This window comes from Actinacidiphila alni, from assembly GCF_900112845.1.
Taxonomy (GTDB): domain Bacteria; phylum Actinomycetota; class Actinomycetes; order Streptomycetales; family Streptomycetaceae; genus Actinacidiphila; species Actinacidiphila alni.
The window spans coordinates 56,920-112,942 of the sequence record NZ_FONG01000013.1 but is presented as its reverse complement, the minus strand read 5'-3'; the positions used below and the strand labels follow the sequence as shown (position 1 = coordinate 112,942).

Here is a 56,023-nt window from a genome sequence, read left to right as displayed (position 1 = left end):
ATGCACTCGCCCGCGGGCAGCAGCGGATACGGCAGCGCTCCCGACGCGGCCCGGTCGCGCAGTGCGTGGCCGAGCGGCAGGCCGAGGTCGCCGAAGCGGCGCTCCTCGCGGCCGTAGACGTATTCGGCGACGCCGCCGGAGAACATCACCCCGTCGATCCGGCCGAGCGCGGGCAGCGGTTCTGTGAGGTAGAGCCGCCGCACCTCGGCGGGCGGCTCGGACCCGGTGGCCGCGGCCGTGACGGCGGCGGCCAGGTCGTCGGCCATGGCCCGCGCCACCCGCCCGGTCTCGTCGCCCCCCGCGGCGGCGCCGAGCGCCCAGTCGAGGCCGGCGCGGGCGGCGTGCTCGCGGCCCGCGGGTTCGAGGCGGACGATCCGGCCCGCCTCGTCGGTCACCTGGAGCCGGCCGCCGACGTGCAGGGCGGCGGTCGCGGTGACCCGGCCGTCCTCCAGCATGGCGAGCTTGGTGGTGCCGCCGCCGATGTCGACATTGAGGATGCGCAGGCCCTTGTCGTACGACGCCTTCGCCGCGCCCGAGCCGTACGCGGCGAGCATCGCCTCCATGTGGTGCCCCGCGGTGGCGGTGACGAGTTCGCCGCCGCGTTCGGCGAGAACGCGGGCGATGGGTTCGGCGTTGCGGCGGCGCAGCGCCTCGCCGGTCAGGATCACCACGCCGGTGTCGACGGCCGCCGGATCGACTCCGGCGGCGGCGTAGGCACGGTCGATGATCGTGCCCAGCGCCTGCGCGTCGATCCGCTCGGCGTCGGCGTACGGGGTGAGCGCGACCGGCGAGCGGTACAGCGTCTCGCGCCGGACGACGATGTACCGGCTGGTCAGCTCCTCGCCGATGCGCCGAAGATGCAGCCGCGAGAAGATCACCTGGGTGCCGGACGAGCCGATGTCCATGCCGACGCTGTGCAGCACGACGTTGTCCTGCTGCCAGATCGGGTTCTCCTCGATCGGGGCGAGCGCGTCGTCGTCGTGTGCGTGGTCGTGGTCCGGTACGTGCGCGGAGTGCACGACCCGCGCCCGGCCGTCACCGGCCCGGTGCGTGTGGGCGTGGGCATGAGCGCTCATGCGGGCTTGGGCGCCAGTGTCGGGATCTCCGCCTCGTACACCTCGTCCATCCGGGGTTCCACGCCGTGCTCGGCCAGCGCCTTGCGGAACATCTCGCGCACGACCGGCGACTCGTCGGCGTAGTCGATCTGGTCGCCGCCGATCCGGCGGCTGATCCATGCCTTCGGCACGCCCTGGGCGTTGCGCAGCGAGACCGCCTCGTGCTTGAAGGCGAGGTAGCGGCCGGGCTCGGCGCCGGTGTTGAAGTGCTGGTGGAACCACATGTTGGGCGGCACGATCAGCGTGCCGGGCCCCCATTCGTAGCGCCGGGGCTCCTCGCCGTCGGGCCACATCAGGCTGTATCCAGTGCCGCTGAGGATGATCACATGGGCGCCGGGCCCGTGCCGGTGGCCCTTCTTGTACGTGGCGGTCGGGAACTGCGAGATGTGGCTGTTCATCGAGCCCTTGGCCATGGCGAAGCGGATGTGGCCGCCGCCCGCGCCCCGCTCCTTCGCCTCGATCAGCGGCAGATTGGCCGCGTCGGCGACGAAGTTGGTGTCGAGCAGCAGCCCCTTCTGCTCGCCCTTGGGCGAGAAGTAGTCGGGTTCGCCGTTGAAGCGGCCAGGGAAGTCCTTGGCGGTGCCGAAGACGAAGTCGACGTCGTCGTAGAGATTGATCACCGGCGGCATGTTGGTGGAGGACACGAAGCGCGCGGCGGTCCGGCCGGAGCCGTTGAAGTGCTGGTGGTGGGCGTTGAGCGGGATGGCGAACAGCGATCCGGCCTGCCACTCGAAGGTGACCTCGGCGCCCGCGTCGTTCCACACCTTGGTGGAGCCCTGGCCCTCCAGGACCAGGATCATCTCCTCGAAGAGCTGCCGCTGCGGGGCGAGCTTGCCGCCGGCCGGGATCTCGCAGACGTAGCAGTCGTTGGAGGTGCGGGTCGCCTCGTGGTTGATGAACACCCCGCGCCCGCCGCGCCGCTCCCACGGTTTCAGCTCCACCGTCCGCAGATCCGGTACGTAGTGGGCGGCGATGATGTCCAGCCCCTCGGCGGCCACCCAGCGGGTGTAGGGGGACTCCTTCTCGGTGGCGAACTTCGCCGCCAAGGACTCGTTGACGATCGCGTCGCTGGCCATCCGGGGTCCTCCTCGATCAGACGCACTTTATTGGTAGGACCCTAAGGCCAATAATTTCCGCGTGTCAACGCGCTGTCGGCGCGCCGCACCCGGTCATCACCCACCCCAACCCGTCGACCGTTCATCCGTCAACGAGGCGCTTGTGCGCTCGCGGGACGCTCTGGTCTAATGGACATACCAACGGACGTCACGAGAGGGCGTGAGCTGTCTTGGCCAAGGTGATCTACATCGGCAGCACCGGCCATGAGTACGCCGTCGAGGCGACGGTCGGTGAGTCGGTCATGGCGACCGCGGTCAAGAACGGGATTCCCGGGATCGTCGCGGAGTGCGGCGGCAACTGCTCCTGCGCGACCTGTCACGTATGGGTCGGCGAGGAGTTCGCCCCGGCCGTGGGCCCGCCGGGCGACATGGAGGAGGACCTGCTGGACATGGCGGTCTCGGAGCGGCGCGGCACCAGCCGGCTCGCCTGCCAGATCCGTGTCACGGAAGCGCTCGACGGGCTGACCGTCGAGATCCCGCCGGAGCAGCCCTGACCCCGTTCCGCGCGCTGCCCAGACCGCCCGCCGCCGCCGGACGCGGTGACCAGGTCATCATGTGAAAGGGAAACGGCTGTGCTGAGAAAAGACATCAACGAGCTGCTGACGCAGACCGGCCCCGGTACCCCGATGGGGAATCTCTTCCGGCAGTACTGGCTTCCCGCGCTGCTCGCCGAGGAACTCGCCGAGGACGGCGCGGCGCCGGTCCGGGTCAAGCTGCTCTCCGAGCGTCTGCTCGCCTTCCGCGACAGCGAGGGCCGCTACGGCCTGATCGACGAATTCTGCGCGCACCGGGGTGCCTCGCTGTGGTTCGGCCGCAATGAGGAGGCGGGGCTGCGCTGCCCGTACCACGGCTGGAAGTACGACGTCACCGGCCAGTGCATCGAGGTGCCGTCGGAGTCCGACAACAGCAGCTTCTGCCAGAACGTGAAGCTGACCTCGTACCCGCTGGTGAAGATCGGCGACCTGCTGTGGACGTACATGGGCGACCCGGCGACCACGCCGCCGCTGCCCGAGTACGAGTTCGCGCTGGTGCCGGCCGAGCAGACGTACACCTCCAAGCGCTGGCAGCAGTGCAACTGGCTGCAGGCGTTCGAAGGCGGCATCGACTCCAGCCATGTGACGTTCCTGCACTCCGGCGGCCTCAAGTCCGATCCGCTGTTCAAGGGCTCCAAGGGCAACGAGTACAACATGAAGGACACCAAGCCCTTCTTCGAGGTCGCCGACAGCGAGGGCGGCCTGTTCGTCGGCGCCCGCCGCAACGCCGAGCCGGGCACCTACTACTGGCGGATCACCCCGTGGGTGATGCCCAACTTCACGATGGTGCCGCCGCGCGGCGACCACCCGGTGCACGGCCACTTCTGGGTGCCGATCGACGACGAGAACTGCTGGACGTACTCCTTCGACTACCACCCCGTGCGGGCGCTGACCGACACCGAGCGGCAGGCGATGATCGACGGCCACGGGGTGCACAGCAAGAACATCCCGGGCACCTACCGCCCCGCGGCCAATATGGACAACGACTATCTGATGGACCGCGAGGCACAGCGCCGGGGCGACACCTACTCCGGTGTCGCGGGCATCGCGATGCAGGACGCGTCGCTCCAGGAGAGCATGGGCCCGATCGTGGACCGTTCCAAGGAGCGGCTGGTCCCGGCGGACAGCGGGATCATCAAGGCCCGGCAGAAGCTGCGCAAGGCGGCCATCGCGCTGCGGGACGAAGGAGTGACGCCGCCCGGGGTCGACCCGGCGCACCACAAGGTGCGATCGGCCGCGGTGGTGCTGCCGGTGGCCGAGTCGTTCCTCGACTCGTGCCGCGACGCGGTCACCGTCACGCCCGGCGTCGCCCAGACCACGGTCTGACGGGCGCGGCGGCATGACGGTACCGGTCACATGGCCGAGCGAGTCGGCACGGGCGGCCTCCCGCGAGGAGTCGCGGTTCAGGATCACCCGGCCGCTCGCGCCCGCGCGCAACGCGCGGGTGATCGCCCTGGACCCGGCGGCCGAGGCGGTCGCCCGCCGGGTGGCGCGCGGGCCGTGGGCCAAGGCGCGCTTCTACACCGTCGCGGGCGCGGCGGGCGACGCCGCCGCCCCGCTGCTCGAACTGCACGGCAGACCCGCCGCCCTCGCCGACATCCTGACCGGCACCGATGTGGTGGTGATCCTGGCGTCCGAGGACACGGGACGCGCTCAGGCCGCGGCCATCGGCCGGGAGTGCGGCGCCCGGGCCATCACCACGGCCGGTGTCGTCCTCGGCGACGGCTTCGAGGCCGACGGCGCGATGGCGGCGCTGCGGCCGTACGCCCGGGTGCTGCTGCTGTCGGCCGACGAGAGCGATGTGTTCGAACTGCTCACCGCACTGCGGGTCTGAACCCCTCGGATCCGCGCGGCCGACACGACCGTAGGGCGGCGACGGTCCTCAACTCCAGGAGAACGAAGGCGAGATGTCCGAGAAGATCACCCCGCGCACCCTGCAGCGGATGAAGGACGAGGGCCGCAAGATCGTCGGCGTCGTGGCCTGGGACTACCAGATCGCGCGCGTCGCGGACCGGGCCGGGGTGGACATCGTCTCGGTCGGCGACACCGTGGGCGTCAATCTGTGGGGGCACGCCAATCCGTTCGAGGTGACCATGGAGCAGATGCTCGTGGTGACCCAGGCGGTGCGGCGCGGGGTGAGCCGGGCGCTGGTCAGCGCCGACTTCCCCTTCGGGCCGCTCCAGGAGGGCACCGACAGCGCGGTGCGCGCGGCGATCCGGCTGGTCAAGGAGGCCGGCGTCGACATGGTCAAGCTCGACGCCGCCGCCGACTACCCGGACGCGGTCGCCGCGATCACCCGGGCGGGCATCCCGGTCTTCGCCCAGTTCGGCATCACCCCGCAGACCGCGCTGCGCTACGGCGTGGAGTACCGCTCGATCCCCTCGGCCGCCGACCAGGTACCGGTGGCGATGAAGGACGCGCTGATCGCGGAGGCGCGGCTGCTCGTGGACGCGGGCGCGGTGCTGCTCAATTTCACCAACTCCGGTCCCGTCGTGGGCGCCGCGGTCGCCGAGGCCGTCCAGGTCCCGGTCGTCGGCGGCTTCGGCGGCGGTCCCTGGCTCGACGGCCGGATGCGGATGGCGCACGCGGCCATCGGTTACGCCGCCACCGCGATCGACGACCCGCCGGACACCTACGCCAACGTCGCGCGGATCACGCTCGCCGCGCTCACCGCCTACGCCGGGGACGTACGGGCCGCCCGCCAGGTCGCCGGCGGCATTCCCGTACCGCCGCCCGCAAGCTGACGGTACGTCAACTGCCGTAGTGCGTCCGGTCGTCCGGCCGACGACAGGAGAGAGGAGCCACGCACCATGCCCACTGCCGTCATCGACGGGATCTCCACCCGTTACGAGGTGGCCGGATCGGGGCCGCCGCTGCTGATGTTCTCGCCCGGCGGTTTCGACTCCAGTCTGGAGAGCTGGCGCACGGTCGGCGTCTACCGGCGGCTCGGGCTGCTGGACCGGCTCACCGAGAAGTACACCTGCGTCACCTTCGACCGGCGCGAGTCGGGCCGCTCGGGCGGACGGCTGGAACGGATCTCCTGGGCGGACTACGTGGCGCAGGGCGTGGGCCTGCTGGACCGGCTCGGCATCGAGCGGGCCCATCTCATGGGCGGCTGCGTCGGCTGTTCGACGGTCGCGGCGCTGGCCGTGGCGCACCCGGAGCGGGTGCTGAGCATGGTGCTCTACTCCCCCGCGGGCGGCGTCAAGTACCGACTCAAGCAGCACGCCCGCTTCACCCGGCACCTCGCCTACGCACAGGAGCACGGCCTGGACGGGGTCGTGGCACTGGCCCGCGGTACAGAGGCGGGCTTCACCACGGACCCGCGGGTCGGCCCCTGGGCCGGGGTGATCCGGCGGCACGACGGCTTCGCGAGCCGCTACGCGCACTACGACCCGGACCGCTACCAGGCGGCGGTGGCCGGCACGGCGCGACTGCTCTTCGACCGGGACACGGTGCCGGGACCGGAGCCGGAGGATCTGCTGCGGCTCGATACTCCGGCGCTCATCGTGCCCGGCCAGGACACCTCGCACGCGCCGTCGGCGGCCCGCTATCTCCAGGAGTGCCTGCCCGCGGCCGAATACTGGGACATGCCGGTGGCGGAGCAGACGGCGGAGAACGCGCCGGGGCGGGTGCTGGAATTCCTCGCCGCGACGTAGGTCCGCGGTGGAGCGACGAAGGTCGGTCGTACGGCCCCCGTACGCGGGTCGGCCCATACGCATCCGGGGCCGTACCCGGCGCCTTCCTCGAGCGCCGGGCACGGCCCCGGTCAGTCCAGTGCGGCCTCGCCGCGCTCCAGGCGGGCGATCTGGTCGAGCCGCCGCTGGTGGACGCCGCCCTTGAAGGCCGTCTCCAGCCAGGTCGCCGCGATCAGTTCCGCCGCCTCGGGCGTGAGTACCTTGGCGGCCAGCACCAGCACATTCGCGTCGTTGTTGCCGCGCGAGATGCCGGCGCTCCACACGTCGTGGCACAGCCCGGCCCGGATGCCGCGGATCTTGTTGCAGGCGACGGTCTCGCCGAGGCCGCTGCCGCCGAGCACAATGCCCCGGTCCGCGGCGCCGTGCACGACCTGGAGGCAGACGTCGGCGCACAGCGGCGGATAGTCGGTCACCGCGCCGTCCGCGTATCCGCCGCGGTCGTCCACGGTGTGCCCGAGGCCGGTCAGCCACGCGGTCAGCCGGACCTTGAGCGTGACGCCGTTGTGGTCGGCGGCGATGGCGATGCGCATGGCGACGGCTCCTCGATTCCGCTTCCGCCAAAGGCTTTTGACGTACCGTCAGCCCCGCGTACCTTCGGCGAAGAGTTCTTCCAGGGGCAGCGGTCGCTCAAGGATGCGCTGGTCCACCGCGTGCCGCATGAGCGCTTCCAGCACCTGCCGGTTGGCCTCGACCCCGTACGGCAGCGGGTCGGCGCCGCCGGTCATCTCCATGACACGGGAGTAGAGGCGGTCGGCCTTGGTCGGTTCCTCGATCGCGCCGGCCCGCAGCCGCTGCACATACAGGTCCTTGGCGCAGGTGAAGGCGCCCAGGACGTCGGCGCCGAGGCCGGGGTGCCGCTCCAGGAGTTCGTCCTTGATCACTACGAGGTGATTGATCGGGTAGGTGCCGTCCCTGAGCAGCGCCGCGACGGCGGCCCGCTCGGGATCGGGGACGAGCGGGACCAGTTCCGGCGCGGTGGCGTCCACACCGATGACGGCGGCGAGTTCGCCGCTGACGGCCAGCTCCTCCAGGGTGCGGCCGGGCGCCATCGGTTCGACGTTGGCGGGCGGCCGGTAGGCGGCGACGTGCTCGTCGCCGGAGAGCACCCAGGTCACCTTGGCGAGGTCGACGCCGTATTCGGCGCCGAGGACGGCGCGCGCCCAGACGCCGGTGGTGACGGTGTAGCCGCGGTTGACGCCGACGCGGCGGCCGGTCAGGTCCGCGGGCCCGGTCAGGCCGGAGACGGCCGGATTGTGCAGGACCGCGCCGTGGTGGAAGCCGCGCACGAGGAAGGCGGGCACCGCGGTGAAGCGGGCGCCATGCGCCTTCGCGACCAGATACGTGGTCAACGCCATTTCGCTGACGTCGAATTCGAGGCCGCGCACCATCCGCCGGAAGGCGTGCACGAGCACCGGCACCTCCTCGAAGGCGAGGCGGCAGCCGTCGGGCGTCACCGTCCCGTCCTTGAGCGCGGCGTTGGCGCCCTGGGTGCGGGTGACGGTGCTGAGTACGGGTTCGACCATGCAGGAAAGGTACCATGGTCAGACCATCAGGCCATAGAGTAACGTGTGCCGTCCCGACGGACCGATCGATGAGGAGAGGCCATGGCAGAGCAGGTGCTGGCGGCGGTCAGAACCGCGCCGGGCACGACCGAGCTGCGCGAATTCCCGATGCCGGACGTGCCGGACGACGGCGCCCTGCTGAAGGTCGAGGTCGCCGGGATCTGCGGTACGGACGTCAAGATGTACGCCAAGCCGCCGTTCGCGGACCCGGTGATCATGGGGCACGAGAACGTCGGGGTGATCGCGAAGGCCGGCCGGACGTTCAGCGAGCGCAAGGGCCTCGTCGAGGGCGACCGGATCTTCGTCGAGCACTACGTCGGCTGTTTCCGCTGCGAGTGGTGCCACCGGGGCGAGTACCGGCACTGCGAGGCGACCGACTGGCGGACCAATCCCGATGCCCGCCGCTACGGCTACACCTCGGCGGACAATCCCGGCCGGCTGTGGGGCGGTTTTTCGCAGTATCTGTATCTGCCGTGGAACGCGGTGACGCACCGCGTGCCGGACGGCGTCTCGGCCGAACTGGCCGGTCTGGTCACGCCGTTGTCCAACGGCATCGAGTGGGCACTGGTCACCGCGGGCGTCGGCTACGCCTCCACCGTGCTGATCCAGGGTCCCGGTCAGCAGGGCCTCTCGCAGGTCGTCGCCTGCAAGCAGGCCGGCGCCTCGCTCATCATCGTCACCGGCACCACCCGGGACGCCGCCCGGCTGCTGCTGGCGAAGGATCTCGGCGCCGACCACGTCATCGACGTGACGCAGGAGGACGCGCTCGCCCGGATCCGGGAGATCACCGGGGGCCGCGGCGTGGACGTGGTGCTGGACTGCACCTCGGGCGCGGGCACCGCGCCGGTGCTGCTCGGCGTCGACGCGCTCAAGCGTCGCGAGGGCACCATCGTGGTCCAGGGCGAGTTGGCCGCCTTCCCCGATTTCCCGCTGAAGAAGGTCACGGAGAAGTCGATCAGCGTCAAGAGCGCCCGCGGCCACAGCTACCGTTCCTGCGAACTCGCCCTGGAACAGCTCGCGTCGGGCCGTTTCCCGCTGGAGCGGCTGAGCACCCACTCCTTCCCGCTGGCCGACACCGACCGCGCGATCCGGGCGGTCGGCGGCGAGGGCGCGCGGGACGTCGTGCATGTGTCGCTGCTGCCGTGGGCGGCGTCGGCATGAGCGTGGTGATCCGCCATCCGGCGCGTACGGACCGGGCGACCGCCGACGCGCTGGCCGGTTACGGCGTCGCCACCGTCCATGAGGCGCAGCGCCGTACGGGACTGCTCGACCCGGCGCTGCGGCCGGTGTGGGGCGGCGCGCACATCGCGGGCACCGCGGTGACGGTCAGCGTGCCGCCCGCGGACAACTGGATGATCCATGTGGCCGTCGAGCAGTGCCGGGACGGCGACGTCCTGGTGGTGGCGCCCACCTCGCCCTCGCAGGCCGGGTACTTCGGCGATCTGCTGGCGACCTCGGTCATGGCGCGCGGGGTGCGGGGCCTGGTGATCGACGCGGGCTGCCGCGACGTGGCGGAGCTGGCCCGGATGGGTTTTCCGGTGTGGGCCCGGCACATCAGCGCCTTCGGCACCGTGAAGGAGACGCTCGGGGACGTCAACACCCCTGTGGTGTGCGGCGGTCAGCGGATCGAACCGGGCGATGTGGTCGTGGCCGACGACGACGGTGTGGTGGTCGTACCGCGGCTGCGGGCCGCCGAGGTGCTGGCGGCGAGCGAGGCACGCGAACGCCGGGAGGCGGGGCTGCGCGAGCGGTACGCGCGCGGTGAACTCGGCCTGGACGTCAACACGATGCGGGAGCGGCTGGCCCGCAAGGGCCTCACGTACCGCGACGCGCCGTCCGGCGAAGACGTGTCCGCCGACGCGTCCGTGGACGTCCCTGCGGCGGAACGGACCGGCGGCCGATGATCATCGACATCCACGGTCACTACACCACCGCGCCTTCGCAGCTCCAGGCGTTCCGGGACGCGCAGCTCGCCGCCCTGGCCGACGGTGCGCGGCCGGCGCCGGTGCTCGCCGCGATCAGTGACGACGCGGTCCGCGAGAGCGTCCGGGACCACCAGTTGAAGGTGCTGCGCGAGCGCGGCGGGGACCTGATGCTCTTCTCCCCCAAAGCCTCCGGCATGGAGCACCATGTGCCGGATGCGGCGACCGCGCGGGCCTGGGCGGCGGCGAGCAACGACCTCGTACACCGCGTCACCCGGCTCTTCCCCGAACACTTCGCGGGGGTCTGCCAGTTGCCGCAGGTGCCCGGCGGCCCGCTCGACGAGTCGGTGGCCGAACTGCGGCGCTGCGTAAGCGATCTGGGTTTCGTCGGCTGCAATCTCAACCCCGATCCCTCGGGCGGTCACTGGACGTCGCCGCCGCTCACCGACCCGTACTGGTATCCCCTCTACGAGGCGATGACCGAGCTGGACGTCCCGGCGATGATCCATGTGTCGACCTCGTGCAATCCGAGCTTCCACACCCTCGGCGCGCACTATCTCAACGCGGACACCTCGGTGTTCATGCAGCTCATGCAGGGCGACCTCTTCGGCCGCTTCCCGTCGCTGCGGCTGGTGATCCCGCACGGCGGCGGCGCGGTGCCGTACCACTGGGGCCGCTACCGGGGGCTGGCGATGCGCGCCGGACGGCCCGGTCCCGCCGAACACCTGCTGGGCAATGTCTTCTTCGACACCTGCGTGTACCACCAGCCCGGCATCGATCTGCTGCACCAGGTGATCGGCACCGAGAACATCCTCTTCGCCTCGGAGATGCTGGGCGCCGTCCGCGGCGCCGACCCGGACACCGGCATCGCCTGGGACGACACCAAGGCGTACGTCGACCGCGCCGGGCTCACCCCGGAGCAGCGGCACCAGGTCTTCGAGGGCAACGCCCGGCGCGTCTATCCCCTGCTGGACGCACGGCTCACATCGGAAGGCAGGTAGCCGCCCATGGCCCCACTGCACCTCACCTTCGCGTGCGGCGACTACGACCGCACCCGCGCCCTGGCCGAGGGTACGGTCCGCGCGGACGGCATCGACCTCACCTATCTGCGGCTGCCGGTCGAGGAGACCTTCTTCCGGATGCTGCGGCACCGCGAATTCGAGGTCGCGGAGATGTCGCTGTCCTCGTACGTGCTGTCGTTGCGCGCGGACCCCGCGCCCTTCGTGGCACTGCCGGTCTTCACCTCGCGGATGTTCCGGCACAGTTCGCTGTACTGCCACGCGGACGCGGGCATCACCGGTCCTGAGGACCTGCGCGGCAAGACCGTCGGCACCCCCGAGTACCAGCTGACCGCCTGTGTGTGGATGCGCGGCGTCCTCGGCGACCGGCACGGCGTCCCCTTCGACTCGGTCCGTCATGTGACGGGCGGTCAGGAGACGGCGGGGCGGATCGAGAAGGCCAGGGTGGATCTGCCGGAGACGGTACGGATCAGCGCCGCGCCCGAGGGCCGTACGCTCTCCGCGATGCTCGCCGAGGGTGAGATCGACGCCCTGGTCACCCCGCGTGTCCCGAGCCCCTTCGCGGCCGGCGACCCGCGGGTGCGGCGGGTCTTCCCCGATGTGGTGGCCGCCGAGAAGGAGTACTACGCGGCGACCGGAATCTTCCCGGTCATGCATGTGGTGGTGATCCGCCGCGATGTGTACGAACGGCACCCGTGGGTCGCCCAGTCGCTGTACAAGGCGCTGCTCACCGCGAAGGACCAGGCGTACGCGAATCTCTACGACACCTCGGCGCTGCGTTTCATGCTGCCCTGGCTCACCCCGCAACTGGAGGAGGCCCGGGCGCTGTTGGGCGAGGACTACTGGTCGTACGGCGTGGCGGGCAATCGCACGACGCTCGCCACCTTCCTGCGCTACCACCACGAGCAGGGCCTGTCGGACCGCCTGCGGTCGCCCGAGGAGCTGTTCGCTCCCGAGTCCCTGGAATCCGCGGTCATCTGAGGGGAGGTCAGCGATGGACAAGGTCGTCCCGACCGCCGCGGCGGCGGTGGCCGACATGCCGGACGGCGCGTCGCTCGCCGTCGGCGGCTTCGGCGTCAGCGGGGTGCCGAGCGTGCTCATCGCCGCCGTGCACGCCCTGGGGGCACGGGAATTGAAGGTGGTGTCCAACAACTGCGGTGCGGACGGCGCCGGTCTCGGGGTGCTGCTCGCGGCCGGCCGGATCGCCCGGGTCACCGGTTCCTATGTCGGCCGGAACAAGGAATTCGCCCGGCAGTATCTGGCCGGGGAGCTGGAGGTCGAGCTGATCCCGCAGGGCACGCTCGCCGAGCGGCTGCGGGCGGGCGGCTGCGGCATCCCGGCGTTCTACACGCCCGCCGGGGTCGGCACCCAGGTCGCCGACGGCGGACTGCCCTGGCGCTACGCCCCGGACGGTTCGGTGGCGGTCGCGTCGCCCGCCAAGGACGTGCGCGCCTTCGACGGCCGCGACCACGTACTGGAACACGCGATCACCACCGACTACGCGCTGGTGAGGGCCGCGCGCGGCGACCGGCACGGCAATCTCGTGTTCGCCAAGGCCGCCCGCAATTTCAACCCACTGGCGGCGATGGCCGGGCGGGTGACGATCGCCGAGGTGGAGGAGCTGGTGGAGCCGGGCGAGCTGGATCCCGACGCCGTTCATCTGCCGGGCATCTTCGTCCGGCGGGTGGTGCCGCTGACCGCAGCCCAGGCGGCGGACAAGCCGGTGGAGCAGCGGACCGTCACGCCTGGCCCGATTCCTGCGCCCACCGCCGCCGGGGAGGTGCGGGCCTGATGCCGTGGTCACGCGAGCAGATGGCCGCGCGCGCCGCGGCCGAGCTGACCGACGGGGCGTACGTCAATCTGGGCATCGGGCTGCCGACGCTGATCCCGGGCCTGCTGCCGCCGGGCGTGGACGTGGTGGTGCACTCGGAGAACGGGCTGCTGGGCGTCGGGCCGTATCCGGCCGAGGACGCCGTGGACCCCGATCTGATCAACGCGGGCAAGGAGACCGTCACGGTGCTGCCGGGCGCCGCCTTCTTCGACTCGGCGCTGTCCTTCGGGATGATCCGCGGCGGCCATGTGGACATCGCGGTGCTCGGCGCGCTCCAGGTGTCGGCGGACGGCGATCTCGCCAACTGGTCGGTGCCCGGCCGGATGATCAAGGGGATGGGCGGGGCGATGGACCTGGTGCACGGCGCCCGCCGGGTGATCGCGCTGATGGACCACGTGGCCAAGGACGGTTCCGCCAAGCTCGTCGCGCGGTGCACGCTGCCGCTGACCGGCCGGGCCTGCGTGCACCGGGTGATCACCGACCTCGGTGTGGTCGATGTGACGCCTGACGGCCTCGTCCTGGTCGAGACCGCCCCCGGGGTGACACCGGACGAAATCCGGCGCGCCACCGACGCGCCGCTGCGGATCTCCGCCACCGGCCCGCGCGGCCGGACCCACGCGACTCCTGGGGTGACCCGATGACGACGACCGCGCCGGACCCGGCGGCCTCGACGACCACGCACGGCCCCGCCGCTTCAACGGCCACGCACGAGCAGGCGACTGCGCACGAGCAGGCGGCTGCGACGGCGTTGCCGACCCAGCGGCGGATCAGCGCGGAGATCGCCGCCGCGCACGAGGCGGCGGGGCGGGACCCGGTGCGGTCCCCGCACCCGCCGCGGGACTTCGCGCCCTACCGCAGCAGCGCCCTGCGCCACCCGCGCCTGCCGCCGGTCCGGGTGCCTGCGGACCCGGAGGCCGCCGAGCTGTACGGGCCCGTCTTCGGCAGGACCGATGTCACCGACCTGGACGCGGACCTGACCCGGCAGCACACCGGTGAACCGCTCGGTGAGCGGATCACCGTCGCCGGCCGCGTCCTGGACCGCGCCGGGCGGCCCGTCGCCGGACAGCTGGTCGAGATCTGGCAGGCCAACGCCTCCGGCCGCTACGCCCATCAGCGCGACCAGCACCCGGCGCCGCTCGATCCCCATTTCACCGGCGTCGGCCGGTGTTTGACGGACCGTCAGGGCGCGTACCGCTTCACGACGGTGAAGCCGGGCGCGTATCCGTGGCGCAACCACGAGAACGCGTGGCGGCCCGCGCACATCCACTTCTCGCTGTTCGGCACCGCCTTCACCCAGCGGCTGGTCACCCAGATGTACTTCCCCGGCGATCCGCTCTTCCCGTACGACCCGATCCTCCAGTCGGTCACCGATCCGGCCGCGCGGGAACGGCTGGTCGCCACCTACGACCACGGTCTGTCCACGCCCGAGTGGTCGCTCGGCTACCGCTGGGACATCGTGCTCGACGGTCCCGCCGCGACCCTGCCCGATCCGGAGGAGGACCGCTGATGCCGCTCCCCACCCCGTCCCAGACGGTCGGCCCCTTCTACGGTTACGCGCTGCCCTTCCCCGGCGGCGGCGATCTCGTCCCCGCCGGGCACCCGGACGCCGTGACCCTGCACGGCCGGGTCCTGGACGGCGCCGGCGATCCGTTGCCGGACGCGCTGCTGGAGACATGGCAGGCGGCGCCGGACGGCGGTCTCGCCGGGCGGCCGGGATCGCTCCGCCGGGACCCGGTGACCGGCGGCTTCGCCGGACGGCGCGGCACCGACTTCACCGGCTTCGGCCGGGTGGCGACCGACGCCGACGGGCACTGGGAGATCCGTACGCTGCCGCCGCCCGCTCGCGCGCCGTATCTGGCGGTGTGCCTCTTCGCCCGGGGGCTGACGCACCACCTCTTCACCCGGGCGTATCTGGGCGTGCCCGCGGGTGAAGTCGCGTCGGATGAAGTCGCGGCAGGCGAAGTCGCGGCAGGGGACGCGGTGTTCGCGGCCGTGCCGGCTGACCGCCGCGACACGCTTCTCGCGCGGGCCGTGGCGGACGGCCGTACGTATCGCTTCGACATCAGGATCCAGGAGGGCCCGCGGGGCGAGAAGGAGACGGTCTTCCTGGACTTCCTCGCTGCCCGCCCGGCCGCCGGATGACGCGGCCGGACGTGCTTCGCGCTTCGACGCCGCGCGTCGAGGCCCCCTCCCGTCGGGAAGGAGACGGTCACCTTGTTCGCGGAGCCGACGCCCGGTGACGGGGGCGGCGCGGCGGACGGTCGCGACGACGGTCTGCTGTCGCCCGTAGCGGCGGGCACGGCGGCCGAGGCCGCCACCGGTGACCGGGCCGTCCTCCAGGCGCTGCTCGACGCGGAGGCGGCGCTGACCCGGGCCCAGGCGCGGATCGGCGCGGCGCCCGCGGGTGCGGGCGCCGCGGTCACGGCCGCGGCCCGCGCCGGGAACTTCGACGCGCGGTCGCTCGCGCTGCGGGCCGGGGCGGGCGGCAATCCGGTGATCCCGCTGGTCGGCGACCTCGCCCGGGCGGTGGCCCAACACGCGCCCGAACATGTCGAGTTCGTGCATAGGGGCGCCACCAGCCAGGACATCATGGACACGGCCTTGATGCTGGTCGCGGCCCGGACGCTGGGCGTCATCACGGCGGATCTGCGGCGGGCCGCCGTCACGCTCGGCGCGCTCGCCGCCTTCCACCGCGAGACGCCGATGCCCGGCCGCACCCTCACCCAGCACGCCGTGCCGACCACCTTCGGCCTGAAGGCGGCGGGCTGGCGGGCCCTCGTCCTGGACGCGCACGACCGTCTCGTCCGGGTCCGCCGATCGTTGCCCGCGCAGTTGGGCGGCGCCGCGGGCACGCTGGCCGCTTTCGTCGAACCCGCGGCCACGGCGGACCCCGGCATCGCCCTGCTGGGCGCCTTCGCCGACGAGGTCGGACTCGCCGAACCCGAGGTGCCCTGGCATGCGCTGCGCACTCCGGTCGCGGACCTCGGTGGCGCCCTCGCCTTCTGCGCGGGCGCGCTCGGCAAACTCGCCGCGGACGTCCTTCTGCTGGGCCGCACCGAGACGGGTGAGGTCGGCGAGGGAGGTGGCGGCGGGTCGTCGGCCATGCCGCACAAGCGCAATCCAGTGCGCGCGACCCTGATCGCGTCCGCGGCGCGCCAAGTGCCCGCTCTCGCGGCGGTGTTGTACGGGTGCCTCGCGGCGGAGGACGAACGCCCGGCCGGGGCCTGGCACGCCGAGTGGCAGCCACTTCGGGAGGCACTGCGCCTCACCGGCGGCGCGGCCGAGGCAACGGCCGCCCTCTGTCCGGGACTTGTCGTCTCGCCGCGGCGCATGCGCGCCAACCTCGGCCTGACCGGCGGCCTTCTGCTCACCGAACGCCTCGCCGCCCATCTGGCCCCTCTCGTCGGCCGCGACGCCGCGAAGGCCCGGCTGGCCGAGCTGTCCCGGCAGGTCCCCGACCCGTACGCCGACCTGGCGGCGGCCGTCGCCGCCGACCCCCTGCTCGGCCCGGCGCTGTCCGCCCCCGACCTGCGCGCCCTCACCGACCCGGCCACCGCCACGGGCTCGGCCGCCGCCCTCACCGACCGCGCCCTGCGGCGCGAGCCGCTGCCGGACGAGCCGCGCCCATGACCATGGCCAGGCAGGCGGAGAAGCCCGCGCGTCCGCCCGCTCCGGGCCGGCGGGTCAGCGCCTCCGCCTGCGTACGGGCACGGCCGTCGCCACCCGCACCGGCACTCCGCCCCCAGAGCCGCATCGGACCCGGCAGCGCCGACGCGTCCGCGCGAGCGGTGCCACCGTGATCAACCGCCCCCTCTCGTACACCCGCCCCGGCGCTCGTTCCCGCCGCGACGTCCTCACCATTGCGAGGTGCACGCCATGACCGATCTGCTCCACCACCGCGTCGACGGCCCGGAAGGCGGTCCGGTCCTGCTGCTCGGGCCGTCGCTCGGCACGTCGCTCGCCGTGTGGGACGCCCAAGTCGCCCTCCTGGAACAGCACTTCAGGGTGGTGCGGTGGGATCTGCCGGGCCACGGCGGTTCGGCGGCCGACGCGCTGCCGGCCGGTGGCGGCCTGGGTGACCTCGCCCGGCGGGTGCTGGAGGTGGCGGACGCGGTGGGGGCCGGGACGTTCGCGTACGCGGGGGTCTCACTCGGCGGGGCGGTCGGTACGTGGCTGGCCGCGCATCGGCCGGCGCGGGTGACCGCGCTCGCGCTGGTGTGCAGTTCGGCGCGGTTCGGGCCGCCGGAGGGGTGGCGGGAGCGGGCCGCCACGACGCGGGCGCACGGTACGGGCGCCCTCGCGGACAGCGCGCCCTCGCGGTGGGTCACGCCCGCTTTCGCCGTGGCGGCGCCGGCCGCGCTGGCACGGCTGGTGGCCGACCAGCGCGGCGCCGATCCGGAGGCGTACGCCCGCTGCTGCGAGGTGCTGGCCGGGACCGATCTACGGGCCGACCTGCACCGGATCAGCGCGCCGACCCTGGTGGTGGCGGGCCGCGACGACCTGTCCACGCCCCCGGCCGCGCACGCCCGGCCGCTGGCCGACGCGATCGCGGACGCGCACCTGGTCGAACTCCCCCGCGCGGCCCATCTCGCCACCCTCGAACGCCCGGACGCCGTCTCCGCAGCCCTCCGCACCCACTTCGCCCCGCTCCTTGACACCACGACCGCCGCCCCGGCCACCGGCAATGGCGCAGCCACCCGCTTTCGCACCGGCGCGGGCCCAGCCATTGACACCGGTGCACCCGCGGAACCGCGCACGACCGCCACCCCGGACACAGCCACCGCCACAGGCACAGGTCCCGCCCCCGCCACTCGCGCCGGCGCGGGCCCAGTCATCGACACCGGCGCAGCCACGGAATCGCGCACGACCGCCACCCCGGACATAGCCACCGCCATTCGCGGCGGCACCCGCGTAGCCCCGGCCACCGGCACCGGCACCGGCCCAAGCTCCGCCGACGGCCCTGCCGCGGCCGACGGCCGAAGCACCGACCCCGCCCGGAAATCCCGCGCCGAGGCCGGCACCGATGAGGCCAGGCGTGCGGCCGGGACCGCCGTCCGCAGGACCGTGCTCGGTGACGCGCACGTCGACCGTGCCGTCGCCCGTACGACCGAATTCACCGCGCCCTTCCAGGACTTCATCACCCGCTACGCCTGGGGCGAGATCTGGACCCGTGACGTCCTCGACCGCCGTACCCGCAGCGCGATGACGCTGACCGCCCTGATCGCGGGCGGCCACCTCGACGAATTCGCCATGCACGTCAGGGCGGCGGTCCGCAACGGCCTGACGCCCGAGGAGATCGGCGAGGTCGTCCTCCAGTCGGCCGTCTACTGCGGCGTCCCGGCCGCCAACTCGGCGTTCGCGGTCGCCGACCGGGTCCTGACGGAGCTCGGCCTCGACGGCCCGAGGTGATCCGGCGCTCAGCCGGGCGGCTCCTGCGCGTACAGGCCGGCGATGTCGGCGACGGTGATGTGTTCCATCGCCTCGCGGACGACGGCGGCGACCGGCAGTTCCTGCCCCGCGTCCGCGGCCATCAGCAGGGCGTTGGCGAGGTCCTTGCGGTGCCAGGTGAGCCGCATCTGCTCCATCTCGGCGATGGTGCGGCTGGCGGCGGGTCCGTCGAGGAGCGCGGCGCGCAGCTTGGCGGGCGCGACGCCCAGCGCACGGCCGAGCCGGAGCGCCTCGACGATCGCGGAGAGCTGGCCCCAGTGGCAGAGGTTGTTGACGGTCTTGCCGATCTGGCCGGAGCCGAGCGGTCCGAGGTGGTGCACGGTCCTGGTCCAGGGGGCGAGCTGGGGACGGATCCGGTCGAGGGTCGGCTCGTCACCGCCGACCAGGAGATTGATCTCACCGGCCTCGGCCGCGCGTACGCCGCCGGTCAGGGCCGCGTCGAGGACGCGTACGCCGCGCGGGGCCGCCTGCCGCGCGACCGCGCGGCAGGTGTCCGGTGTGACGGAGGAGCAGATCAGCAGGACGCTGCCGGGGCGCGCAGCCGAGAGCACACCCGTGGCGGGTGAGCAGACGTCCAGGACGTCCTGGTCGGAGGGGACCATCACGAGGATCACGCCGCTCGCCGCGGCGAGTTCGGGCACCGACGCGGCCGGCCGTGCGCCGTCGTCGGCCGCGTCGTCCAGGACGGCGCGGTCCTCGTCGTAGCAGTACGTGGGCAGACCGGCGCGGGCGAGGAAACCGGCGACCGGCCGGCCCATCGCGCCGAGGCCGATCAGGCCGACGGATTCCGGGTGCGCCTCGGGACGCGTCATCGTTCCCTCTTTCCCCAGCTCGACCAAAGGGTCATACCATTAACAGAAAGAGTACCCGGAGCCGGGTCCGGCGACACCGGAACGCGATCGGACGCGGCCAGGACGCGGTCCGGACACGGTCAGGTCGCAGCTCGGACCGGGCGGTTCCCAATTCCTGGCGAGAGCCGTGACCGCCGTCTACCCTCACCGCCATGACCGGTGATCACGCAACCGAAATGTCCCGTACGAGCGCGCGCCGCGGCGGCCCCGAGGTGGTGATCCGCCGGGAGCGCGAGGACGACCTGCCCACCGTGCGCCGCGTGCACACGGCGGCCTTCGCCGCCGAGCCGCGGGTCGCCGACCTGACAGACGTCCTGCGCTCCGCGCCCGCGCCGCTGGAACCGCTGTCGCTGGTCGCCGTCGCGGACGGCGAGGTGGTCGGGCACGTCCTGCTCAGCGCGAGCCGGCTGGACGCGCCGCGCCGGATCGTGGACGTGCTGGTCCTGTCGCCGCTGGGCGTGCTCCCTGAGTTCCAGCACCTCGGCATCGGAACCCGGCTGGTGTCGCGGGCGCTCGCGGAGGCCGACGAGAGCGGCGCCCCGCTGCTGTTCCTGGAGGGCTCGCCCGACTACTACAGCAAGCGCGGCTTCAAGCGCGCCGACGAATTCGGTTTCCGCGCGCCGTCGCTGCGCATCCCGGCGCCCGCCTTCCAGGTCGCGCCGCTGTCGGCGTACGAGCCGTGGATGACCGGGACGCTGGTCTACTCCGACCCCTTCTGGGCGATGGACTGCGTCGGCCTGCGCGATCCGGCGGACCTGGCGGACAGGGACGGGGACGGAGCCGACGCGGCACCCGCCGACGGGGCGGCGGAGCAGGAGGCCGCCCGGTAGCGGCGGAGCGGAGGGTGCGGGGCCGGCGCTCCGGCGGGCGCCGGCTGGAAAGACGATCAGCGTCGAGGAAGCGACTCTCCCGTGAGGCTGTCGGGCCGGCCCCGCCCGACACATGCTGCTGCACTCACCTTGCTATTGCAACTATCTCGCAATAACGGCATAGGGTGGGCCGCGGCACGCATACTCACTCTGTCGAAAGGGGCCGTGCCTGATGGGCACCTACGCGCTTCCTGACATGCCGTACGACTACTCCGCGCTGGAACCGGCCATCACCGGCGAGATCCTGGAACTGCACCACGCCAAGCACCACGCCGCCTACGTCAAGGGCGCCAACGACACGCTGGAGCAGATCGCCGAGGCCCGCGAGAAGGACCAGCTCGCCCCGGCCCGGCTCGTGGGCCTGGAGAAGACCTTCGCCTTCAACCTGTCCGGGCACGTCCTGCACTCGATCTTCTGGCAGAACCTCTCGCCGGACGGCGGCGACCGCCCCGACGGCGCGCCGGCCACCGCGATCGACGAACACCTCGGCGGATTCGAGGCGTTCAAGAAGCAGCTCACCACCGCCACGGCGAGCGTGCAGGGTTCGGGCTGGGGCGTGCTCGCCTGGGAGCCGCTTGGCAAGCGGCTGATCGTCGAGCAGGTCTACGACCACCACGGCAACGTCGGCCACGGCGCCACCCCGCTGCTGGTCTTCGACGCCTGGGAGCACGCCTACTACCTCCAGTACAAGAACGTCCGGCCCGACTACGTCACCAAGCTCTGGGACCTCGTCAACTGGACGGACGTCAGCGCCCGTTACGCCGAGGCCGCCGGCGTCTGACGCACGCCGCGCGGACCGGAACCGGGCCGCGCCACCGTGTCGTCCTCCCTCGTGCGTCCCGCGTTCTCCGGAGCCCGGCATGCTCGGGGGCGGGGCGGGGCGGGGGGCGGGGCAGTGGAGTTCAGCAGAAGCGGACGCTTGCGCGGGAGCGGCAGACGCTGGGTCGCGGGCGGCATCCTGACGGCGGCCGGCGCGGTCGTGTGGGCGGTCCTGACGCGCGGCGAGTCGCGGCAGACCGCCTTCATCTGTCTCGGCATGGCCGCGCTCGCCGTTCTCGCCGGGTTCAGGACGCTGCGCAAGGCGCGGCTGCCGTTCCGGCTGCGGATCGACGAGTACGGCGTCACGCTGCACGACACCCGGCTCGACTGGGGGCAGATCGAGGGGGTCGGGCTGCGCTACGGCCCCTCCGACGCCGACTCCACTCCCCCGGCGCCCGAACTCGTCGTCTATCCGGCCGCCGGCGTCGTCCTCACCGGCACGCCAAGGAGGTACGTGGCCGGCCGTACGGCGTATCTGCTGATCGACGGCGCCGAGGTCGACCAGGGCCTCGGCGCCCTGATCGACGCGCTGAAGCGGTACGCGGGCCCGCGTTTCGAGGGCGCGCCCCGGCAGTACCGCCCGGCCGCGGCGTCCGGCGCGCCCGGCCCGCTCGTGCCGGGCTTCGGCCCGGTCTCGGACGCCACCGGGCCGTTCGCGCCCGTCGACGCGGGGCCCGCCGTGGCGGGCCGTACGTTCGCCCCGCGCCGGACGGTGGCGCCCGTCCGGCACGGGCGGGCGCCCGTGGCTGCTGGTCTGGCCGGTCCCGGGTGAGTCCTTCCCGCTCCCCCGCACGGATGTGGTCGACGGCCACGAGACGTACGCCCTGGTCGAACTGCGGCGATTGCGCGATCCGGCGGACGTCGAGCCGGTGACCCGGCACTTCGCGGGCCGCCGGTACGCCGAGCCGCTCTGACCCGACGACGTCCTTGCCGAGACCACCTCACCACACCGTCAGCAGCAGGTGGTTGAGGAGCAGCGCCACCGTCGCCTGGGCGATCAGCCAGCCGCGGCGGTCCCGGGCCGGGAGCAGGGCGGCCGTCATCGGCAGCCAGAGCGTGAAGGGCAGCCAGATCCGCTCGGTCTCCGCCTTGCTCATGCCGGACAGGTCGGCGGCGAGCAGCGCGAGGAGCATGGCGCACGGCAGCAGCGTCTCCACCGGGACGTGTCCCGCGCGTCGGCGCCGCACGGCACCGGGGGCGCCGAGCACGGCGCGCCGCAGTCCGGCCGCGCAGGCCAGTCCGATCGCGGCGACGGTGGCGCCGGCATTGCCCCACACCCAGTACGCGTACGGCCGGATGCCGCCCCACCCCTGGTAGTAGCGGACCCTGAGCAGCCGGTACCCCTCCCACCAGTCGAAACCGGCGAGCGTGAAGCTCAGCACGGCGCACCCGACACCGGAAAGGGCGGCGGCGACCGCGATTGGCAGCCCTCCGGGGGACCCGCGGTCGCGGGTCGCGGCCGCGCAGAGCAGCACGGCGAGCGCCGGGATCACCAGCAGGACGAGACCGTAGGAGAGATAGAGCGCGGCGCCGAACAGCAGCCCGCTGCCGAGACCGGCGGTGGCCGCCCGGCCGGCGGACGACGCGGTGGCGGCGACCGCGAGCAGCGCCAGCGCCCAGGCGGCGACGGCCGCGAAATACCCGTCCGCGGACGCCCCGACCCAGATCGCACCCGGGGTGAGGACGAGGAAAGGCGCGGCCGTACGGGCCGTACGCTCCCCCGCGTCCCCGCCGCCCAGGGCGCGGAGCGTGACGAGGACGGCGGGAACGACGGCGCTGCCCACCGTGATGCAGAAGGCGCCCGCCCAGGCACCGCCGCCGAGGCCGACGCGGTCGAGGCCGACGAAGGTCAGCACCGCCAGCGGCGGATGGCCGATGACATGGGTCTCCCAGGACTGCGGTGTCCCGGCGAGGATGTGTCCGGTGAAGCCGCGCAGGGCGCTGCCGGCGTCGTGGAAGTGGCCGATGCCGCGCAGATATTCGCCCGGTTCCGTCAGCCGTCCCGCGACACCGCGCCGCCAGCCGTCGATCAGCGCGAGCGACCACGTCCAGGCCGCCGCGGTCGCCCAGGCGGACCATGTGAGCCACCCCCACGGCAGCCGCCGGGCCACGGCGGCCCCGTAGCCGACGACCAGGACGGCGACCGCGACGGCCGCCGGTGTGCCGGGGCCGGCATGCGGCTCCCAGGTCGCGGTCAGCGGCGGCCACGACACGAGGACGCGGCCGTGGCCGAGCAGACCGCCGACGACCGCGGCGGCCGCGAAGAGCAGCAGTGCGGCGCCCGCGGTGAGCAGATCCCGGCGCCGTCCGACGGACGGGGCTCCGGGGTCGGTGGACGCGGGCGGGCCGGGGAGCGCGGGCGGGCGGTGCCGTACGGGAATCACCTTCGCAGCCTAGGAACACCTCGGGCCGCCGCCCGCCGGGCGCGCGCGGACGTCAGAATTCCGTCATATGTCGCGGCGGCCGAATACGGGGAGCCGCGTCCTAGTGTCCAGGGCATGAAGATCTCCGCCCGCCTTCCGTCCGGCCCGTGGCGCAGTCCGCTGCGCGGCCCGTGGCTGACGTCGGTATTCGGTCTGGTGCTGCTCATCGGTATTCCGGTGCTTTTCCTGACCGGGCTGCTGTCGTACGCCGCGTACAACCCCGATCTGTCGCCGGTCAACGACAAGACGCCGGACAAGGGCCTGCTGGGCTTCTACCTCTTCTCCTGGCCGACCCGTCCGTACTGGCTGTACCGGGTGAATCAGGGCGTGCACGTGACGCTCGGCATCGTGCTCGTCCCTGTGCTGCTGGCCAAGCTGTGGTCGGTCGTGCCGAAGCTCTTCACCCTGCCGCCGGTCCGGTCCGTCGGGCACGCGCTGGACCGGCTGTCGCTGCTGCTGCTCGTCGGCGGCGGAATCTTCGAATTCCTCACCGGAATTCTCAATGTCCAGCTCGACTACATTTTCCCCGGCTCCTTCTATCCGCTGCATTTCTACGGTGCCTGGGTGTTCTTCGGGGCGGTGACCGCCCATGTGGCACTGCGGCTCGGGCGGACCTGGCGGGCACTGCGCGGCCGGAATGTGTGGGCGGAGCTGCGGACCTCGCGCACCGGCACCCGCCCGGAACCGCCGGACGACAGCGGGCTGGTGTCCACCCACCCGGCGGCGCCGACGATGTCCCGACGCGGCGCCCTCGGCATGGTCGGGCTCGGGTCGCTCGCGCTGTTCGTGGTGACGGCCGGGCAGAGCCTGGGCGGCCCGTTGCGCCGTACGGCACTGCTCGCGCCGCACGGCCGCAGCCCTGGCGGCGGTCCCGGCGGCTTCCCGGTCAACAAGACGGCCGGCTACGCCCGGATCCGCGCCCGCGATGTCGACGACAGCTGGCAGCTCGTGGTCGGCGGCAGGGACGGAGCGCGCGTGACGCTCTCCCTCGACCAGTTGCGGCGGCTGCCCCAGCACGGCGCGGGACTGCCGATCGCCTGCGTGGAGGGCTGGTCGACGGAGAACCAGCACTGGGAGGGTGTGCGGCTGGCCGATCTCGCCGGCCTCGTCGGCTACGACACCGACCCGCCGGGGGTGTTCGTGGAGTCGATCCAGCGCGGCGGCGCCTTCCGGGCGGCGGCGCTCCGCGACAACCAGGTACGGGACCCGCGCTCGCTGCTCGCGCTGCGGGTCAACGGCGCGGTACTGACGCCGGACCACGGATATCCGGCGCGCATCATCGTGCCCAATGCCCCGGGTGTGCTCAACACCAAGTGGGTGGGCCGGCTCACCTTCGGCGCGACGACCGCGGGAGGCCACGCGTGAACGGCTCCGAAAAACCGGAAGCAGCCGAGCCGGAAGGGGCCGAGCCGCCCGTCCGGCGGCGCCGCCGTACCCTCGCCGCACGCTTCCGCGGGCTCTACGGCGAATCGCCGTGGCACCTGCTCACGCTGCTCGGCTGCCTGGCCGTGTGCGCGTACGCCGCCCAACGGCTGCTGGAATACGACTGGTTCGAGGTCGCGAAATGGATCGTCCTCGGCGCGCTCGTCCACGACCTGGTGCTGGTGCCGCTGTACGCGGGCGCCGACTGGCTGCTCGGCCGGGCGCTGCGGCGCGGCAGGCCGGTGCCGCAGCCGGTGGCGGGGCCCGGGCAGGACGGCGCCGCGGGCGCCGAGCGGGACACCGCGGTCCGGGTCCTCAACCACCTGCGGGTCCCGGCGTATCTGTCGCTGCTGCTCCTGCTGGTGTACTGGCCGCTGGTGTTCCAGGACGCCGAGCCGTACGCCGGTGCCACCGGCCTGGACCCGACGGTCTTCCTCGGCCGCTGGCTGCTGATCACGGCCGTCCTGTTCGGGCTGTCGGCGCTGCTGTTCACGCTGCGGTCCGTCGTACGGCCGCGGCGCGGGCGGGATGCCGCTCCCCCGCCGGAGGGCGTCTCGCCCGACCGCCCGGAGGCATTGTAGAAAGGAGCCCATGGGCTCCCTCTCCGGCTCCGCGGACTCCGGTCACGACGCGGAAGCGATGGTCAACGCCGTACTGACGGCGTCGCGACTGCTCTTCGCCGTGTCCGCGCGCTCGCTCGCGGCCGTCGAGGAGACCCTGACGCTGCCGCAGTTCCGCATGCTGGTGGCACTGCATGTCCGCGGCACGCTGAGCCTGTCGCTGCTGGCCGCCGAGCTGGACGTGCAGCCGTCCACCGCGATGCGGATGCTCGACCGGCTGATCGCCGCGGAGATGGTGACGCGCGCGATGTCGCCGACGGACCGGCGCATGACGCTGATCTCGCTGACCGGCAAGGGCACCCGCACGGTGACCCGCGCCACCGAGCGGCGCCGTACGGAGATCGCCCGCATCGTGGCGGCCATGCCCGTACGCCAGCGGCACGACCTCATCGACGCGTTGCAGGCGTTCACCGAGGCGGGCGCGGAGCCCTCCGTACGGCCGGCCGGGTCACTCGACCTCGGCTGGTGATCCGCCGGCCGCGCGCGGCACCAGGCGGAGCGCGGCCAGCACGGAGTCGAGCTGGGCCGTATGGGCCGACGACATCACCTGCGGCCCGGCCCCGAGGTCGGAGACCGAGCGGCGCAGCCCGGCGAGCGCGAGCAGGGTGCGCAGCGGAACGGGCCGGTACGAGGCGGTGTCGTCCACCGCGGTCGGCGCAGTCATCCGGGTCTCCTCCGTCTCGCATCGGCCACTCCCCGACGGGCCCGGAGAGCGTCGTTCCGCACGGACAGGAATCTGCCCAACTACGCGCCCTGTGCAAACTTTGCCCAAGCCAACGATCCGGCGTACGGCACATGAACCTCCGTCGTCCGCGGCCCCGTTCGGCGTCGGCCCGGCCCCTTCCGACGCCGACCAGCGCCACCGCCCGGTCATCGGTGGTGAAGGTGACCTACGTCAACGTCGGTCCGTGACCGCAGGCGTGTCCGTGGCGGTGGCTGTGGCCGTGCCCGTGGCCGCCGCCCAGTGGGCGAGCAGATGGTCGAGGACGGTGAGGGCCCGGTCCCAGCTCTCGGCCGGCGCCGGCTCGCTGCGGCTGAACGCGCCGCCCAGTTCGAGGCTGACGAAACCGTGGAAGACGCTGCCGAGCAGCCGTACGGCATGGGTCTGCTCGGTCTCGGCGACGTCGTAGCCGCGCAGGATCGCGCGGGTCATCCGGGCGTGCCGGGTGCCCGCGCGCACCGCGTCCGCGAGCACCCCGGCATCGGCGCCGCCGGTCGTGCCGAGCGGCTGCCGGGTGGCGGCATAGCGGCCGGGGTGCTCGGTGGCGTAGTCGCGGTAGACGTCGCCGAGCGCGGCGAGCGCGGCCCGTCCGGAGCGGCCCGCGATCGCGGCCTCGCCGCGGTCGGCGAGTTCGTCGAGCGCGAGGACCGCGATCCGGACCTTCAGTTCCTCGGAGTTGGCGATGTGCGCGTACAGGCTGGCGGTCTTCACCCCGGCGCGGCGCGCCAGTTCGCTCATCGTGACGCTGTCGAACCCGGCCTCGTCGGCCAGTTCGGCGCCGGCCTCGGCCAGCTTCCGTGGTGTGAGTCCCGCGCGCGCCATCCGTACGTCCCGCACCTTCCGCCGTCCCCGGGGCCGTACCTGGAGGCCCGTACCTACAGCCTATAGGTTCGGGTGCGGGCGCGGCGGTCAGGGAGTGCTGGGCGCCGCGTCCGCGGTGTCGACGGTCTCCGCCACGGGGGCGGCCTGCGCGGGAGCCGGGGCGACGGCGGCGGGTGGACGGTTTCTGCGCGGGAAGCGGCGGGCGATGGGTTCGGTCCAGCGGGCGGCGGGCGGGCCGAGGATCACCAGGATCAGCACATACGCGGTGGCCAGCGGGCCGATCCGCGATTCGGTGCCGACGGCGAGCCCGGCGATGACGATGGAGAATTCGCCGCGGGCGACGAGGGTGCCGCCCGCGCGCCACCGTCCCGCGGACCTGATGCCGGCCCTGCGGGCCGCGTACCAGCCGGTGGCGATCTTGGTGAAGGTCGTGACCACGGCCAGGATCAGCGCGGGCACGAGCACCGGCGGGATGTCGGCAGGAATGGTGCTCAGCCCGAAGAAGACGAAGAAGACGGCCGCGAACAGGTCACGCAGCGGGGTGAGCAGGCTGCGGGCGCCCTCGGCGACCTCGCCGGACAGCGCGATGCCGACCAGGAAGGCGCCGACGGCCGCGGAGACCTGGAGTTCCTGCGCGACACCGGCCACCAGCAGGGTCAGGCCGAGCACGACGAGCAGCAGCATCTCGGCATTGTCGGAGGAGACCGCGCGGCTGATCAGGCGGCCGTGGCGCAGCGCGACGTACAGGACGATGCCGACGGTGCCGAGCGAGATGAGCAGGGTCAGGGTCCCGCCGGCCAGGCTGACGCCCGCGAGCAGGGCGCTGAGGATCGGCAGGTAGACGGCCATGGAGAGGTCTTCGAGGACCAGGACGCCGAGGATGAGCGGGGTCTCGCGGTTGCCGAGCCGGCCCAGGTCGCCGAGGACCTTGGCGATCACCCCGGAGGAGGAGATCCAGGTGACACCGGCGAGGGCGACGGCCGCGACCGGTCCCCAGCCGAGCAGGAAGGCCGCGGCGGCGCCGGGCAGTGCGTTGAGTGCGAAGTCGACGGCGCCGGAGGGATATTGCGTCTTGAGATTGGAGACGAGTTCCGAGGCGCTGTATTCCAGGCCGAGCAGGAGCAGCAGCAGGACGACGCCGATCTCGGCGCCGGTCGCCACGAATTCCTCGCTGGCGTGCAGCGGGATCAGGCCGCCTTTGCCGAAGGCGAGGCCGGCGAGCAGATAGAGCGGGATCGGCGAGAAGCCGATACGGCCCGCGAGACGGCCGAGGATGCCCAGGGCGAGGATGATCGCCCCCAGCTCGATGAGCATGTCGGAAGCATTGTGCACAGGCTTCTATCCTCCCGTGATCAGTTCGGCGACGGCGTCGACGCCCTCGCGGGTACCGACGACGACGAGGGTGTCGCCGACGGCAAAGCGGAAGTCGGGGGTGGGTGACGGGGTGGCGGACGTACGCCGCAGCACCGCCACGATGGAGGCGCCGGTACGGGTACGCGCCTGGGTGGCGCCGAGGGTGAGCCCGGCGTACGGCGACCGCTTGGTCACCGTGATGTGCTCGGTGACCAGGTCGATCTCGAAGTCCTTGCGCAGGTGCCCGACGGGGTCGGGCGGCAGCAGCCGGGCCAGTGCGGTGGCCTCGTACGACTCCAGCACCACGGCGTCCTTGCAGGCGTCGTCGTCGCCGGGGTCGTGGAAGGCGAGCGTGCGCCGTCCGTCGTGGTGCACGACCACCGACAGGTGCCGGCCGGCCTCGGTCTTCACGTCGTAGCGGACACCGACTCCCGGTAGCGGGGTTTTGGTGGCGCGGGTGGTGGGTTCCATGAACGTGCTCCATCGGGGGACGGGACTTGCGGTGTGCGGGACCTGCCCGACCCCGGAGGGAGCCGGACGTTCAGACGCAGGGCGCCGGGAGGAGATCCGTATCGGGTACGGCGTCGCGTGGGCGAACCATGGCGTACCCTCCTCAACTCGTCGGCGCAGCTTTCTTAAAGAGCTGGTCAAGACTCTAGCGCACGGCATAACGGATAAATTCCGCATACACCTATGCAGTGGGTCACCCGTACCGGAAAAGCGTCCGCTCCGGACCGCGGGGGTGCGCGGGCCGGAGCGGACGCTGTACGGGACGGTCGGGTCCTTCGGGTTGTGCGGGTCCTGCGGGTCCTGCGGGTCAGCCGCCGGTCGTGGCGTGCGTGGTGACGACCATCCAGTCCAGCACCGGGGTGCTCTGGAGGTAGACCAGCACACACATGAAGGCCAGGAAGATCAGGCTCCAGACGATCACCCGGCGGAAGAGGATGCCCTCGCGGCCCTCGAAGCCGACGGCCGCCGCCGCGATCGCGAGATTCTGCGGGGAGATCATCTTGCCGAGCACGCCGCCCGAGGAGTTCGCCGCCGCCATCAGCGTCGGCGACAGGTCGGCCTGGTGGGCGGCGGTGATCTGGAGCGCGCCGAACAGCGAGTTGGACGAGGTGTCGGAACCGGTGACCGCGACGCCGAGCCAGCCGAGGATCGGCGAGAGGAACGCGAAGGCGCCGCCCGCGCCGGCCACCCACAGGCCGAGGGTGGTGGTCTGGCCGGACTCGTTCATGATGTAGCCGAGGCCGAGCACCAGCATCACGGTGAGGATCGCGAATTTCAGCTGGTCCAGGGTGCGGCCGTACGCGCGCAGGCTGCGCCGGACGCCGACCTGGAGCAGCAGCATGCTGAGCACACCGGAGATCAGCAGCAAAGTGCCCGCCGCCGACAGGTAGTTGAGCTTGAAGGTGGTCGCGACCGGGTCGCCCGCGGCATTGGTGATGTGCAGGCCGGGCCACTTGACGATGTGCGTCACCGATTCGATGCCGCTGCCGGTGGTGCCGACCTTCGTCGGCGGCTTGCCGGTGATCGCGGACACCCGGGTGGCCAGCACGAACACCACGATGATCGCGAGGTAGGGCGCGTACGCCTTGAAGATGTCCAGCGGCGTGTCCCGGGTGGGGCGTTCGGTGTCGGCGCTGACGCGGGTGAGCACGTCGGAGTCGGAGGAGCCGCCGTGTTCACCGCCGCCGCCGGTTCCCGTACCCGATCCGCCGCCCGTGCCGGTTCCCGGACCTGTGCCGTCGCCGGTACGGCCCGGGCCGGCGGCCGTATTGCCGAAGCCGTCGCCCTCGGTGTCGGTCTCCGTGTACGTCTCGCTCGCCCGCCACACCCGGGTGAGCAGCAGCAGCGCCAGCGCGGCGGCCAGCGCCGCGATGATGTCGGCGAGCTGGACGGACCAGAAGTTCGAGGACAGGTACTGGAAGAGGGCGAAGACGACACCGCAGAGCACCGCGGGCTGCCACGTCTGCCGCAGGCCGCGCTTGCCGTCCACGATGAAGACCAGGGCGAGCGGCACGAAGAGCGCCAGCACCGGGGTCTGCCGTCCGACCATCGCGCCCAGGTCGTCGACCGGCAGTCCGGTGACGCCGGACAGGGTGGTGATGGGCACGGCGATCGCGCCGAAGGCGACCGGCGCGGTGTTGGCCACCAGGGCGACGGTCGCGGCCTTCAGCGGCCGGAATCCCAGGGCGATCAGCATCACCGAGCACATCGCCACCGGTGTGCCGAAGCCCGCGAGCGCCTCCATCAGCGCGCCGAAACAGAAGGCGATGATGATGGCCTGCACGCGCTGGTCGTCGCTGATCGAGGCGAAGGAGCGGCGCAGCACGTCGAAGTGCCCGGTCTCCACGGTCAGGTTGTAGACCCAGATCGCGTTGATGACGATCCACATGATCGGGAAGAAGCCGAAGGCGGCGCCCAGGACACCGCTGTTGAGCGCGTCACCCAGCGGCATCGAGTAGGCGCCGGTGGCGACGACCACGGCGACCACCAGGGAGATCAGCGAGGCCAGCCACGCCTTCATCTTCAACACGCCGAGCAGCACGAACAGTACGAGCAGCGGGAGGATCGCGACGAGGGAGGACAGCCCGAGCGAGTCCCCCAACGGCCGGTAGTCCTGTTGGTAGTTGGCGAGGATCATGGTGCACCCTTTTTCTACGACGCTGGAGAGGACGGGTCCACGCCACGGGACGGCTGATCCGTGGTGATGGTCTTGGGGGTGGCGTACGACAGGACGGTGCCGGGGCCGTCGAGGGCCCGCGCGAGCAGCCGGTCCACCGGCACACCGCGGATCGAGGCGTCGAGCACCTGCACGGTGTGGGCCACCGGCAGCCGTTCGCCCATGCGGGCCAGGGTGGTCGCGACCTGCATCCAGCAGCCGGGATTCGCGGTGACCATCACCTGGGCGCCGGTCGCGAGCACGGCCTTCGCCTTGCGCTCACCGAGTTCGCGGGCGGGTTCCGAGTGCAGCAGGTTGTAGGTGCCCGCGCTGCCGCAGCAGATGTCGGCCTCGGCCAACTCCCGCAGTTCCAGGCCGGGGACACCGCGCAGCAGCCGGCGGGGCTGGTCGCGTACGGACTGGGCGTGTGCGAGGTGGCAGGCGTCCTGGTAGGCGACGGTCATGGGCAGCGGGTGGCGGGTGGCCACCGGGCCCAGCTCGTCGAGGAGTTCGGTGATGTCCATGACCTTGGCGGCGAGGGCCTCCGCGCGGTCCGCCCAGCCGGGTTCGTCGCGCAGCTGGTGGCCGTACTCCTTGAGATTGGAGCCGCAGCCCGCCGCGTTGACCACGATCGTGTCCACACCCGCCGCCTCGAACGTCTCGATGACGGACTTGGCGAAGCGTTCCGCCTCGGGTGCCCGGCCCGCATGGGCCGACAGCGCCCCGCAGCAGCTCTGGCCGCGCGGCACGACGACATCGCAGCCCTCGGCGGCGAGCACCCGTACGGTGGCGGCGTTGACGTCGGGGAAGAAGGTGCCCTGGACGCAGCCGGTGAGCAGGCCGACGGTACGGCGCCGGGTGCCGGTCGCCGGGGTGCGCTCGGGCAGCTTCTCGACCGGGCCGAGCTTGGGTGCCAGCGCTTCCATGGCCTGGAGCGGGCGCGGCAGCCGGCGCAGCACCCCGGCGCGGGCGAGCAGCCGTCCGGCGCCGGAGGACTGGTACGCCCGCAGGGGGCCGCGCAGCGCGCGCAGCCGGCGCGGGTAGGGGAAGAGGCCGAAGATCAGGGCCCGCAGCAGCCGTTCGCCGCGCGGTCGCGGGACCCTGCGTTCGAGCTGTGCGCGGGTGCTCTCGATGAGCTTGTCGTACTGCACGCCCGAGGGGCAGGCGGTCACGCAGGCCATGCAGCCCAGGCACTGGTCGAGGTGGCGGACGCTGTCGGCGTCGAAGGCGTCGCCTTCGAGTCCGCCTTTCATGATGTCGATACGGCCGCGCGGGCTGTCCATCTCCTCGCCCCACAGCACATAGGTGGGGCAGCTCGGCAGGCAGAAGCCGCAGTGCACGCAGTCCCCGATCAGCGCGGCGTCCGGCGGGTGGACCGCGTCGAAGGCGCTGCCGGGCGGCGGTCCGCTGCCCGGCATGCCGAGGGCGACGGTGGCGGCGCCCGCGCTGGGCGCGACGGCGGGGCCGAGGACGGGCGGCGGCGTCGGGCGCGGGGGTGTCCCGGGGGCGGCGGGGGCCGCGGGGGGCCGCCCGGCCGCGTCGCCGTTCACGGAACCGGCCGTGCTGTGCGGTCCCTTGGGGGTGTCCGCGGTCATCTAGAGTCCTCCGAGCAGTCGGCCGGGCGACAGGCGCCGCTCGGGGTCGAACCGGTCCTTGACCCGGGTCATCAGGCCGAACGCGTCACCGACCGGCCCCCAGTGGTCCAGCACGGCGCGCGCCGCGTCGTCGGCGGCGAGCACCACGGCCGAGCCGTCGTACGGCGCGATCGCCGCCCGCAGCGCCGCGAGGTCGCTGTCCGCGGGCACCGCGAAGTAGCCCACACCGGTGCAGGCGGACGCGGTGCCGGTGGCGCCGTCGGGCAGTGCTTCGAGCACCCGCGGCAGCGCGAAGGGTTCGTACGCCAGCCGCAGCACGAGGGCGCCCGCCGGCCGGACGCCGAACCATGAAGGCGGTGCCTCCGCCGCGCGGCCGGCGCCGAGCAGCGCGATCGCGGCCCGGGTCTGGGCGCGCACGGACGCGGCGCTGCTCTCGAAGAGCGCCGTCAACTCCCCTGTCCCGTCAATCCAGTTGAGTTCGACGGCGGTGGGGGTCAGCGTGGATCGGGCGAGCAGCGCGGCGTACCGCCCGGCGCGTGCCGCGTCCGGTACGGGTACGGTCACGGCGCCGGTGACCGGCGGCAGCGGGTGCAGCCGCCAGGTGGTGGAGACCAGGACGCCGAGGGCGCCGTGCGCTCCGGTGTAGAGCTTGCCGAGGTCGTATCCGGCGACGTTCTTGACGACCTTGCCGCCGGACCTGGCGACGGTGCCGTCCGCGAGGACGACGGTGACGCCGATCAGCAGGTCGCGGGCGGTGCCGTAGCGCAGCCGGCGCGGTCCCGAGGCGTTGGCGCTGACGATGCCGCCGAGGGTCGCGCCCGCCTCGGGCGGGTCGAGGGCGAGCATCTGGCCGTGTTCCGCCAGCCGTTGCTGGAGCCGGGCGAGCGGGACGCCGGCCTCGGCGACCACCACGAGGTCACCGGGTGCGTGCTCGACGATCCGGTCGAGCCCGGTGGTGCGCAGCAGCAGGTCGCAGGAGGTGGGCGGGGCGGCCCAGCCGGTCTTGGTGCCGGCGCCGACCGGCACGACGGTGCCGGTGGTGGACCGCAGCACCTCGGCGACCTCGGCCGCGGTCGCCGGTTCGACGGCGTCGGCGGCTACGGTACCCGCCACGGTGCGGACGGGTCCGACAGGGTGGGGCGTGGTCATCTCAGAACACCTCGCCCAGCGCCGGGTCGTGGGTGTCGGCGGCGGTGCGCACCCCGGGCCGCTCGCCGCACAGCCGCGGCGTCGGGAACTGCTTGCCGGGGTTGGCGATGCCGTCGGGGTCGAAGGCGCAGCGCACCAGTTGCATGGTGTCCAGGTCGTCGGCAGAGAACTGGCGGGGCATCCGGGACTTCTTCTCCAGGCCGACGCCGTGTTCACCGGTGATGGAGCCGCCGGCGTCCACGCACAGGTCGAGGATGGTGAAGCCCAGCTCCTCGGCGGCGTGCGCGGCGCCGGGCACGGTGTCGTCGAAGAGGATCAGCGGGTGCAGATTGCCGTCGCCGGCGTGGAAGACATTGGCGACGCGGATGCCGGCGGCGTCGGCGAGCCTGCCGACCTCGGTGAGGATCTCCGGCAGCCGGGTGCGCGGGATGACGCCGTCCTGCACGTAGTAGGCCGGGCTGATCCGGCCGACGGCGGCGAAGGCCGACTTGCGGCCCTTCCACATCAGCGCCCGCTCGGCCTCGTCGCGGGCGATCCTGGTCTCGAACGCGTGCCGGGCCGCGGCGAGTTGCTCCACATGGTCGAACTGCTCGGCCACCTCGACGGCGGGGCCGTCGAGTTCGACCACCAGGACGGCCACCGCACCTTGCGGATAGCCGCAGTTGACGGCGGCCTCCGCGGCCTCGATGGCGAGCGCGTCCATCATCTCGATGGCGGCGGGCACGATGCCCGCGGCGATGATGTCGCTGACCGTGCCGGCCGCGTCCTCGACGCTGTGGAAGCCGACGAGCATGGTCCGTACGGTCTCGGGTGCCTGGATGGTGCGGACGGTGACGCGGGTGGCGACGCCGAGGGTGCCCTCGCTGCCGACGAAGGCGCCGAGCAGGTCGAGGCCCGGGTGCTCGGGCGCGGTGCCGCCGAGGTGCACCACCTCGCCGTCGGGCAGCACGACTTCGGCGCCCATGACGTGATTGACGGTGAAGCCGTACTTCAGGCAGTGGGCGCCGCCCGCGTTCTCCGCGACATTGCCGCCGATCGAGCAGACCTGCTGCGAGGAGGGGTCGGGCGCGTACGCCTGGCCGTACGGCGCGGCCTCCCGGGTCACCCACAGATTGATGACGCCGGGCTCGACGACGACGCGGGCGTTGTCGGGGTCGACGGCCAGGATCCGGCGGAGCCGGGAGAGCACGATCAGGACCCCGTCGGCCACGGGGACGGCGCCGCCGGAAAGGCCGGTGCCGGAGCCGCGGGCGACGAAGGGGACACCGGCCGCGGCGCACAGCCGTACGGTCGCCACCACGTCGTCGCGGTCGGCGGCGAGGACGACGACGGCGGGCCGTACCCGGAAGTTGGTCAGGCCGTCGCATTCGTAGGTGCGCAATTGGGCGGGGTCGGTGAGGACTTTGTCGGCGCCGATGGTGGCCCGCAGGCGGGCGGCGAGCGCCGGGGACTTCGGGGTCGCGTCGGCCGGGACGGCGGACATCGCGATCTCCTCCGATGTGTGACGAGGCGTGTGAGAGGTGGGCCGCGGCGGGTGCGGCGGCCGGGCGAGGTGGGTAGAAGGAGAGTCCGGGCGGCGGCCATCCGCCGGCCGCCGCCCGGGGCACCCGTCAGGTGCGGTGATGTGTCCGACGGGTGGGTGCGAAGGCCGTCTACTGGCCGGCGAGCGTCTTCTCGAGGCCGAGTTCGTCGGCCTTCGCGCAGTCGACGACGACATCGAAGTAGTTGTCGACGGAGGTGGCGCCGTTCACGAAGGGGTTGGGTCCGAAGCCGCGGCTGGGCAGCTCACGGGTCTTGGTGACCGCGTTGTCGAATTCGGAGTGGTTGGACAGCAGCACCGTGGCGCCCGCCTTGACGGCGGCCTTCTGCATCGTCTGCGCCGAGTTGATGTACTGGTTGAGGTTGGCGATGCCGGGGTCGGGCTTGTCGTTCTGGAAGCCCAGCGCGGTGCCGCCGGAGTAGGCGACGGTCAGCGGCTGCCCGTGGTCGTGGACCGTGAACAGGAACGACAGCGTGCCCGGAGTGTGGCCGGGGGTCGGGATGATGTGGAGCGTGGTGTCGCCCAGCTTCAGGTCGCGCTTCTTGGTGACGCGGATGCCGGTGGCGAAGTTCGGCGTCTGGCCCTTGAAGGTCTTGGGGTGCGTCTTCACCGCGTCCCAGTCGGCCGCTCCCATCACCACGCGCGCGCCCTTGGTGGCCTTCTGGACCACTTCGACGCCGCCGATGTGGTCGGCGTGCGCGTGCGAGATGACGATGTACTTGATGTCCTTCGGGTCGAAGCCGAACCGCTTCATCCCGTCGAGGATCAGGGTCTTGGCGCTGTACTGGTAGCCGGAGTCGATCAGGATCAGGCCGTCGCTGGTCTTGAGGATCCAGGCGCTGTGGATGGATCCGCCGACGAAGTAGAGATTGTCGAAGACCTGGGCCGAGTCGGCGTACCAGGTGTCCTTGGCCGGCGCCTTCGACGGGTCGTCGATGTACGCCGGTGTGGTGTCGCTGCTGCTGGGTGCGCCGTTGACCGGCGGCAGGAAGCACAGCCGGTTCAGGGTGCCGAGGTGTTCCAGTCCCGCCGCTGACTTCGCGGCCTTCTGCGCGGCGAGGATCTCCGCGTCGTAGTCCCGTGCCGGCTTGCCGTGCCCGCCGGACTGGGCGAGCACAGGTGTCGCGACGACTCCCCCGCCGACCAGGACGAATGCCGTGGCGGCCAGCGCGATGCGGGATCTGATGGGATTTCTCATGCGGGTGCTCCAGGGTGTTGGCGACAAGGTCGATTCCACCACTCGGTAGTTGAATACCGAATGGTGGAAGAATGCAGCCGCGCCATGAGCGTGTCAAGGGTCACAGATGGCCTGCATCACACTTGCGCCGCAAGGTAGTTCGGTTCTGATATGGATCAAGGCCGGGCCACAGCGCAGGCAGGCCGGCCGCCGACCACGGGGAACACCTCCGGCAGCAGAAAGCGCGGGGATTCAGCAGCTAGAGTGCTCAATCGTGGAACTGCGCCAACTCGAGTACTTCGTCGCGGTCGCCGAGGAGCGGCACTTCACCAGGGCGGCCCAGCGGATGCTGGTCTCCCAGTCGGGGCTGTCCGCCTCGGTGCGCGCGCTGGAGCGGGAGCTGGGCTCGCCGCTGTTCGTCCGCACCACCCGCAGCGTCGAACTCACCGGCGCGGGACGCGCGTTGCTGGTGGAGGCCACCCGCACACTGGCGGGCGCCCGCGCCGCGCGGGAGGCCGTCGCCGCCGTGCAGGGGCTGCTGCGCGGCACCCTCGCGGTCGGCATCGAACAGTGCGTCACCATCGACATCGGCGCCCTGCTGGCCCGCTTCCGGGCCCGGCACCCCAACGTCGAGGTGCGGCTGCGCCAGGCGGGCTCCGCCGTCCTGGCACAGGACATCGCCGACGGCCGTCTCGACGTCGCTTTCGTGACACTGCCGGGGCCGCCGCCGGACGGCGTACGGCTGCTGCCGCTCACCACCGAGCCGATGGTGCTGCTCTGCGACCCGGGGCACCGCCTGGCGGGCGAGCCGCAGGTCACATGGGCGGAACTGGAGGGCGAGACCTTCGTGGACTTCCACGGCGACTGGGGCGCCCGGCAGCTCACCGACCACGCCTTCGCCGCCTGCGGCGCCACCCGCCAGGTCGCCCTCGAGGTCTACGACGTCCATACGCTGATCGACCTGGTCAGGTGCGGCCTCGGCATCGCCGTGGTGCCGCGTCCGATCGCCCGCAAGGAATCCGCCGCGTCGCTGTGCGCGGTGCCGATGACCGGCGCCGGGGACCGCGGCTGGGCGGTCTCGGTCGCCGTCCCCGACACCGACCGGCCGAGCCCGGCGGCGCAGGAGCTGCTCGCGTACCTCGACCGCTGACCGGGAACCCGGACGGCCGACCGTGAAAGCCGACCGTGGGCGGGCGGCCCGGGGCCGGCCGGCCCTCTCCCGCCGCGCCCGGGCACCCGACTGCCCGCGACCGGGTGCCGGGCGGGAAACGTGCTCCTAGGCTGGCGTGGAGTTCGGTGCCCCGGGACAGAAGGGCACCGAAGGTCCGTCGATCGCGTGGAGGCCGCCCGTGGAGACAGCCGCTCCCCAGCCGCAGCAAGCACGCCCCACGACCCCGGTACCGGCCACGGCACCGGCCCCGCCCGGCGACGAGGAACTGGCAGCGCTCCTCGCCCACTGGCGGGCGGCGAATTACCTGTCCGTCGGCCAGATCTATCTGCTCGACAATGCCCTGCTCACCGAGGAGCTGCGGCCCGAGCACATCAAGCCCCGGCTGCTCGGCCACTGGGGCACCTCCCCCGGCCTGAATCTGGTCCACACCCACCTCAACCGGGTGATCACCGCGCGCGACCTGGACGCGATCTGCGTCTGGGGCCCTGGGCACGGCGGCCCCGCCGTGGTGGCCAACTCCTGGCTGGACGGGAGCTACTCCGCCACGTATCCGGACATCGGCCGGGACGCCGACGGCATGGCCCGGCTCTTCCGGCAGTTCTCCTTCCCCGGCGGCATACCCAGCCATGTCGCGCCGGAGACGCCGGGATCGATCCACGAGGGCGGCGAGCTGGGCTATTCGCTCTCGCACGCCTACGGCGCGGCCTTCGACAACCCGGATCTGCTGGTGGCCTGCGTGATCGGCGACGGCGAGGCGGAGACCGGCCCGCTGGCGGCCTCCTGGCACTCCAACAAATTCCTCGACCCCGTCCACGACGGAGCCGTCCTGCCGATCCTGCACCTCAACGGGTACAAGATCGCCAACCCGACGGTGCTCGCCCGGCTCGGCGAGGGCGAGCTGGACGAGCTGATGCGCGGCTACGGCCACGAGCCGATCCATGTCACCGGCGACGACCCGGTGGCGGTCCACCGGGCGATGGCCGTGGCCATGGACACCGCGCTCGACCGGATCGCCGCGATCCAGGACGCCGCCCGCGCCCGGCGGGACGGCGAACGCCCGCGGTGGCCGATGATCGTGCTGCGCACCCCCAAGGGCTGGACGGGACCCGCCGAAGTCGACGGACTCCCGGTGGAGGGCACCTGGCGTGCCCACCAGGTGCCGCTGTCCGGCGTCCGCGACAATCCGGAGCACCTGCGGCAGTTGGAGGCGTGGCTGCGCTCGTACCGGCCGGAGGAGCTCTTCGACGACGAGGGGCGGCCGACGGCCGCGGTGCTCGCCTGCGTCCCCCAGGGAGAGCGCCGGCTCGGTATGAATCCGCACGCCAACGGCGGTCTGCTGCTGCGCGACCTGCCGATGCCGCCGCTGGAGGACTTCGCCGTGCCGGTGGAGACACCGGGCGCGACCACCCACGAACCCACCCGGGTGCTGGGCGACCTGCTGGAGCGGATCATGGCCGCGACCACGCCGCGCCGCGACTTCCGTCTCGTCGGCCCGGACGAGACCGCCTCCAACCGCCTCGAAGCCGTCTACCGCGCCAGCGGCAAGGCATGGGAGGCGGAAGTCCTCGACACCGACGAGCACTTGCAGCGCGGCGGCCGGGTGATGGAGATCCTGTCCGAGCATACCTGCCAAGGGTGGCTGGAGGGCTACCTCCTGACGGGCCGTCACGGGCTGTTCTCCTGCTACGAGGCGTTCGTGCACATCGTCGACTCGATGGCCAACCAGCACATCAAGTGGCTGCGCACCGCGCGACGGCTGCGCTGGCGCCGCCCGATCGCCTCCCTCAACTACCTGCTGACCTCCCATGTCTGGCGGCAGGACCACAACGGCTTCTCGCACCAGGACCCCGGCTTCGTCGACCACGTGCTCAACAAGTCCCCCGAGGCCGTACGGGTCTACCTGCCGCCGGACGCCAACACCCTGCTGTCGGTGGCCGATCACGTGCTGCGCAGCCGCGACTACGTCAATGTCGTCGTCGCGGGCAAGCAGCCGTGCTTCGACTGGCTCGGCCTGGACGACGCCCGCGCCCACTGCGCGCGCGGCGCGGGCCTGTGGGAGTGGGCCGGGACCGACGACGGCAGCCGCGTCCCCGATGTGGTGCTGGCCTGCGCCGGCGACGTCCCGACCCAGGAGGTGCTGGCGGCCTCCGCGCTGCTGCGCCGGCACCTGCCCGATCTGGCGGTCCGGGTGGTCAATGTGGTGGACCTGGCCCGGCTGCTGCCCGAGGCGGAGCACCCGCACGGCATGCCCGACCGCGAATACGACGCCCTCATGCCGCCCGGCACCCCGGTGATCTTCGGCTACCACGGCTACCCCTGGCTGATCCACCGGCTCACCTACCGCCGCGCCAACCACGCGGATCTGCATGTGCGCGGCTACAAGGAGGAGGGCACCACCACCACACCCTTCGACATGGTCGTCCGCAACGACCTGGACCGCTACCGCCTGGTGATGGACGTCATCGACCGCGTCCCGGGCCTGGCCGTACGCGCCTCCGGGCTGCGCCAGCAGATGGCCGACGTCCGGTTCCGCCACCACGACTGGATCCGCGAGCACGGCGCCGACCTGCCGGAGGTCGCCGACTGGAGCTGGGCGGAGGCGATCCGCCCGCTGACGAGCTGAAAGCCGCCGCCGGACGGGCGTGAACGGCCGAAGGCCGCCGTCCGGCGGCCGGCCGTCACGCCGTAGGGTGACCCTGGCCAGGGAGGGGAACCCGATGATCACCGAACCCGAGATGGTGGACTCGTCCGACGACGGCGACGGCGACCGGCCCGGAGGCGTCGAAGCCGTCGAGGCCATCGAGCAGGGGCCGTTGCCGCCCGGCGGGGCGGCCGGGCGGCCCGGCGGCGCCTGGTGGCACCGGCCCTGGGCGTGGGCGCTCGCCGGGGTCCTGGTGACCTCGGCGGTGTGGGCCGGAGTGCTCAGGAGCACCCATGACGACGACAGCGGTACACCGGACCTGCACGGCTACCACCTGACCGAGAGCCCCTGCACCGGGCAGAATCTGCAACCGCTGGTGGACCGGCTCAGCGCGACCACGGTCAGCTCGGACGACGGGCCGGTGATCACCGGCAGCACGCTCGACCACGTCTCGTGCGACCTGACCGGGGACACCTCGGCGGGCGACGGCTGGTCGACCTCGTACACGATCTCCGTCACCGTCGACCTGCACAAGAAGACCGACCCGTCACCGGAGTTCGAGGACGCGGTGAAAGTGGCGGTGTCGGCGCCGGGCGGCACGCTCTTCGGCGGCTATGGGTATGTGCCGGCGACCGATCAGCACACCGAACCGCTCAGCGGACTCGGCGACCGCGCCTATCTCACCACCGGCACCTTCAGCCAGTCCGTGAACGTCCAGCACGGCGGAGCCGTCTTCTCGCTCAGCGTCAGCGCCGACAACGCGTGGAACGGTGAAGGCGCGCCCCCCACCAAGGCGGACGGCGCCGCGGAGCGTCCGCTCGTGGCCGACACCCGGGCGTACGCGGCGGAGCTGCCCCGTACGGTGCGGCATCTGATGAGCGTGCTCGCCAAGCCTTGATGCCCTGAAGCGCTGAAGCCCGAAGCGCTCAAGCCTGAACGGCCGCCCGCCGTACGGCCCGTCAGGCCCGGTCAGGCCCAGAACGCCTGGGCGAGCGCCGTACCGGTGAAGGCGGCGCCCAGGCCGGCGGCCACGCTGGCCACCGCGTTGGCGGCGGCGTAGAAGCGTGCGCCGCTCTCGGCCAGCCGCAGCGTCTCGTAGGAGAAGGTCGAGTAGGTGGTGAGCGTGCCGCAGAAGCCGGTGCCGACGAGGAGTTGGACGTGCGAGGACGCGGCGCCCTCGGCGACCGCGCCGGTGATCAGGCCGAGGACCAGGCAGCCCACGACATTGATGGTGAAGGTGCCCCAGGGGAAGGCGCTGTCGTGCCGTCGCTGCACGGCGCGGTCGGTGAGATAGCGCGCCGGGGCGCCGACCACGGCTCCGACGATGACCAGCAGCCAGTTCATCGCGCCCCCGCCTCTTCCGCCGTCTCGTCCGCCCGCTCGAACCGTTCCGCCCGCGCCGCGATCCGTCCGGCCACGAGCCGGCGCGTCGCGCTCGCCGCCGCCCACACCGCGACCAGGGCGGCGACCAGGGTCAGCGCCAGATACGCCAGGCCGGTACGGGCGTGCCCGCCGTCGACCAGCGCGCGGATGTCGGTGGCGTAGGTGGAGAAGGTGGTGAAGCCGCCGAGCACCCCGGTGCCGAAGAAGGGCCGCACCAGGCGGTGGGCGCTCCAGAAATCGGTGATCAGCACCATGAACACCCCGATGACCGCGCAGCCCACCGCGTTGATGAGCAGCGTCGTCCAGGGGAAGGCGCCGGGTGCCGTCGTCCAGATCAGACCGGCACCGTAGCGGGCGCAGGCGCCGATCGCGCCGCCGATCGCGACCATCGCCACCACCGGCGCCTGGCTCTCGCCGGACTGCCTGCGCTGGACGGGATCGTGCAGGTCGATATCGGGGTCGACGGGCTCTTCGGCCGTCGTGGACCGTGCTTCTGGCACCTTCGTCTCCTACTCACCGGGCCGGGCCGCGCCGGCATGGCACGCCCGTGTCGCAAGTAGGGACCGTTGACGGCCGCGTCGCCGTGGTTCGGATACGGCGGGCCCCACCGCCGCGCGGCGCTCCGGGGAGCATCGCAGATCCCCCAGCGTACCGGCCGCGGCGCGCGGACCGCGACCGGGTCACCCCTCTCCCCGGCGGCGCGGAACCGGGGCACGGGTGCCGTGGGGAACGCGCGGGGCCGGGGACACGCGCGGGGCGCCGCCGTGGGAGTCTGGCTCCGCCGCAGCCGCGCCACCACGAGGGAGAGTCCTGTGCCGACGTATCAGACCTCGATCACCATTCACGCGTCCGTCGAACGGGTGTGGGCGGTCCTCACCGACGTCGAGAACTGGCCCGCGCTGACCGCGTCGATGACCTCGGTCCGGGGCCTGGACGGCAGGGAGATCGCGGTGGGCAGCAGATTCGAGGTCGAGCAGCCCAAGCTGCGCAAGGCGGTGTGGACGGTCACCGACCTCACCGAGGGCACCCGCTTCTCCTGGGAGTCCGCGAGCACCGGTGTGACCACGCGCGGCGACCACCTGCTCGTCGCGGACGGCGCGGACACCCGGATGACCCTGGTGGTCCACCAGCGCGGCGCGCTCGCCGGGCTGGTCGGCCTGGTGGCGGGCGGGATGACCCGCCGCTACATCGAGATGGAGGCGGCCGGCCTCAAGGAACGCAGCGAAGCACCCGCCTGAGCGGCCCGTCGCCACGGCGTAGGTGTGCCTCGCAGCCCCGCACACGGGGAAGGCGCCGATACGGCCTCAGGCGCGGTCGATGTGCACGTTGGTGGACTTCACCCGGGCGGTGGCCTGCATGCCGACCTCGAGGCCCAGCTCCTCGACCGCCTCGCGGGTCAGCAGGGACACCAGCCGGTGCGGCCCGGCCTGGATCTCCACCTGGGCCGCCACGTCGCCGAGTTTCACGGCCGTGACGATGCCGGGGAAGGCGTTGCGCACCGAGGTGTACGACACCTCCTCGTCGCCGGAGTCGGACTGCGCGATCTCCACCGAGAAGGCGGCGAGGTCGCGGCCGTCGATGAGCCGGCGGCCGTTGTCGTCGCGGTGGGTGGCGACCCGGCCGCCGTCCGCCCAGCGGCGGGCCGTGTCGGGGCTGACGCCCAGGAGCCGGGCGGCCTGGCCGATCGTGTAGGACTGCATGGGGAAGACAATAGGCGCGCCGCGCGCCGGTCCCCGCGTCCGTGTCCCGTCGCCGCGTCCGTGTCCCGTCGCGCCCTGCCCGTATGTCCGCGCCCGGGTGCCCGCACCGGTATGTCCGCGCCCGCACCCGTATCCCGCTCCCGTGCTTCTGTGACCAGTGGTGTCCCGGTGAATCCGGGGGGACGACCGGTGCGCGCGCTGGAAGAGAGCGCTCTCATGACGCTTGACACACCGTCGCGCGGCCCGCGAGGGTACGTCTCCGAGAGAGCGCTCTCAACCGGCTCTCGATCCTCCTCCCTGCCGTCGTCAGAAGTCAGAAGGTGGTCGTCGCTCATGTCTTCGTCCAGGGCCGCGGACAGTGCACTTCCCCAGGCGCCGCCGGTGCCGCGGTCCGAGCGGCAGCCGCTCGGCGCCGGGGAGCACGGCGGTCCGGGCCGCCGCCGTTCGCTGATCACCACGGCGGCCTTCGCCGGCGTGCTGCCGGTGACGGCGGGGGCGACGACCGGCGCGGCGCACTCCCCCGCGCGGCCGACCCCGGACACCCACCCGGACTTCGGCCCGCACGTCACGGTCTTCGACCCGACAATGCCCGCCGCCGGCGTCCAGGCCGCCCTGGACGCCGCGACCGCGGCGCAGGTCGCGAACGAATCCGGCCCGCGGCGCCACGCGTTCCTGTTCAAGCCCGGTACGTACGACGTGGACGCGCGGCTCGGCCACTACACCTCGGTCGCGGGCCTGGGCCTGTCCCCCGACGACGTGACGATCAACGGCGCGGTGCGAGCCGAGGGGCAGCCGCGGCCGGGCGGCGGCGACAGCGCGCCGGCCGACGTCTGGCGCTCGGCCGAGAATCTGGCCGTGGTGCCGACCGACGGCATCAACCGGTGGGCGGCGTCCCGGGCCGCGTCGCTGCGCCGGGCGCACATCCGCGGCCGGCTCTTCCTCCTCCCGCACCAAGACGGCTTCTCCAGCGGCGGATTCATCGCCGACTCGGTGGTGGACGGCCAGGTGGTCAACGCCTCGCACCAGCGGTGCCTCATCCGGGACAGCGCGGTCGGCTCCTGGTCCGACGGCGTGTGGGACCAGGTCTTCGCCGGTGTGACCGGCGCGCCCGAACAGCCCTTCGCGAAACAGTCCCCGCCGTACACGGCGCTGCCGGCCGGCCCCCTCAGCCGTGAGAAGCCCTTCCTCTACGTCGATTCCGCAGGCCGCTTCCGGGTGTTCCTGCCGTCGCCGCGGTACGACGCGGTCGGCGCGTCCTGGACCGGCGGTACGACGCCGGGTTCCTCCGTGCCGATCGAGCGGTTCTTCATCGCCAGGCCCACGGACTCGGTGCGCGCCGTCAATCGCGCGCTGGCGCAGGGCAAGCACCTGCTGCTGACCCCCGGTGTCTACCGGCTCGCGGAGTCCATCAAGGTCAAGTGGTCCGGCACCGTGGTGCTGGGTATCGGCTTCCCGACCCTGGTGCCGGTCGGCGGCGCGGTGCCGATGAAGGTCGCCGACGTCACGGGCGTACGTATCGCGGGGCTGCTCTTCGACGCCGGTACGACCGAGTCGCCCGCGCTGCTCGAGGTCGGCAGCAGGCGCGGCCGGCGCACCGACCCGTGCGATCCCACCTCGTTGCAGGACGTGTTCTTCCGGGTCGGCGGCGCGGGCCCGGGCCGGGCCGCCAGGGGCCTGGTCGTCAACAGCGACAATGTGCTGCTCGACCACGTCCGCGTGTGGCGCGCCGACCACGGCACGGGGGTCGGCCGGACGGTCGACACCGCGCAGACCGGTGTGGTCGTCAACGGCGACGACGTCCTGGCCACCGGCCTTTTCGTGGAGCATTACCGGAAGGACGACGCCGTCCGGAACGGTGAGCGCGACCGCACCGTCACGGTCCCCGAGGCGTTGCCGTACGACCCGCCGGATCGGGCCGCCCACGGCCGTCACGGCACCGCGCGCCGGGCCGCGTACGAAGTGGCGGACACCGTGTGACCGTGTGATCGACGGCTTCGGTGCGGCGGCGCGGGGTTCTGCCACGGTGCCGGCCCCGGACGCCGGCCCCCCATCGCCACGGGCATCGCTCTCGCTTTTGTTACAGCTGGTAACTCCCTCGACGCCGCGTAAGGTTTCCACAAGCGTCAAACAGGCCCGCGCCGTGCGGGCGGAGCGATCCAGGAGAGGAGGCGGCCCGATGGCGGAGCCGTCCCCCGGCGGCACGGGCGCGGGCCCGAGCGGCGCCGCGACCGGGCCACGGGCCAGATTCCGCGACCAGGTCCGTGGGGAGAGCAAGCAGATCGCCCTCGACCAGCTCGCGCAGGGCGGCCCGCAGGCGCTGTCGCTCAATGGCATCGCCAAGGCCCTGGGCATGTCGGGCCCGGCGCTCTACCGGTACTTCGCCAACCGCGACCGGCTGCTCACCGAGCTGGTCATCGACGGCTACCGGGACCTGGCGCAGGCGCTGCGGTCGGCGGCGGAGGCGGCCGCGGGGCAGCAGGCGCCGGCCGGGATGGCGGCGGTGGCCGCCGCGTACCGCGACTGGGCGGTGGCCCAGCCCCACCGCTACCGGCTGCTGTTCCGGGCCCCGCTGGTCGGCTACGACCCACAGGCGAACGAACTGGTCGAGGCGTCGCAGCCGGCCATGGAGGTGGCGGTCTCGGTCGTCGCGCCGCTGTTCGGCGGCCCCACCGAGGCGGCGGTCTTCCACACGATGAGCCTGTGGGCGGGCCTGCACGGCCTGGTGAGCCTGGAGATCGAGGACAACTTCACCTCGATGGGCGTCGACCCGGCGCCGCTGTACGAGCAGCAGCTCCTGGCGGTGCGGCAGGCGGCGGCAGTCGCGGTCACGGCCGGAACCGCAGCCGCAGCCGCAGCCGAGGCGTAGACCGTACGCGGCGGGCGGGAGCATGACACACGGACCGGTGGGTAGCCGAGGGACAAGCAGCGCACCATCGGAGGTGACCGCACATGCTGATCCTGGGACTGCTGCTCCTGGCCGGAGCCGGTGTCTTCACCGGACTCGTGATCGCCGACAACACATCCGGAGGTCCCGACTACAACGTGTCCGTACTCGGGCACTCCATCGCGACGATGAACTCGCTGGAGATCTTCTGCGCCGGTCTGGCGCTCGCGCTGATCTTCTGCCTGGGCGCGGCGATGGCCATGGCGGGCGGGGTGAGCCGGCGGCACAGGTCGCGCAAGCTCACCGAAGCGCGCAGGAGCGCCGCCGAGAACGCGCGGGAACGCGACGCGCTCGCGGCCCGGCTCGACACGATGACCGAGCAGGAGACCGCGCCCGCCGCCCGTGAGGGCCACGCGCCCGACCACGCGTACGAACCCGACGGGACGCCGGGCTACGGCGCGGACACCGGGCGGGCCGCCGACGACGACCGGCCGCCGGAGCGGGCGGGTGCGACACGGCACCGGCACGCGCGGCACCTGTTCGGCCACTGAGGCCGGACCTGGACAGGGTGCGGCCGGCCGCGACCGCGAATCCGTGATGCCGGGCGGTCACCGCCCGGCCGCGCCCCTGCCCGTACCGGTCACCTACTCGTATCGGTCCCCTACCCGTGCCAGTTCCTTACCCGTATCGGTACCGCTGCCGCAAACGGCCTTCCTGCGGTCGAGGTGTCCGATTATGATGCGGATCACGCCGCCCCGTGCGGGGGCGGCCCGCGCAGTGCCCGGATATCCATGTCGACGACGATGACGGCGGAGAAGTCGGGAAGGCCATGGCAGAGCAGGGTGCGCTCCGGCACCGCAGGACCGTGCTGGAGAACGAATGGGCCCGCCGCGTACCGCAGTTGAGGTCCGCGGGCGGCTATCCGGCAGGCCCGGCGCCGCTGCGCCGCGAGGTCACCGAGTCATGGGTGCGCAGCGTCGGCACTGTCGACCCGGCCCGGGACAGCGCCCCGGTCAGCGAGGACGGCGCGGTCCATCCCCGGTGGAAGGGCTCGCCCTTGCGGGCGCCGGTCACCGATCTCTCCGCGGAACTGCGCAGCATCGCCGAGGACGCGGGTTTCGTGGCGGCGGTCACCGACGAGTCCGGGACGATCCTGTGGACCTGCGGCGGCCGGCTCATGCGGCGCCGGGCCGAGCGGGTCAACTTCGCCCCGGGCGGGCGCTGGGACGAGGGCGCGATGGGTACCAACGCGCTGTCGCTGGCGCTGCGCACCGGCCGTCCGAGCACCGTCTTCTCCGCCGAGCACCTGGTGGCCGCGCTGCACGGCTGGGTCTGCTACTGCGCGCCGATCCACGCCCCGGACGGCCGGGTGCTCGGCGTCCTCGACCTGTCCACCACCTGGGACCGGTCGCATCCACTGGCCCTGCCGACGGTACGGACGCTGGCCTCGGCGATAGAGGCCAGGCTGCTGGACGTCGCGGGTGAGCCGGAGCGGCCGGCGGGACTCGATCTGCGCTGCCTCGGCTCGGTGCGGGCCACCAACGACGGGCAGCCGCTGCACCTTCCGCCGCGGCAGCTGGAGATCCTGACCCTGCTCGCGCTGGAGCCCGACGGCTTCGCGCCGGACCGGCTGCGCGCCTGTCTCTACGGCGACCGGCCGGTGACCGCGTCCACCTTCAAGGCCGAACTGTCGCATCTGCGGCGCGCGCTGAACGGCGGTGTGGCGACCCGCCGTTACGCGCTGACCGTGCCGGTGAACTGCGACGCGGCCGAGGTGCTGCGGGCGTTGGAGTACGGCGACCTGGACGCCGCGGTGACGCACTACCGCGGCCCGCTGCTGCCGATGTCCGAGGCGCCGGGCATCGTGGCCTGGCGCGAGCACCTCGAAGTGGTGGTGCGCGAGGCGGTGTTGGCGGACACCAGCCCGGAGCACGCGCTGCGCTACGGCGAGCGCGCGCCGTACGACGTCGCCGTGCACGAGCACGCGCTGCGGCTGCTGGGTCCTGGCGACGCCCGCCGGGGCATCGCGGCCGGCAGGCTGACCGCCGCGCTGGAGATCTGACACCGCGTCGTATCGGGCCGGTACCCCCGGAAGCGGGCGCCGACCTTTCGCCACCGCGGGCGCCAACCTTTCGCCAACCTCGGGCGACCACAGTGAGTGCCGACACCGTAACCCGCACACCGGTACACCGGTTCACCGAGGAGCGCCGACATGGTCTACGCGCAGCCAGGCACCGAGGGCAGTATCGTCAGCTTCGCCCAGCGGTACGACAACTTCATCGGCGGCGACTGGGTCGCCCCGGTCGAGGGGCAGTACTTCGACAATCCGTCCCCGGTCACCGGCCAGACCTTCTGTCAGGTGGCGCGGTCCACCGCGCCCGACATCGAACTCGCCCTGGACGCCGCGCACGCGGCGGCCGGACCGTGGGGCCGCACCTCGGCCACGGAGCGGGCGAACATCCTCAACAAGATCGCCGACCGGATCGAGGAGAATCTCGAGAAGCTCGCGGTGGCCGAGACCTGGGAGAACGGCAAGCCGGTCCGCGAGACCATGGCTGCCGACCTGCCGCTGGCGGTGGACCACTTCCGCTACTTCGCGGGTGCGTTGCGCGCGCAGGAGGGCAGCATCTCGGAGATCGACGCCGAGACCGTCGCCTACCACTACCACGAGCCGCTCGGCGTGGTCGGGCAGATCATCCCATGGAACTTCCCGATCCTGATGGCCACTTGGAAGCTGGCGCCGGCGCTCGCCGCGGGCAACTGCGTGGTGATCAAGCCGGCCGAGCAGACACCGGTCAGCCTGCTGGTGGTGATCGAGCTGATCGCCGATCTGCTGCCCGCCGGTGTGGTCAATGTCGTCAACGGCTTCGGGGTGGAGGCGGGCAAGCCGCTGGCATCCAGCCCCCGGGTGGCGAAGGTCGCCTTCACCGGCGAGACCACCACCGGCCGGCTGATCATGCAGTACGCCAGCGAGAACATCATTCCGGTGACGCTGGAGCTGGGCGGCAAGAGCCCCAACATCTTCCTGCCCGACGTGATGGCCGCCGACGACGACTACCTGGACAAGGCCATCGAGGGCTTCGTGATGTTCGCCCTCAACCAGGGCGAGGTCTGCACCTGCCCGTCCCGCGCCCTGATCCACTCCTCGATCTACGACGAGTTCATGGCGCGCTGCCTGGAGCGCACCCGCGCCATCGTCGGCGGCAACCCGCTGGACCCGGCGACCATGCTCGGCGCGCAGGCCAGCAACGACCAGTACGAGAAGATCCTTTCGTACTTCGACATCGGCAAGCAGGAGGGCGCCGAGATCCTCACCGGCGGCACCTCCCGTACCGTCCCCGGCCTCGAAGGCGGCTTCTACATCGAGCCGACCGTCTTCCGCGGCACCAACAACATGCGGATCTTCCAGGAGGAGATCTTCGGCCCGGTCGTCTCGGTCACCACCTTCGACTCCACCGACGAGGCCCTCAAGCTCGCCAACGACACGTTGTACGGCCTCGGCGCGGGCGTCTGGACCCGCGACGGCAACACCGCCTACCGGCTCGGCCGGGAGATCAAGGCCGGCCGCGTCTGGACCAACTGCTACCACGCCTACCCGGCACACGCGGCCTTCGGCGGCTACAAGAATTCGGGCATCGGCCGCGAGAACCACAAGATGATGCTGGAGCACTACCAGCAGACCAAGAACCTCCTGGTCTCCTACTCCCCGAAGAAGCTCGGCTTCTTCTAGGCCGCCAACGGCGTTGCCTGGCCTGGCATTTACCGGGCCAGGCACCGCCTTGGCCCACTCGGCGCCGTCGGCTCAGCCGACCGGCCCGTCCCGGAATGCTGTGCCGTGGCTGCCCCAAAAGCTGTTCCGACGGATTCAGAATTTTAGCCGGAGCCGCGCACAGATTTACTTTCGTGGCGGCCGTAATTGCGTTATCCGGCCTGCTCGGTGCCCCTAGGCGTGCTACTGTCGTCTCGGTTGCGGTCGTGGTTCCCAATACTTCAGGTGTTTCGGTCGGCGTTAGCGCCGCTGAAGAATTCCTGGTAATTCCGATTTTTCCGGTCGGGGTAATCATCGCGGCGACACGGGATTCGTACCGTGCGGATTCCGGTGCACTGCCCCGAAGGAGAACGACATGAGTTCAGGCACCGTGAAGTGGTTCAATTCGGAAAAGGGCTTCGGCTTCATCGAGCAGGACGGTGGCGGCGCTGACGTGTTCGCCCACTACTCGAACATCGCCGCCCAGGGCTTCCGTGAACTGCTCGAAGGCCAGAAGGTGACCTTCGACATCGCGCAGGGCCGGAAGGGCCCGACGGCCGAGAACATCGTTCCCGCCTGACGCGCCCGACCCACTTGCGGCTGGGGCCCGCACCCTCCGGTCGAGGGATCAGGCCGGACGCTGGCTGCGGAGTTCTTCGTTGATGCGCTGGGCTTCCTCCAGCTGATCCTCAAGGATGATGATGCGGCACGCGGCCTCGATGGGCGTGCCGGAGTCGACGAGTTCGCGCACCCGTCCGGCGATGCGGAGCTGGTAGCGGGAATAGCGGCGGTGGCCGCCTTCGGACCGTAGGGGCGTGATCAGGCGGTGTTCGCCCAACGCGCGCAGGAAGGCGGGCGTGGTGTCGAGCATCTCGGCAGCCCGGCCCATGGTGTAGGCGGGATAGTCGTCGTCGTCGAACTTGTCCGCAGGGCGGGTACCGCGAGGGGGCATAGACCTCTTCTTCCGGGGACGCATCGAGGGGTCCGAGCGCCAACAGGCGCTCGGACCCCGAGCTTTCAACACCATCTGCCGGCTGACTGCGCCGGTCTCCTTCTTCCACAGGCCCGCCTGCGAGGTCGGGACTGCAGGGATCGCGGTTGCGTGACCGGGGACCACCTTCCAATCCGGGGTCTGCGGTACCCGGGCGGACATCGTCCGGTCCCGGGCGATCCTGATGGCGTCTGCTCCTTACCTTTTCGACCGATCTGTACTGGCTGGTGACACGGTACTGCTGTGCGGCCCCTCGGGTCGCTCGACCCGACCGCCAGCGGAAGAACCCACCACTTCCGGCTCCGCCGCTCCGCTGTCGGGTCGCTCCTGCATTGACCTGCTTGCGCGGCAGTTCACCTCTGCCGCGCCCGACTGATCTCTGGGCTACGAAGAAAACCTTAGCCCCCGCCGACCCCAATGTCTACTGTCGCCATGACAGATTTTCTCCAGTGTCGGCCTATCGGTCGGCGGCTGGAGCCGGCTCAGGATGTGGTGCCAGGTGCCGTCCCACTGCCACCGACGGACCAGGTCGCTACGCGGCCACGCGGCCGGTGGCCAGCGGCCGGCGGATCGGTCGGCAACGGGATCCGTCCGCCGAACACCGTCGTAACGAATGCATTCGTGATAGCGTCGCCGCATGAGAATCGCCGACAGTGCCCGAACGCCGCGCAGCAGGCGTGAGCGGCCGTCGAAACCGCCTCTCACCCGGCAGGGGATCATCGACGCCGCCCTGGTCATCCTGCGGGAGGAGGGCCTGAAGAAGGTGAAGATGACCCGTATCGCCGCCGCGCTCGATACCGGTCCGGCTTCGCTGTACGTCTATGTGCGCGACACCGAGGACCTGCACGCACAGATCCTCGACGCGCTGCTGGCGGCCGTCGACGTACCGCCGGCCGGGGCGGGAACGTGGCGCGAGCGGCTGAAGGTGCTGCTGGCCGGCTACGCGGAGGTGCTGTTCTCCTACCCGGAGATCTCCAGGATGGCGTTGTCCACGCAGCCGAACGGCCCGAATTACCTGCGGCTGGGCGAGGCGGTGCTCGATCTGCTCGCCGAAGGCGGTGTCTCGGACCGGGCCGCGGCCTGGGGTCTGGATCTGCTGCTGCTGTTCCCGACCGCGGTCGCGGTCGAGCACAGCCAGCGGCCCGCGGCCCGGCGGAGCAAGGATCTGGAGGCACTCTCCGAGCAGATCACCGCACTGGACGAGAGCCGCTATCCCAACATCGTCCGGCTCGGCGGCGAGCTGATGTCCGGGGACGGCTCGTCCCGTGCGGACTGGTCCTTCGACGTCCTGCTCGACGGGATCATGGCCGCCTCCGCGCGCGAACTCAGTGGAAACGGATGAACCCGTAATCCGGCCCGTCACCCAAGCCCGTCACCACCGTGGGGGGCGGGGCCGGGAGGTCTTCCCCTGGTCCGTGTTCTGCGCATACACGGCGCGCACGCACGGCTCACGAGCTGACGCGGCTGCCGAGGTCCACGGTCAGCGGTAAAGGCGCCATCGGGCCCAGGCGCAGCCACGCCCCGCCCACCGGGCATTCGCTGAGCCGACCGACCGGCGGTGTTCCCGGCTCCCCGTACGCATGACGCGGCGCCCGCTACCCACCCTCACACGTCCTCCTCCTCGACTCTTCCTCCCGCACAGCACCGGACTCCTACGGGGCGGCACCCGCCGCCCCCAAGGGTGCGGCGCACACGCACATCCAGCGTCAGCGAATGCATTCCTCACGAATGCATTCGTCACTCAGCCCAACCGCCGCCGTGCGCGGCCGACCCTGCGGAGACCCGATGAAAGCTCTGTCGAGATTTGCGATCGCCCATCGGTGGTGGGTCATCGTCGGCTGGACAGCCGCGATCGTGCTGATCCAGATTCTGGCCTCCTCGGCCGGGGGCGCGACGTACAAGGACGACTTCAAACTGCCGGGGACCGAGTCCCAGGCCGCCTCCGATCTGCTGGCCGGAGCGAATCTCGCCGAGCAGAACAACCCGACCGGCACGCTCGTACTGCACTCCGGGAAAGGGGACTTGACGACCGAACCCGCGGACTTCGTCAGCAGGGCGAAGGCCGCGGTCTGCGGAGTCGGCGCAGCTCATGTCGCTACGATCACCACACCGTGGGGGACGGCCGCCTGTACGGCCGCCGACGGCAGGGACGACGCCGCACCGCGGCCCGATCTGATCAGCCGGGACAGAACCACGGCGATAGTCGAGGTCGCTTTCAACGAGCCGAAGCCCTCCGACTCCACGCCGAAAGTCGTGTACCAACACCTGAAGAGCCTGCGGTCCGACACTCTCCACATCGAGTTCACCGGCGACACCTTCGACAGCGTCGACGCTTCCACACCCGCGCTCTCACCCCAGACGCTGGGCTTCCTGGCGGCCCTCGTCATCCTGGCGATCGTCTTCCGCACATTCGGGGCCACACTCCTGCCGATGATCAGCGCTGCGGCGGCTCTCGGCTGCGGTCTCGGGCTGATCGCCCTGTTGACCCATGCGATGCCGGTGACCGACTTCACCTCCGCCCTGGCCGAGTTGATGGTGATCGGGGTGGGGATCGACTACGCCCTGTTCATCGTCACCAGACACCGCCGCAATCTGCTCAGGGGCATGAGCGTCGAGGACTCGATCGTCAACGCGCTCAACACCTCCGGCCGGGCGGTGCTGTTCGCCGGCATCACCGTCTGCATCGCCATCCTCGGTCTGTGTGCGCTGGCCACGAGCTTCCTCTACGGCGTAGCCATCGGCACCTCCATCGCCGTCAGCCTCACCATGCTGGCATCGCTGACGCTGCTCCCCGCCACACTGTCCCTGCTGGGCCGCCGCGCGCTCCCGCGCTCGCAGCGCGAGGCACTGCCGTCGGACCGCCGGGTCACCCTCCTGCTGTGCGTCATCCCGCCGGTGTGCGTCCTGTTCTGGGCGCTGTACGTCCTGCGGTGGGTGCTGCGGCGGGCCACCGCACGGCTCGCCGCGCGGCGCGACGCCTCGGCCCGCCCGCCCCTGTGGACGCGCTGGGCCACGTTCGTACAGCGCCGCTCACTGATCGTCGGTGTCTTCGCGGCAGTGCTCCTGGCCGTCCTGGCGATCCCGTTCTTCTCCCTGCGGCTCGGCCACCCCGACCAGAGCAACACCCCCGCCGCATCGACCAGTCACAAGGGTTACGACCTCATCAGGGACGCCTTCGGCAAGGGGTACAACTCCAACCTGCAACTGGTCGTCGGTGGTTCGCGGGCGACCGACAAGGCGTTCCTCACCCAGCTCACCGGGACGCTGGCCACCGTTCCCGACGTCGACAAGGCGAGCATCACCGCGCTCCCGGTCGGCAAGGACATCGCCTTCGTCACCTTCAAGTCGGTCAGCGGTCCGCAGGACGCCAGTACCGTGCACCTGGTCGAGAACCTCCGGAACAACATCCTGCCGCCCCTGCACAAGGGCGGCGACACACAGGTGTACGTGTACGGCGACACGGCGGTGTTCGTCGACTTCTCCGCGGCGCTGGCCGCCAAGATGATCTACTTCGTGCTCGCCGTGGTCGGGCTGTCCTTCCTGCTCCTCATGGCGGCCTTCCGCAGCGTCGTCGTCGCGGCCACCGCGGCGACCATGAATCTGCTCGCGGCCGGCGCCTCGTTCGGCGCGGTCGTGGCGGTCTTCCAGTGGGGCTGGTTCAGCGAGCCGCTCGGCCTGGGATCCGGCGGACCCGTCGACGCGTTCCTGCCCGTCCTGTTCTTCGCCATCCTCTTCGGCTTGTCCATGGACTACCAGGTGTTCCTGGTCAGCCGCATCCACGAGGAGTGGGTCCACTCCCGCGACAACCACCGGGCCGTCACCGTCGGCCTGTCCGAGACCGGCGGCATCATCACCGCGGCCGGCCTCATCATGATCACCGTGTTCAGCGGATTCCTCCTCGGCGACGGACTCGTGATCAAGCTGCTCGGCCTCGGCCTCGCCAGCGCGGTCCTCCTGGACGCCTTCATCGTCCGGCCAATGCTCGTCCCCTCGATCATGCAGTGGCTCGGCAGGGCCAACTGGTGGTTCCCGGCCTGGCTGGACCGGATCACCCCCCATGTCTCCATCGAGGGGCGGGACGACACCGAGGCGCCCGCGAAACTGGAACCGCTACCGGAGTAACCTCCGGCTTGGGCCGCGCCCCGTCTTCGTCCGTCCCCGGGTCATGCCCCGGGGACGAGGGCGCGTGGGAACACGGCCCCTGTCGCCCCACCATGCCAAGCCGAGGAGCAAGTCTGCGCGTCGGTCAGGGTGCGGCGCACTCTCCGAGGACGGCGTGTGGGAGACCCGCTCGTGCCCCAACCCCCGCTGCAGCGGCACCTGGCGGCACCGTGCCCTGTACGTCGCCAGGCCCGGCGACGCAACGGAGCCCGACGCGCTGAAGTAACGGCCGTCGCAAGCCCAACGGACGAAGGCCGGCCCCGCGGTTCGCACTGGGACCGCCGCTGGGGCAGCACCGGGACGGAGCGCACACCGAGCCTATCCAGCACGTGCGGCGGGGCGTCGGCGATCGACTCGCCGACCACGAGCAGGGAGGTCGACCCGGCCGGCACCGCGCACGCAGTCAAGGTGAGGACGACGGCGAGCGCGTGCCGCACTCCGCGCGGATCGCGTGGGTCGGGCACCCGGGCCAGCCGCTCCAGGAGATCGGGCACCTCTGCGGACGGGATCGACGTTGATGCGTCGACGGGCACGATTTCCAGGCGGGTTACGGGGCGTAGAGCACTCCATGATCACGGGATGCGGCGGGCCAGATCCCGGATCAGGCTCTGCTTCGTACCCCACGACTTCGCATGCCGGGTCCACTCCTGCGGGTACCTCGCCTCCCGCTCCAAGAAAAGCAACACATAGGGCAGCCGCGGCGACGTGGCCGGGTCCTCTCCCACAGGGGAATTCCACAACCCATCAGGTAGCGAACCCCTCTGGGCCTGCTGGTACTTCTGGCGAGCCTGCAGAAACGCCGGCTCCCGGTACTGCTCGTCCACTCCCAGAGGCCGCGTCAGCCACCACATCTCGTTGGACCGGCCGAGTGCGTCCGCGACCTTCCTCTGGGCCTCAGCCAGACGAACAAGCGCCGCGGTTCTCGCGGCCAAATCATCCGCTATCAGCTCGAACGCCCAGCCCAGCCGCTCATCCCACACGCGAGCGTCGTCCGCGCCGGCACCTGCTCTGCCAGCCGACCGTGATCGCCGGCGGCCCGGGACCGAAGTGCTACGGGATCGGTCCTACGCCGGTG

At 72.0% G+C, this 56,023-nt stretch carries 54 protein-coding genes (1 of these 54 cut by a window edge); 33 read left to right on the top strand and 21 right to left on the bottom strand.

Annotated elements, in window-relative coordinates:
* Positions 1-1,076 carry the 5' portion of an ethanolamine ammonia-lyase reactivating factor EutA gene (locus BM076_RS21905; RefSeq protein WP_093715358.1) on the bottom strand. 541 nt of this gene lie to the left of the window's left edge, so only the first 1,076 of its 1,617 coding nucleotides appear in the window; its start codon is at positions 1,074-1,076; its stop codon lies off the left edge, out of view.
* Positions 1,073-2,191, bottom strand: coding sequence for a cupin domain-containing protein (locus tag BM076_RS21900; RefSeq protein ID WP_093715357.1), 1,119 nt, complete (start codon positions 2,189-2,191; stop codon positions 1,073-1,075). The genes BM076_RS21905 and BM076_RS21900 overlap by 4 nt, the downstream gene beginning before the upstream one ends.
* 218 nt (positions 2,192-2,409) lie before the next feature.
* Here BM076_RS21900 and BM076_RS21895 point away from each other — a divergent pair, with 218 nt between their 5' ends.
* The 5 genes from BM076_RS21895 to BM076_RS21875 all read left to right on the top strand — a co-directional run bounded on the left by BM076_RS21895 (position 2,410) and on the right by BM076_RS21875 (position 6,422).
* The gene (locus BM076_RS21895) at positions 2,410-2,724 is read left to right on the top strand and encodes a 2Fe-2S iron-sulfur cluster-binding protein (RefSeq protein ID WP_245796224.1); all 315 of its coding nucleotides are present in this window, start codon (positions 2,410-2,412) and stop codon (positions 2,722-2,724) included.
* A 78-nt stretch (positions 2,725-2,802) separates the two neighbouring features.
* On the top strand, positions 2,803-4,089 hold the full coding sequence (locus BM076_RS21890) for an aromatic ring-hydroxylating dioxygenase subunit alpha (RefSeq protein ID WP_093715355.1): 1,287 nt from the start codon (positions 2,803-2,805) through the stop codon (positions 4,087-4,089).
* Positions 4,090-4,102: 13 nt separating this feature from the next.
* A complete protein-coding gene (locus BM076_RS21885) occupies positions 4,103-4,597 on the top strand; it encodes a 3-methyl-2-oxobutanoate hydroxymethyltransferase (RefSeq protein ID WP_093715354.1) in 495 nt (164 codons plus the stop codon).
* 73 nt (positions 4,598-4,670) lie between these two features.
* The gene (locus tag BM076_RS21880; RefSeq protein ID WP_093715353.1) at positions 4,671-5,507 is read left to right on the top strand and encodes a 3-methyl-2-oxobutanoate hydroxymethyltransferase; all 837 of its coding nucleotides are present in this window, start codon (positions 4,671-4,673) and stop codon (positions 5,505-5,507) included.
* Positions 5,508-5,573: 66 nt separating this feature from the next.
* Positions 5,574-6,422, top strand: coding sequence for an alpha/beta fold hydrolase (locus BM076_RS21875; protein ID WP_093715352.1), 849 nt, complete (start codon positions 5,574-5,576; stop codon positions 6,420-6,422).
* A gap of 110 nt (positions 6,423-6,532) precedes the next feature.
* Here the strand turns inward: BM076_RS21875 and BM076_RS21870 are convergent, their stop codons facing one another.
* Complete coding sequence (locus BM076_RS21870; protein WP_177246550.1) at positions 6,533-6,991, bottom strand: RpiB/LacA/LacB family sugar-phosphate isomerase; 459 nt, start codon at positions 6,989-6,991, stop codon at positions 6,533-6,535.
* 48 nt (positions 6,992-7,039) lie between these two features.
* Positions 7,040-7,984 carry a substrate-binding domain-containing protein gene (locus tag BM076_RS21865; protein WP_093715351.1) on the bottom strand — a complete coding sequence of 315 codons (945 nt, stop codon included), beginning with the start codon at positions 7,982-7,984 and terminating at the stop codon, positions 7,040-7,042.
* Positions 7,985-8,065: 81 nt separating this feature from the next.
* On the opposite strand from BM076_RS21865, the gene BM076_RS21860 reads away from it, so the two are divergent.
* The 10 genes from BM076_RS21860 (at position 8,066) to pcaDC (ending at position 18,204) form a co-directional block, all read left to right on the top strand.
* Positions 8,066-9,184, top strand: a complete 1,119-nt coding sequence (locus BM076_RS21860) for a zinc-dependent alcohol dehydrogenase (protein ID WP_093715350.1) — start codon at positions 8,066-8,068, stop codon at positions 9,182-9,184.
* On the top strand, positions 9,181-9,927 hold the full coding sequence (locus BM076_RS21855) for a 4-carboxy-4-hydroxy-2-oxoadipate aldolase/oxaloacetate decarboxylase (RefSeq protein ID WP_093715445.1): 747 nt from the start codon (positions 9,181-9,183) through the stop codon (positions 9,925-9,927). The genes BM076_RS21860 and BM076_RS21855 overlap by 4 nt, the downstream gene beginning before the upstream one ends.
* Positions 9,924-10,946 (top strand): amidohydrolase family protein, encoded by a 1,023-nt coding sequence (locus tag BM076_RS21850; protein WP_093715349.1) that lies wholly within the window; start codon positions 9,924-9,926, stop codon positions 10,944-10,946. The genes BM076_RS21855 and BM076_RS21850 overlap by 4 nt, the downstream gene beginning before the upstream one ends.
* Positions 10,947-10,952: 6 nt before the next feature.
* A complete protein-coding gene (locus tag BM076_RS21845; protein ID WP_093715348.1) occupies positions 10,953-11,945 on the top strand; it encodes an ABC transporter substrate-binding protein in 993 nt (330 codons plus the stop codon).
* Positions 11,946-11,958: 13 nt separating this feature from the next.
* A complete protein-coding gene (locus tag BM076_RS21840; protein ID WP_093715347.1) occupies positions 11,959-12,756 on the top strand; it encodes a CoA transferase subunit A in 798 nt (265 codons plus the stop codon).
* Positions 12,756-13,436, top strand: coding sequence for a CoA transferase subunit B (locus BM076_RS21835; protein WP_093715346.1), 681 nt, complete (start codon positions 12,756-12,758; stop codon positions 13,434-13,436). Before BM076_RS21840 ends, BM076_RS21835 begins: the two co-directional genes overlap by 1 nt.
* Positions 13,433-14,302, top strand: coding sequence for a protocatechuate 3,4-dioxygenase subunit beta (gene pcaH / locus BM076_RS21830; protein WP_093715345.1), 870 nt, complete (start codon positions 13,433-13,435; stop codon positions 14,300-14,302). Before BM076_RS21835 ends, pcaH begins: the two co-directional genes overlap by 4 nt.
* Positions 14,302-14,937, top strand: a complete 636-nt coding sequence (gene pcaG / locus BM076_RS21825; protein WP_093715344.1) for a protocatechuate 3,4-dioxygenase subunit alpha — start codon at positions 14,302-14,304, stop codon at positions 14,935-14,937. Before pcaH ends, pcaG begins: the two co-directional genes overlap by 1 nt.
* A 72-nt stretch (positions 14,938-15,009) precedes the next feature.
* Entirely contained in the window at positions 15,010-16,425 is a 1,416-nt protein-coding gene (gene pcaB, locus BM076_RS21820) for a 3-carboxy-cis,cis-muconate cycloisomerase (RefSeq protein ID WP_093715343.1), read from the top strand.
* A 246-nt stretch (positions 16,426-16,671) separates the two neighbouring features.
* Positions 16,672-18,204, top strand: a complete 1,533-nt coding sequence (gene pcaDC / locus BM076_RS21815) for a bifunctional 3-oxoadipate enol-lactonase/4-carboxymuconolactone decarboxylase PcaDC (RefSeq protein WP_093715342.1) — start codon at positions 16,672-16,674, stop codon at positions 18,202-18,204.
* Positions 18,205-18,212: 8 nt separating this feature from the next.
* On the opposite strand, the gene BM076_RS21810 is transcribed toward pcaDC, so the two are convergent.
* Positions 18,213-19,055, bottom strand: coding sequence for an NAD(P)-dependent oxidoreductase (locus tag BM076_RS21810; RefSeq protein ID WP_093715341.1), 843 nt, complete (start codon positions 19,053-19,055; stop codon positions 18,213-18,215).
* Positions 19,056-19,246: 191 nt separating this feature from the next.
* On the opposite strand from BM076_RS21810, the gene BM076_RS21805 reads away from it, so the two are divergent.
* The 3 genes from BM076_RS21805 (at position 19,247) to BM076_RS21795 (ending at position 21,554) form a co-directional block, all read left to right on the top strand.
* Entirely contained in the window at positions 19,247-19,924 is a 678-nt protein-coding gene (locus tag BM076_RS21805) for a GNAT family N-acetyltransferase (protein ID WP_245796207.1), read from the top strand.
* A 211-nt stretch (positions 19,925-20,135) separates the two neighbouring features.
* Entirely contained in the window at positions 20,136-20,744 is a 609-nt protein-coding gene (locus BM076_RS21800; RefSeq protein ID WP_093715340.1) for a superoxide dismutase, read from the top strand.
* A 138-nt stretch (positions 20,745-20,882) separates the two neighbouring features.
* Positions 20,883-21,554, top strand: a complete 672-nt coding sequence (locus BM076_RS21795) for a hypothetical protein (protein ID WP_093715339.1) — start codon at positions 20,883-20,885, stop codon at positions 21,552-21,554.
* A 169-nt stretch (positions 21,555-21,723) separates the two neighbouring features.
* Here BM076_RS21795 and BM076_RS21790 read toward each other — a convergent pair whose 3' ends face one another.
* A complete protein-coding gene (locus tag BM076_RS21790) occupies positions 21,724-23,166 on the bottom strand; it encodes a hypothetical protein (protein ID WP_407640689.1) in 1,443 nt (480 codons plus the stop codon).
* A 114-nt stretch (positions 23,167-23,280) separates the two neighbouring features.
* On the opposite strand from BM076_RS21790, the gene BM076_RS21785 reads away from it, so the two are divergent.
* From BM076_RS21785 to BM076_RS21775, 3 genes are read left to right on the top strand one after another with little or no spacing between them, the layout of a single operon-like run.
* Entirely contained in the window at positions 23,281-24,570 is a 1,290-nt protein-coding gene (locus BM076_RS21785; RefSeq protein WP_093715338.1) for a molybdopterin-dependent oxidoreductase, read from the top strand.
* Positions 24,567-25,208 (top strand): hypothetical protein, encoded by a 642-nt coding sequence (locus tag BM076_RS36735; RefSeq protein ID WP_218160104.1) that lies wholly within the window; start codon positions 24,567-24,569, stop codon positions 25,206-25,208. The genes BM076_RS21785 and BM076_RS36735 overlap by 4 nt, the downstream gene beginning before the upstream one ends.
* 10 nt (positions 25,209-25,218) lie before the next feature.
* Positions 25,219-25,716 carry a MarR family winged helix-turn-helix transcriptional regulator gene (locus tag BM076_RS21775; protein ID WP_093715337.1) on the top strand — a complete coding sequence of 166 codons (498 nt, stop codon included), beginning with the start codon at positions 25,219-25,221 and terminating at the stop codon, positions 25,714-25,716.
* Here BM076_RS21775 and BM076_RS21770 read toward each other — a convergent pair.
* The 9 genes from BM076_RS21770 to BM076_RS21730 all read right to left on the bottom strand — a co-directional run bounded on the left by BM076_RS21770 (position 25,696) and on the right by BM076_RS21730 (position 36,290).
* Complete coding sequence (locus BM076_RS21770) at positions 25,696-25,911, bottom strand: hypothetical protein (RefSeq protein ID WP_093715336.1); 216 nt, start codon at positions 25,909-25,911, stop codon at positions 25,696-25,698. The genes BM076_RS21775 and BM076_RS21770 overlap by 21 nt on opposite strands.
* A gap of 231 nt (positions 25,912-26,142) precedes the next feature.
* Positions 26,143-26,790: a TetR/AcrR family transcriptional regulator gene (locus BM076_RS21765; protein WP_093715335.1), complete on the bottom strand. Its 648-nt coding sequence runs from the start codon at positions 26,788-26,790 to the stop codon at positions 26,143-26,145.
* 87 nt (positions 26,791-26,877) lie between these two features.
* Complete coding sequence (locus BM076_RS21760; protein WP_245796206.1) at positions 26,878-28,122, bottom strand: cation:proton antiporter; 1,245 nt, start codon at positions 28,120-28,122, stop codon at positions 26,878-26,880.
* 6 nt (positions 28,123-28,128) lie between these two features.
* Positions 28,129-28,614: a cation:proton antiporter regulatory subunit gene (locus BM076_RS21755; RefSeq protein WP_093715334.1), complete on the bottom strand. Its 486-nt coding sequence runs from the start codon at positions 28,612-28,614 to the stop codon at positions 28,129-28,131.
* Positions 28,615-28,960: 346 nt separating this feature from the next.
* Entirely contained in the window at positions 28,961-30,790 is a 1,830-nt protein-coding gene (locus BM076_RS21750) for an L-lactate permease (protein ID WP_093715333.1), read from the bottom strand.
* A 14-nt stretch (positions 30,791-30,804) separates the two neighbouring features.
* A complete protein-coding gene (locus BM076_RS21745) occupies positions 30,805-32,403 on the bottom strand; it encodes a (Fe-S)-binding protein (RefSeq protein WP_218160103.1) in 1,599 nt (532 codons plus the stop codon).
* Entirely contained in the window at positions 32,404-33,552 is a 1,149-nt protein-coding gene (locus BM076_RS21740) for an FAD-binding oxidoreductase (RefSeq protein WP_093715332.1), read from the bottom strand.
* A gap of 1 nt (position 33,553) precedes the next feature.
* Positions 33,554-35,035, bottom strand: coding sequence for an FAD-linked oxidase C-terminal domain-containing protein (locus tag BM076_RS21735; RefSeq protein ID WP_093715331.1), 1,482 nt, complete (start codon positions 35,033-35,035; stop codon positions 33,554-33,556).
* A gap of 169 nt (positions 35,036-35,204) precedes the next feature.
* Positions 35,205-36,290, bottom strand: a complete 1,086-nt coding sequence (locus tag BM076_RS21730; protein WP_093715330.1) for an MBL fold metallo-hydrolase — start codon at positions 36,288-36,290, stop codon at positions 35,205-35,207.
* 253 nt (positions 36,291-36,543) lie between these two features.
* On the opposite strand from BM076_RS21730, the gene BM076_RS21725 reads away from it, so the two are divergent.
* The 3 genes from BM076_RS21725 (at position 36,544) to BM076_RS21715 (ending at position 40,979) form a co-directional block, all read left to right on the top strand.
* A complete protein-coding gene (locus BM076_RS21725; protein WP_093715329.1) occupies positions 36,544-37,419 on the top strand; it encodes a LysR family transcriptional regulator in 876 nt (291 codons plus the stop codon).
* A 199-nt stretch (positions 37,420-37,618) separates the two neighbouring features.
* Complete coding sequence (locus BM076_RS21720) at positions 37,619-40,063, top strand: phosphoketolase family protein (RefSeq protein ID WP_093715328.1); 2,445 nt, start codon at positions 37,619-37,621, stop codon at positions 40,061-40,063.
* Between the two features lie 94 nt (positions 40,064-40,157).
* Positions 40,158-40,979, top strand: coding sequence for a hypothetical protein (locus BM076_RS21715; RefSeq protein WP_093715327.1), 822 nt, complete (start codon positions 40,158-40,160; stop codon positions 40,977-40,979).
* Between the two features lie 71 nt (positions 40,980-41,050).
* Here the strand turns inward: BM076_RS21715 and crcB are convergent, their stop codons facing one another.
* Together crcB and BM076_RS21705 are read right to left on the bottom strand one after the other, a co-directional pair.
* A complete protein-coding gene (gene crcB, locus BM076_RS21710) occupies positions 41,051-41,425 on the bottom strand; it encodes a fluoride efflux transporter CrcB (RefSeq protein WP_093715326.1) in 375 nt (124 codons plus the stop codon).
* Complete coding sequence (locus BM076_RS21705; protein WP_407640688.1) at positions 41,422-41,964, bottom strand: fluoride efflux transporter FluC; 543 nt, start codon at positions 41,962-41,964, stop codon at positions 41,422-41,424. The genes crcB and BM076_RS21705 overlap by 4 nt, the downstream gene beginning before the upstream one ends.
* A gap of 312 nt (positions 41,965-42,276) precedes the next feature.
* Between BM076_RS21705 and BM076_RS21700 the strand changes: the two genes are divergently transcribed.
* Positions 42,277-42,702 (top strand): SRPBCC family protein, encoded by a 426-nt coding sequence (locus BM076_RS21700; protein ID WP_093715325.1) that lies wholly within the window; start codon positions 42,277-42,279, stop codon positions 42,700-42,702.
* A gap of 66 nt (positions 42,703-42,768) precedes the next feature.
* On the opposite strand, the gene BM076_RS21695 is transcribed toward BM076_RS21700, so the two are convergent.
* Positions 42,769-43,164 (bottom strand): TOBE domain-containing protein, encoded by a 396-nt coding sequence (locus BM076_RS21695; RefSeq protein ID WP_093715324.1) that lies wholly within the window; start codon positions 43,162-43,164, stop codon positions 42,769-42,771.
* A 333-nt stretch (positions 43,165-43,497) separates the two neighbouring features.
* Between BM076_RS21695 and BM076_RS21690 the strand changes: the two genes are divergently transcribed.
* The 6 genes from BM076_RS21690 (at position 43,498) to BM076_RS21665 (ending at position 50,376) form a co-directional block, all read left to right on the top strand.
* The gene (locus BM076_RS21690) at positions 43,498-45,141 is read left to right on the top strand and encodes a hypothetical protein (RefSeq protein WP_143120606.1); all 1,644 of its coding nucleotides are present in this window, start codon (positions 43,498-43,500) and stop codon (positions 45,139-45,141) included.
* A 199-nt stretch (positions 45,142-45,340) separates the two neighbouring features.
* Positions 45,341-46,030: a TetR/AcrR family transcriptional regulator gene (locus tag BM076_RS21685; RefSeq protein WP_093715322.1), complete on the top strand. Its 690-nt coding sequence runs from the start codon at positions 45,341-45,343 to the stop codon at positions 46,028-46,030.
* Positions 46,031-46,113: 83 nt separating this feature from the next.
* Positions 46,114-46,599 carry a hypothetical protein gene (locus BM076_RS37645; protein WP_245796205.1) on the top strand — a complete coding sequence of 162 codons (486 nt, stop codon included), beginning with the start codon at positions 46,114-46,116 and terminating at the stop codon, positions 46,597-46,599.
* A gap of 278 nt (positions 46,600-46,877) precedes the next feature.
* Positions 46,878-48,110, top strand: coding sequence for a helix-turn-helix domain-containing protein (locus BM076_RS21675; protein WP_093715321.1), 1,233 nt, complete (start codon positions 46,878-46,880; stop codon positions 48,108-48,110).
* Between the two features lie 150 nt (positions 48,111-48,260).
* Positions 48,261-49,778 (top strand): aldehyde dehydrogenase, encoded by a 1,518-nt coding sequence (adh, locus tag BM076_RS21670; protein WP_093715320.1) that lies wholly within the window; start codon positions 48,261-48,263, stop codon positions 49,776-49,778.
* A 394-nt stretch (positions 49,779-50,172) separates the two neighbouring features.
* Complete coding sequence (locus tag BM076_RS21665; RefSeq protein WP_093715319.1) at positions 50,173-50,376, top strand: cold-shock protein; 204 nt, start codon at positions 50,173-50,175, stop codon at positions 50,374-50,376.
* Between the two features lie 48 nt (positions 50,377-50,424).
* Here BM076_RS21665 and BM076_RS21660 read toward each other — a convergent pair whose 3' ends face one another.
* A complete protein-coding gene (locus BM076_RS21660) occupies positions 50,425-50,748 on the bottom strand; it encodes a MerR family transcriptional regulator (protein ID WP_093715318.1) in 324 nt (107 codons plus the stop codon).
* 676 nt (positions 50,749-51,424) lie between these two features.
* On the opposite strand from BM076_RS21660, the gene BM076_RS21655 reads away from it, so the two are divergent.
* Positions 51,425-52,129, top strand: a complete 705-nt coding sequence (locus BM076_RS21655) for a TetR/AcrR family transcriptional regulator (protein ID WP_093715317.1) — start codon at positions 51,425-51,427, stop codon at positions 52,127-52,129.
* A gap of 443 nt (positions 52,130-52,572) precedes the next feature.
* A complete protein-coding gene (locus BM076_RS21650) occupies positions 52,573-54,909 on the top strand; it encodes an MMPL family transporter (RefSeq protein WP_177246549.1) in 2,337 nt (778 codons plus the stop codon).
* Between the two features lie 41 nt (positions 54,910-54,950).
* On the opposite strand, the gene BM076_RS37640 is transcribed toward BM076_RS21650, so the two are convergent.
* Together BM076_RS37640 and BM076_RS21640 are read right to left on the bottom strand one after the other, a co-directional pair.
* Positions 54,951-55,442: a transposase family protein gene (locus BM076_RS37640; RefSeq protein WP_456151211.1), complete on the bottom strand. Its 492-nt coding sequence runs from the start codon at positions 55,440-55,442 to the stop codon at positions 54,951-54,953.
* A gap of 78 nt (positions 55,443-55,520) precedes the next feature.
* Complete coding sequence (locus BM076_RS21640) at positions 55,521-55,928, bottom strand: hypothetical protein (RefSeq protein WP_245796204.1); 408 nt, start codon at positions 55,926-55,928, stop codon at positions 55,521-55,523.
* Positions 55,929-56,023: the final 95 nt, after the last annotated feature.

Excerpts from the sequence above, each read along its gene's own strand:
- BM076_RS21850 (WP_093715349.1), top strand. The coding sequence starts at position 9,924 with ATGATCATCGACATCCACGGTCACTACACCACCGCGCCTTCGCAGCTC.
- BM076_RS21810 (WP_093715341.1), bottom strand. The coding sequence starts at position 19,055 with ATGACGCGTCCCGAGGCGCACCCGGAATCCGTCGGCCTGATCGGCCTC.
- BM076_RS21875 (WP_093715352.1), top strand. The coding sequence starts at position 5,574 with ATGCCCACTGCCGTCATCGACGGGATCTCCACCCGTTACGAGGTGGCC.
- BM076_RS21900 (WP_093715357.1), bottom strand. The coding sequence starts at position 2,191 with ATGGCCAGCGACGCGATCGTCAACGAGTCCTTGGCGGCGAAGTTCGCC.
- BM076_RS21870 (WP_177246550.1), bottom strand. The coding sequence starts at position 6,991 with ATGCGCATCGCCATCGCCGCCGACCACAACGGCGTCACGCTCAAGGTC.
- BM076_RS21675 (WP_093715321.1), top strand. The coding sequence starts at position 46,878 with ATGGCAGAGCAGGGTGCGCTCCGGCACCGCAGGACCGTGCTGGAGAAC.
- BM076_RS37645 (WP_245796205.1), top strand. The coding sequence starts at position 46,114 with ATGCTGATCCTGGGACTGCTGCTCCTGGCCGGAGCCGGTGTCTTCACC.
- BM076_RS21835 (WP_093715346.1), top strand. The coding sequence starts at position 12,756 with ATGCCGTGGTCACGCGAGCAGATGGCCGCGCGCGCCGCGGCCGAGCTG.
- BM076_RS21685 (WP_093715322.1), top strand. The coding sequence starts at position 45,341 with ATGGCGGAGCCGTCCCCCGGCGGCACGGGCGCGGGCCCGAGCGGCGCC.
- BM076_RS21740 (WP_093715332.1), bottom strand. The coding sequence starts at position 33,552 with ATGACCACGCCCCACCCTGTCGGACCCGTCCGCACCGTGGCGGGTACC.
- BM076_RS21785 (WP_093715338.1), top strand. The coding sequence starts at position 23,281 with ATGAAGATCTCCGCCCGCCTTCCGTCCGGCCCGTGGCGCAGTCCGCTG.
- BM076_RS21765 (WP_093715335.1), bottom strand. The coding sequence starts at position 26,790 with ATGGCGCGCGCGGGACTCACACCACGGAAGCTGGCCGAGGCCGGCGCC.
- pcaDC (WP_093715342.1), top strand. The coding sequence starts at position 16,672 with ATGACCGATCTGCTCCACCACCGCGTCGACGGCCCGGAAGGCGGTCCG.
- BM076_RS21745 (WP_218160103.1), bottom strand. The coding sequence starts at position 32,403 with ATGACCGCGGACACCCCCAAGGGACCGCACAGCACGGCCGGTTCCGTG.
- crcB (WP_093715326.1), bottom strand. The coding sequence starts at position 41,425 with ATGAACTGGCTGCTGGTCATCGTCGGAGCCGTGGTCGGCGCCCCGGCG.
- BM076_RS21655 (WP_093715317.1), top strand. The coding sequence starts at position 51,425 with ATGAGAATCGCCGACAGTGCCCGAACGCCGCGCAGCAGGCGTGAGCGG.
- pcaH (WP_093715345.1), top strand. The coding sequence starts at position 13,433 with ATGACGACGACCGCGCCGGACCCGGCGGCCTCGACGACCACGCACGGC.
- adh (WP_093715320.1), top strand. The coding sequence starts at position 48,261 with ATGGTCTACGCGCAGCCAGGCACCGAGGGCAGTATCGTCAGCTTCGCC.
- BM076_RS21755 (WP_093715334.1), bottom strand. The coding sequence starts at position 28,614 with ATGGAACCCACCACCCGCGCCACCAAAACCCCGCTACCGGGAGTCGGT.
- BM076_RS21840 (WP_093715347.1), top strand. The coding sequence starts at position 11,959 with ATGGACAAGGTCGTCCCGACCGCCGCGGCGGCGGTGGCCGACATGCCG.
- BM076_RS21750 (WP_093715333.1), bottom strand. The coding sequence starts at position 30,790 with ATGATCCTCGCCAACTACCAACAGGACTACCGGCCGTTGGGGGACTCG.
- BM076_RS21660 (WP_093715318.1), bottom strand. The coding sequence starts at position 50,748 with ATGCCCCCTCGCGGTACCCGCCCTGCGGACAAGTTCGACGACGACGAC.
- BM076_RS21650 (WP_177246549.1), top strand. The coding sequence starts at position 52,573 with ATGAAAGCTCTGTCGAGATTTGCGATCGCCCATCGGTGGTGGGTCATC.
- pcaG (WP_093715344.1), top strand. The coding sequence starts at position 14,302 with ATGCCGCTCCCCACCCCGTCCCAGACGGTCGGCCCCTTCTACGGTTAC.
- BM076_RS21845 (WP_093715348.1), top strand. The coding sequence starts at position 10,953 with ATGGCCCCACTGCACCTCACCTTCGCGTGCGGCGACTACGACCGCACC.
- BM076_RS21770 (WP_093715336.1), bottom strand. The coding sequence starts at position 25,911 with ATGACTGCGCCGACCGCGGTGGACGACACCGCCTCGTACCGGCCCGTT.
- BM076_RS21775 (WP_093715337.1), top strand. The coding sequence starts at position 25,219 with ATGGGCTCCCTCTCCGGCTCCGCGGACTCCGGTCACGACGCGGAAGCG.
- BM076_RS21885 (WP_093715354.1), top strand. The coding sequence starts at position 4,103 with ATGACGGTACCGGTCACATGGCCGAGCGAGTCGGCACGGGCGGCCTCC.
- BM076_RS21690 (WP_143120606.1), top strand. The coding sequence starts at position 43,498 with ATGTCTTCGTCCAGGGCCGCGGACAGTGCACTTCCCCAGGCGCCGCCG.
- BM076_RS21805 (WP_245796207.1), top strand. The coding sequence starts at position 19,247 with ATGACCGGTGATCACGCAACCGAAATGTCCCGTACGAGCGCGCGCCGC.
- BM076_RS21860 (WP_093715350.1), top strand. The coding sequence starts at position 8,066 with ATGGCAGAGCAGGTGCTGGCGGCGGTCAGAACCGCGCCGGGCACGACC.
- BM076_RS21880 (WP_093715353.1), top strand. The coding sequence starts at position 4,671 with ATGTCCGAGAAGATCACCCCGCGCACCCTGCAGCGGATGAAGGACGAG.
- BM076_RS21855 (WP_093715445.1), top strand. The coding sequence starts at position 9,181 with ATGAGCGTGGTGATCCGCCATCCGGCGCGTACGGACCGGGCGACCGCC.
- BM076_RS21665 (WP_093715319.1), top strand. The coding sequence starts at position 50,173 with ATGAGTTCAGGCACCGTGAAGTGGTTCAATTCGGAAAAGGGCTTCGGC.
- BM076_RS21730 (WP_093715330.1), bottom strand. The coding sequence starts at position 36,290 with ATGAGAAATCCCATCAGATCCCGCATCGCGCTGGCCGCCACGGCATTC.
- BM076_RS21865 (WP_093715351.1), bottom strand. The coding sequence starts at position 7,984 with ATGGTCGAACCCGTACTCAGCACCGTCACCCGCACCCAGGGCGCCAAC.
- BM076_RS21695 (WP_093715324.1), bottom strand. The coding sequence starts at position 43,164 with ATGCAGTCCTACACGATCGGCCAGGCCGCCCGGCTCCTGGGCGTCAGC.
- BM076_RS21800 (WP_093715340.1), top strand. The coding sequence starts at position 20,136 with ATGGGCACCTACGCGCTTCCTGACATGCCGTACGACTACTCCGCGCTG.
- BM076_RS21715 (WP_093715327.1), top strand. The coding sequence starts at position 40,158 with ATGATCACCGAACCCGAGATGGTGGACTCGTCCGACGACGGCGACGGC.
- BM076_RS21735 (WP_093715331.1), bottom strand. The coding sequence starts at position 35,035 with ATGTCCGCCGTCCCGGCCGACGCGACCCCGAAGTCCCCGGCGCTCGCC.